The organism is Mesorhizobium sp. CA6 (assembly GCF_020165035.1).
In the GTDB taxonomy this organism is placed as follows: domain Bacteria; phylum Pseudomonadota; class Alphaproteobacteria; order Rhizobiales; family Rhizobiaceae; genus Mesorhizobium.
Genome location: NZ_JAIUHI010000005.1, coordinates 172,634 through 230,304 on the forward strand (window position 1 = coordinate 172,634; position 57,671 = coordinate 230,304).

47 protein-coding genes and 4 pseudogenes (1 of these 51 cut by a window edge) are annotated in these 57,671 nt (G+C 61.3%); 39 read left to right on the forward strand and 12 right to left on the reverse strand.

From position 1 onward, the window contains the following. The first annotated feature begins 64 nt into the window (after positions 1-64). The 6 genes from LB526_RS09580 (at position 65) to LB526_RS09605 (ending at position 6,423) form a co-directional block, all read left to right on the forward strand. On the forward strand, positions 65-1,066 hold the full coding sequence (locus LB526_RS09580) for a sugar ABC transporter substrate-binding protein (protein WP_224627417.1): 1,002 nt from the start codon (positions 65-67) through the stop codon (positions 1,064-1,066). A 68-nt stretch (positions 1,067-1,134) separates the two neighbouring features. Further along, positions 1,135-2,661 carry a sugar ABC transporter ATP-binding protein gene (locus LB526_RS09585; protein WP_224627418.1) on the forward strand — a complete coding sequence of 509 codons (1,527 nt, stop codon included), beginning with the start codon at positions 1,135-1,137 and terminating at the stop codon, positions 2,659-2,661. Further along, on the forward strand, positions 2,658-3,689 hold the full coding sequence (locus LB526_RS09590) for an ABC transporter permease (protein ID WP_224627419.1): 1,032 nt from the start codon (positions 2,658-2,660) through the stop codon (positions 3,687-3,689). The genes LB526_RS09585 and LB526_RS09590 overlap by 4 nt, the downstream gene beginning before the upstream one ends. Then, positions 3,686-4,672 carry an ABC transporter permease gene (locus LB526_RS09595; protein ID WP_224627420.1) on the forward strand — a complete coding sequence of 329 codons (987 nt, stop codon included), beginning with the start codon at positions 3,686-3,688 and terminating at the stop codon, positions 4,670-4,672. The genes LB526_RS09590 and LB526_RS09595 overlap by 4 nt, the downstream gene beginning before the upstream one ends. A gap of 21 nt (positions 4,673-4,693) precedes the next feature. Next, positions 4,694-5,659 carry a carbohydrate kinase family protein gene (locus tag LB526_RS09600; RefSeq protein ID WP_224627421.1) on the forward strand — a complete coding sequence of 322 codons (966 nt, stop codon included), beginning with the start codon at positions 4,694-4,696 and terminating at the stop codon, positions 5,657-5,659. After that, a complete protein-coding gene (locus LB526_RS09605; RefSeq protein WP_095765783.1) occupies positions 5,656-6,423 on the forward strand; it encodes an SDR family NAD(P)-dependent oxidoreductase in 768 nt (255 codons plus the stop codon). Before LB526_RS09600 ends, LB526_RS09605 begins: the two co-directional genes overlap by 4 nt. Positions 6,424-6,943: 520 nt before the next feature. Here LB526_RS09605 and LB526_RS09610 read toward each other — a convergent pair. Both LB526_RS09610 and LB526_RS09615 read right to left on the reverse strand, forming a co-directional pair. Continuing rightward, entirely contained in the window at positions 6,944-8,071 is a 1,128-nt protein-coding gene (locus LB526_RS09610) for an NAD(P)/FAD-dependent oxidoreductase (protein ID WP_224627422.1), read from the reverse strand. A 62-nt stretch (positions 8,072-8,133) separates the two neighbouring features. After that, positions 8,134-9,135, reverse strand: coding sequence for an SIS domain-containing protein (locus tag LB526_RS09615; RefSeq protein WP_224627423.1), 1,002 nt, complete (start codon positions 9,133-9,135; stop codon positions 8,134-8,136). 102 nt (positions 9,136-9,237) lie between these two features. On the opposite strand from LB526_RS09615, the gene LB526_RS09620 reads away from it, so the two are divergent. The 14 genes and pseudogenes from LB526_RS09620 (at position 9,238) to LB526_RS09690 (ending at position 24,314) form a co-directional block, all read left to right on the forward strand. Continuing rightward, a complete protein-coding gene (locus LB526_RS09620; protein ID WP_224627424.1) occupies positions 9,238-10,101 on the forward strand; it encodes a PfkB family carbohydrate kinase in 864 nt (287 codons plus the stop codon). 157 nt (positions 10,102-10,258) lie between these two features. Further along, entirely contained in the window at positions 10,259-11,095 is an 837-nt protein-coding gene (locus LB526_RS09625; RefSeq protein WP_224627425.1) for an ABC transporter substrate-binding protein, read from the forward strand. 78 nt (positions 11,096-11,173) lie between these two features. After that, positions 11,174-12,703: an amino acid ABC transporter permease/ATP-binding protein gene (locus tag LB526_RS29690; protein ID WP_095765778.1), complete on the forward strand. Its 1,530-nt coding sequence runs from the start codon at positions 11,174-11,176 to the stop codon at positions 12,701-12,703. A gap of 112 nt (positions 12,704-12,815) precedes the next feature. Continuing rightward, complete coding sequence (locus tag LB526_RS09640; protein WP_095765777.1) at positions 12,816-13,916, forward strand: LacI family DNA-binding transcriptional regulator; 1,101 nt, start codon at positions 12,816-12,818, stop codon at positions 13,914-13,916. A gap of 859 nt (positions 13,917-14,775) precedes the next feature. Then, a pseudogene (locus tag LB526_RS09645) lies at positions 14,776-15,216 on the forward strand (helix-turn-helix domain-containing protein); the annotation flags it as partial. Between the two features lie 188 nt (positions 15,217-15,404). Continuing rightward, positions 15,405-16,535, forward strand: a complete 1,131-nt coding sequence (eis, locus tag LB526_RS09650; protein ID WP_224627426.1) for an enhanced intracellular survival protein Eis — start codon at positions 15,405-15,407, stop codon at positions 16,533-16,535. 75 nt (positions 16,536-16,610) lie between these two features. Then, positions 16,611-17,438 carry a MurR/RpiR family transcriptional regulator gene (locus LB526_RS09655; RefSeq protein WP_140846235.1) on the forward strand — a complete coding sequence of 276 codons (828 nt, stop codon included), beginning with the start codon at positions 16,611-16,613 and terminating at the stop codon, positions 17,436-17,438. Next, the gene (locus tag LB526_RS09660) at positions 17,422-18,333 is read left to right on the forward strand and encodes an N-acetylmannosamine kinase (RefSeq protein ID WP_224627427.1); all 912 of its coding nucleotides are present in this window, start codon (positions 17,422-17,424) and stop codon (positions 18,331-18,333) included. Before LB526_RS09655 ends, LB526_RS09660 begins: the two co-directional genes overlap by 17 nt. Before the next feature lie 65 nt (positions 18,334-18,398). After that, the gene (locus LB526_RS09665) at positions 18,399-19,115 is read left to right on the forward strand and encodes an N-acetylmannosamine-6-phosphate 2-epimerase (protein ID WP_224627428.1); all 717 of its coding nucleotides are present in this window, start codon (positions 18,399-18,401) and stop codon (positions 19,113-19,115) included. Then, on the forward strand, positions 19,112-20,128 hold the full coding sequence (locus LB526_RS09670; protein WP_224627429.1) for a Gfo/Idh/MocA family protein: 1,017 nt from the start codon (positions 19,112-19,114) through the stop codon (positions 20,126-20,128). The genes LB526_RS09665 and LB526_RS09670 overlap by 4 nt, the downstream gene beginning before the upstream one ends. 63 nt (positions 20,129-20,191) lie before the next feature. Further along, positions 20,192-21,484, forward strand: a complete 1,293-nt coding sequence (locus LB526_RS09675; RefSeq protein WP_140846239.1) for an ABC transporter substrate-binding protein — start codon at positions 20,192-20,194, stop codon at positions 21,482-21,484. Between the two features lie 67 nt (positions 21,485-21,551). After that, complete coding sequence (locus LB526_RS09680; protein WP_224627430.1) at positions 21,552-22,433, forward strand: carbohydrate ABC transporter permease; 882 nt, start codon at positions 21,552-21,554, stop codon at positions 22,431-22,433. After that, positions 22,433-23,245, forward strand: coding sequence for a carbohydrate ABC transporter permease (locus LB526_RS09685; protein ID WP_224627431.1), 813 nt, complete (start codon positions 22,433-22,435; stop codon positions 23,243-23,245). The genes LB526_RS09680 and LB526_RS09685 overlap by 1 nt, the downstream gene beginning before the upstream one ends. Positions 23,246-23,252: 7 nt before the next feature. Further along, positions 23,253-24,314 (forward strand): ABC transporter ATP-binding protein, encoded by a 1,062-nt coding sequence (locus tag LB526_RS09690; protein WP_140846242.1) that lies wholly within the window; start codon positions 23,253-23,255, stop codon positions 24,312-24,314. A 478-nt stretch (positions 24,315-24,792) separates the two neighbouring features. On the opposite strand, the pseudogene LB526_RS09695 reads toward LB526_RS09690, so the two are convergent. Next, a pseudogene (locus tag LB526_RS09695) lies at positions 24,793-25,259 on the reverse strand (tetratricopeptide repeat protein); the annotation flags it as partial. Positions 25,260-25,394: 135 nt separating this feature from the next. On the opposite strand from LB526_RS09695, the pseudogene LB526_RS09700 reads away from it, so the two are divergent. The 3 genes and pseudogenes from LB526_RS09700 to LB526_RS29575 all read left to right on the forward strand — a co-directional run. Further along, positions 25,395-25,607: pseudogene (locus tag LB526_RS09700) on the forward strand (transposase); the annotation flags it as partial. 145 nt (positions 25,608-25,752) lie between these two features. Beyond that, positions 25,753-25,821: pseudogene (locus tag LB526_RS29570) on the forward strand (hypothetical protein); the annotation flags it as partial. A gap of 48 nt (positions 25,822-25,869) precedes the next feature. Continuing rightward, entirely contained in the window at positions 25,870-26,295 is a 426-nt protein-coding gene (locus tag LB526_RS29575; RefSeq protein ID WP_263483209.1) for a hypothetical protein, read from the forward strand. Between the two features lie 282 nt (positions 26,296-26,577). Here the strand turns inward: LB526_RS29575 and LB526_RS09710 are convergent, their stop codons facing one another. From LB526_RS09710 to LB526_RS09730, 5 genes are all read right to left on the reverse strand, one after another. Continuing rightward, a complete protein-coding gene (locus tag LB526_RS09710) occupies positions 26,578-27,645 on the reverse strand; it encodes a cyclic nucleotide-gated potassium channel (RefSeq protein ID WP_224627509.1) in 1,068 nt (355 codons plus the stop codon). A 65-nt stretch (positions 27,646-27,710) separates the two neighbouring features. Next, on the reverse strand, positions 27,711-28,775 hold the full coding sequence (locus tag LB526_RS09715; protein ID WP_224627433.1) for an adenylate/guanylate cyclase domain-containing protein: 1,065 nt from the start codon (positions 28,773-28,775) through the stop codon (positions 27,711-27,713). A gap of 3 nt (positions 28,776-28,778) precedes the next feature. Then, entirely contained in the window at positions 28,779-29,273 is a 495-nt protein-coding gene (locus LB526_RS09720) for a Rab family GTPase (RefSeq protein ID WP_224603339.1), read from the reverse strand. A gap of 13 nt (positions 29,274-29,286) precedes the next feature. Continuing rightward, the gene (locus tag LB526_RS09725; protein WP_224627434.1) at positions 29,287-32,334 is read right to left on the reverse strand and encodes an OmpA family protein; all 3,048 of its coding nucleotides are present in this window, start codon (positions 32,332-32,334) and stop codon (positions 29,287-29,289) included. Positions 32,335-32,341: 7 nt separating this feature from the next. Then, the gene (locus LB526_RS09730; RefSeq protein WP_095765772.1) at positions 32,342-33,007 is read right to left on the reverse strand and encodes a hypothetical protein; all 666 of its coding nucleotides are present in this window, start codon (positions 33,005-33,007) and stop codon (positions 32,342-32,344) included. Between the two features lie 45 nt (positions 33,008-33,052). Between LB526_RS09730 and LB526_RS09735 the strand changes: the two genes are divergently transcribed. The 4 genes from LB526_RS09735 to LB526_RS09750 all read left to right on the forward strand — a co-directional run bounded on the left by LB526_RS09735 (position 33,053) and on the right by LB526_RS09750 (position 37,164). Then, complete coding sequence (locus tag LB526_RS09735) at positions 33,053-33,379, forward strand: hypothetical protein (protein ID WP_224627435.1); 327 nt, start codon at positions 33,053-33,055, stop codon at positions 33,377-33,379. A 161-nt stretch (positions 33,380-33,540) separates the two neighbouring features. Continuing rightward, complete coding sequence (locus tag LB526_RS09740; protein ID WP_095765770.1) at positions 33,541-34,755, forward strand: glycosyltransferase family protein; 1,215 nt, start codon at positions 33,541-33,543, stop codon at positions 34,753-34,755. Between the two features lies 1 nt (position 34,756). Next, complete coding sequence (locus LB526_RS09745) at positions 34,757-36,001, forward strand: glycosyltransferase (RefSeq protein ID WP_224627436.1); 1,245 nt, start codon at positions 34,757-34,759, stop codon at positions 35,999-36,001. Next, positions 35,998-37,164 (forward strand): glycosyltransferase family protein, encoded by a 1,167-nt coding sequence (locus LB526_RS09750; RefSeq protein WP_224523655.1) that lies wholly within the window; start codon positions 35,998-36,000, stop codon positions 37,162-37,164. The genes LB526_RS09745 and LB526_RS09750 overlap by 4 nt, the downstream gene beginning before the upstream one ends. Before the next feature lie 129 nt (positions 37,165-37,293). Here LB526_RS09750 and LB526_RS09755 read toward each other — a convergent pair whose 3' ends face one another. Further along, positions 37,294-37,968, reverse strand: a complete 675-nt coding sequence (locus tag LB526_RS09755) for a class I SAM-dependent methyltransferase (RefSeq protein WP_411962587.1) — start codon at positions 37,966-37,968, stop codon at positions 37,294-37,296. A 159-nt stretch (positions 37,969-38,127) separates the two neighbouring features. On the opposite strand from LB526_RS09755, the gene LB526_RS09760 reads away from it, so the two are divergent. The 3 genes from LB526_RS09760 to LB526_RS09770 all read left to right on the forward strand — a co-directional run bounded on the left by LB526_RS09760 (position 38,128) and on the right by LB526_RS09770 (position 42,467). Further along, on the forward strand, positions 38,128-40,842 hold the full coding sequence (locus tag LB526_RS09760; RefSeq protein ID WP_224627437.1) for an ABC transporter transmembrane domain-containing protein: 2,715 nt from the start codon (positions 38,128-38,130) through the stop codon (positions 40,840-40,842). 187 nt (positions 40,843-41,029) lie between these two features. Further along, positions 41,030-41,479: a cyclic nucleotide-binding domain-containing protein gene (locus LB526_RS09765; RefSeq protein ID WP_095765767.1), complete on the forward strand. Its 450-nt coding sequence runs from the start codon at positions 41,030-41,032 to the stop codon at positions 41,477-41,479. Positions 41,480-41,612: 133 nt separating this feature from the next. Next, positions 41,613-42,467 (forward strand): MBL fold metallo-hydrolase, encoded by an 855-nt coding sequence (locus tag LB526_RS09770; protein ID WP_224545059.1) that lies wholly within the window; start codon positions 41,613-41,615, stop codon positions 42,465-42,467. A gap of 1 nt (position 42,468) precedes the next feature. On the opposite strand, the gene LB526_RS09775 is transcribed toward LB526_RS09770, so the two are convergent. Next, positions 42,469-43,233 (reverse strand): polysaccharide deacetylase family protein, encoded by a 765-nt coding sequence (locus LB526_RS09775; RefSeq protein WP_224627438.1) that lies wholly within the window; start codon positions 43,231-43,233, stop codon positions 42,469-42,471. Further along, on the reverse strand, positions 43,230-44,318 hold the full coding sequence (locus LB526_RS09780) for a glycosyltransferase family 4 protein (RefSeq protein ID WP_224607073.1): 1,089 nt from the start codon (positions 44,316-44,318) through the stop codon (positions 43,230-43,232). The genes LB526_RS09775 and LB526_RS09780 overlap by 4 nt, the downstream gene beginning before the upstream one ends. A gap of 75 nt (positions 44,319-44,393) precedes the next feature. Here LB526_RS09780 and LB526_RS09785 point away from each other — a divergent pair, with 75 nt between their 5' ends. From LB526_RS09785 to LB526_RS09820, 8 genes are all read left to right on the forward strand, one after another. After that, the gene (locus LB526_RS09785; protein WP_224627439.1) at positions 44,394-45,572 is read left to right on the forward strand and encodes a DUF3095 domain-containing protein; all 1,179 of its coding nucleotides are present in this window, start codon (positions 44,394-44,396) and stop codon (positions 45,570-45,572) included. A 114-nt stretch (positions 45,573-45,686) separates the two neighbouring features. After that, positions 45,687-47,030: a nucleotide sugar dehydrogenase gene (locus LB526_RS09790; RefSeq protein WP_224627440.1), complete on the forward strand. Its 1,344-nt coding sequence runs from the start codon at positions 45,687-45,689 to the stop codon at positions 47,028-47,030. Between the two features lie 265 nt (positions 47,031-47,295). Next, entirely contained in the window at positions 47,296-48,636 is a 1,341-nt protein-coding gene (locus LB526_RS09795) for an adenylate/guanylate cyclase domain-containing protein (protein ID WP_095765761.1), read from the forward strand. A gap of 147 nt (positions 48,637-48,783) precedes the next feature. Then, entirely contained in the window at positions 48,784-50,679 is a 1,896-nt protein-coding gene (locus tag LB526_RS09800) for an ABC transporter ATP-binding protein (RefSeq protein WP_224627441.1), read from the forward strand. Continuing rightward, entirely contained in the window at positions 50,676-52,574 is a 1,899-nt protein-coding gene (locus tag LB526_RS09805) for an ABC transporter substrate-binding protein (RefSeq protein WP_224627442.1), read from the forward strand. The genes LB526_RS09800 and LB526_RS09805 overlap by 4 nt, the downstream gene beginning before the upstream one ends. 2 nt (positions 52,575-52,576) lie before the next feature. Beyond that, positions 52,577-53,575, forward strand: coding sequence for an ABC transporter permease (locus tag LB526_RS09810; RefSeq protein ID WP_095765758.1), 999 nt, complete (start codon positions 52,577-52,579; stop codon positions 53,573-53,575). Further along, entirely contained in the window at positions 53,572-54,753 is a 1,182-nt protein-coding gene (locus LB526_RS09815; protein WP_224545064.1) for an ABC transporter permease, read from the forward strand. Before LB526_RS09810 ends, LB526_RS09815 begins: the two co-directional genes overlap by 4 nt. 148 nt (positions 54,754-54,901) lie before the next feature. Next, positions 54,902-55,381, forward strand: a complete 480-nt coding sequence (locus tag LB526_RS09820; RefSeq protein ID WP_140846271.1) for a class I SAM-dependent methyltransferase — start codon at positions 54,902-54,904, stop codon at positions 55,379-55,381. A 31-nt stretch (positions 55,382-55,412) separates the two neighbouring features. On the opposite strand, the gene LB526_RS09825 is transcribed toward LB526_RS09820, so the two are convergent. Further along, a complete protein-coding gene (locus tag LB526_RS09825; protein WP_224545065.1) occupies positions 55,413-56,828 on the reverse strand; it encodes an adenylate/guanylate cyclase domain-containing protein in 1,416 nt (471 codons plus the stop codon). Between the two features lie 200 nt (positions 56,829-57,028). On the opposite strand from LB526_RS09825, the gene LB526_RS09830 reads away from it, so the two are divergent. Next, positions 57,029-57,671: the 5' portion of a hypothetical protein gene (locus tag LB526_RS09830; RefSeq protein WP_224627443.1), read on the forward strand. 182 nt of this gene lie beyond the right edge of the window; the window shows 643 of its 825 coding nt (coding positions 1-643); its start codon is at positions 57,029-57,031; its stop codon lies beyond the right edge, outside the window.

Here is a 57,671-nt window from a genome sequence, read left to right on the forward strand (position 1 = left end):
GCAATTTCACAGTTTCGCATATCCTCCGGGAAGGCCCGGAGCGATCAACAAGGGAGGAATGAAAATGACCAGATCCATGAAAGGCCTCGTCAAGGCGCTCGCTTTTGGGTTAGCGGCGGCTTGCAGCGTTGCCGCCGTCTCCAGCGCGAGTGCCGAGGAGCTGTCGCTCAAGGGCAAGCGCATCGGTGTCTCCGCCATCGGCACGGACCACTATTGGGACCTGATGGCGTTCCGCGGCATCCAGGACCGCGTCAAGGAACTCGGCGGTGAAGTCATCGCGCTCGATGCCGGCCGCAAGGACCAGCAGCAGATCGCGCAGCTGCAGACGCTGATCGCCCAGAAGCCCGACGCCATCATCGAGCAGCTCGGCAACCTCGAAGTGCTGAACCCCTGGCTGCAGAAGATCCGCGACGCCGGCATTCCGCTGTTCACGGTCGACACCGCGACGCCGCACGCCATCAACAACACCACGTCGAACAACTACAATATCGGCGCCGAGATCGCGCTGCAGATGGTCGCCGACATGGGCGGCAAGGGCAATGTGCTGGTCTTCAACGGCTTCTACAGCGTGCCAGTCTGCAAGATCCGCTACGACCAGCTGAAATATGTGCTGACCTCGTTCTCGGATGTGAAAATCATCGAGCCGGAACTGCGCGACGTCATCCCGAACACGGTGCAGAGCGCCTATTCCAATGTCACCGACATGCTGACCAAGTCGCCCGAGAAGGGGTCGATCGGCGCGGTTTGGGCGTGCTGGGACGTGCCGCAGATCGGCGCCACGCAGGCGGTCGAAGCCGCCGGCCGCAACGAGGTCAAGACCTACGGAATCGACGGCAGCCCGGAAGTCATCAAGATGGTGATGGACCCGAAGTCGTCGGCCGGCGCGGTCGCGGCTCAGCAGCCCTATGAGATCGGCAAGACCTCGGTCGACAACGCCGCCAAATATCTGGCCGGCCAAAAGGTGCCGCCGTTCACTTTCGTGCCTTCGGTGCTGATCAACAAGGAAAACGCCGCCGAAAAAGGAAAGCCGTTCCTCGACGCCGCCGAGAAGGCTGGCGTTCAATAGGACGGAACGGAACAACGGGCAGCCGCGCCCATGCGGCCGCCCGTCACAGCCAACCAGGATTGACGGCCATGCAGACAGCAACAAGAGAAATTGCTGTATCGATGACGGGCATATCGAAACGGTTCGGTCCGGTGCGCGCGCTGGAAAACGCGAACCTCGAGATCGCGCGCGGCTCGATCCTCGGCCTTGTCGGCCAGAACGGCGCCGGCAAGTCGACCATTATCAAGGTGCTGGCCGGCATCATCAAGCCGGACAGCGGCACGATCGTCATCAATGGCGAGGTCATTACCTCGCTGACACCAGCGTCGGTCGAAAAGCTCGGCGTGCACTTCATCCATCAGGACAGGCTTCTGGTGCCGACCGCGACCGTCGGCGAAGCCGTCTTCCTCGGCCACGAAATCGGCCTCGGTCCATTCGTCAGCCGCCGTGCCATGGAGCGCCGCGCCGCTGATCTGTTGAAGCGCTTCTTCGGCATGGAACTGCCGGCCGGAACCCTCGTCAAGGACCTCACCACGGCGCAGCAGAAGGTGGTGCAGATCACCCGGGCGCTGGCGCAGAAGGCGTCGGTGCTGGTGCTGGACGAGCCGACGGCGGCGCTCGTAAAGCGCGAGGTCGACAGCCTGTTCGACGTGCTGCGCCGGCTGCGCGACGACGGCATCGCCGTGGTCTTCATTTCCCACTACATGCAGGAGATCGAAAAACTCTGCGACCGCGTCACCGTGATGCGCAACGGCACCGATGTCGGCACAGTCGATCCGCGCCAGACGCCGATCGACGAGATCATCGCGATGATGATTGCCCGTGATGTCGGCGAGATGTTCCCGAAGCGCTCGGTCACTTTAGGCGCGCCGGTGCTGGAGGTTTCCAACCTCCGCCTAGGCGGCAGTTTCGAGAACATCGGCTTCAATGTGCGCGCCGGCGAGATCGTCGGCCTCACCGGGCTGCTCGGCTCCGGCGCCAAGGAGATCGTCCAGTGCCTGTTCGGCCTCAAGACTGCCGATGGCGGCCAAGTCAAGGTCGAGGGCAGGGAGCTGTCGCTGTCCACGCCGGTCAAGGCCGTGCGCGATGGCATCGCCATGCTGCCGGAAGATCGCCGTGCGCATGGCGTGGCGCTTGGTCTGTCCGTGCGCGAGAACATCTCCTTGGCCAGCCTGCGCCGCTATTCGCGCAGCGGCATGGTCAGCCGTGGCGCTGAGAACCAGGCGGTGGACGGCCTGATCAAGGAACTGTCGATCAAGACACCGCATCGCGACGCGCTGGTGCGCGAGCTCTCCGGCGGCAACCAGCAGAAGGTGGCGATCGCCAAATGGCTGAGCTGCCAGTCGCGCGTCTATGTGCTGGATGAGCCGACGGTCGCCGTCGATGTCGGCGCCAAGGTCGAGATCTACAACCTGCTGAACCGGCTGGCGGGCGAGGGCGCAGCGATCCTGCTTTTGTCCTCCGACCTGCTCGAGCTGGTCGGCGTCTGCGACCGTGTCCTGGTCGTCTATCGCGGCCGGCTTGCCAGCAGCTTCTCCGGTCCCGCGATGAACAGCGACGCGCTGCTGGCGGCTTCGTCCGGCGCGCGCTCGAACACCGATGGGGTGGCCGCATGAGCGCGACTGTTCTCCACACCGAAGTCGGCGTTTCCGACGAGAAGCAGACCGCCGCAAAGAGCGCCGGCCGGCGCTTTGGCGCGCTCGTCGTGCGGCTCGGCGCGATCGCCGCCTTCGCCGCGATCATGGCCTATTTCGTCATCTTCGCGCCGGGCTTCACCTCGACCTTCAACCTGATCAACGTCGTCGAGCAGTCGGCGATTCTAGGTGTGCTCGCCTATGGCATGACGGCCGTCATCATCGGCGGCGGTTCCGATGTCACTGAAGGCGGCATAGATCTGTCGATCGCCGCCAATATGGGGCTCTGCGCCGCCGTCTACGCGACGCTCTTGTCGATGGGCTATGGCGATTTCCTTTCCGTGCTCGCGGCCATCGCCGTCGGCATGGCGGTCGGCGCGCTGAACGCCCTTGCCGTGGTCGGCCTCGGCATCCTGCCGCTGCTCGCAACGCTTGCCGTGCTCAATGTGGCGGCCGGCATGGAACTCACGCTCACTCAGAACACGGTCGTCGGCGCATCCTCCCCGCTGCTCGGCGTGCTGGTGTCGGGCAGCTTCCTCGGCATCTCCGCGCTTGCCTGGGCGTTGATCATCTTCTCCGCTGTTATGATCGTGGTCGTCCACGGCACGTCGTTCGGTCTCAGGCTCTACGCGGTCGGCGGCCATCCCGAGGCGGCGCGCGCGGCTGGCATCAGCGTGCCGTTCTACGTGTCATTCACCTATGTTCTCAGCGGCTTCTGCGCGGCGGTGGCGAGCATCCTCACCGTCTCGCGCCTGTCGGCCAGCACGCCTGGCTCCGGCGAGCTGCTCCTGTCGGTGCTGGCGGCCGCGCTGCTCGGCACCGTCTTCTCCCGCCGCTTCGTGCCGACCATGGGCGGCACGCTGCTCAGCGTGCTGTTCATCGGCCTGCTCGCGAACGGCTTCCAGCTGCTCAACGTCTCCAGCTACTGGGTCAACGGCGTGCAGGGCGCGCTGATCCTGCTGGTGGTGGCGATCACATCCTTTGCCCGCGGTTCGGAGGGTTCGCGATGAGCGTCTCGGCCAACGACAACGCAGCCAAGGCGAGCCTGCGCGGCTTCCTCGCCAAATACAGCGTGCTCATCGCCTTCGCGGCCATCGTCATCTTCTTTTCGGTGGCGAGCCCGACCTTCCTGACGCCGGCCAACCTCTTCAACGTGCTGATCAACAATGTCGTCATGCTGGCGATCGTCGCGCTGGGTCTCACCATCGTCATCTCGTCGGGCGGTATCGATCTCTCGGTTGGCGTCTCCGTCGACATGGCAAGCATGATCTTCGTCATGCTTCTGGCCGCCGGTTACAGCGGCGTGGTCGGCGTAGCGGGCGGGCTCGGCGCCGCGCTGATCGTCGGCGTGCTGAATGCGATCCTCATCACCAGGCTCAACATCAGCCCGTTCCTGGCGACGCTCGGCGTGCTGTTCATCGGCCAGAGCACGCAGCAGCTCGCCACCAGCGGCGGCCAGCCGATCTATCTCACAAGTGGTTATGCAGCAGACCAGTTCAACGCCATCGCCCGCACCGCTCTGTTTGGCGTGCCGACGCCGGTCATCGTGCTGATCGTGCTCGCCGTCGCGGTCCATCTCCTGCTGCATCGCTCGGTGTTCGGCCGCTACGTGCAGGCCATGGGCGCGCAGCCCGGCGTAGCCTGGTATTCCGGCATCCGCGTGCCGCGCGAATTGTCGATGGTGCATGTTCTGTGCGCGCTGCTCGCCGGTGTCACCGGCATCCTTCTGTCGTCGACGGTGAAGTCGTACGTGCCGCTCTCCGGCAACGCGTTCCTGCTCGATGCGATCGGCGCCACTTTCATCGGCACGACGCTGAGCCGCGAGCGCAAGCCTTCGGTCATCGGCACGCTGCTCGGCGTGTTGCTGCTTGCCATCGTCAAGAACGGGCTGCTGCTGGTCGGCTGGAATTTCTACTGGCAGCAGGTCGGTATCGGCGCGCTCGTCTTCCTGGTGCTGGCAGCGAGCTTCGGCCTGCGCCGCGCCGCTCATTGAACTCGAAAGGTTAAGTCAACCATGCCACAATTCGACGTCAGCTCAATCGGCTTCTATGTCCTCGACATTCTCGGGCGGCCGGTCTCGCGCATCCCCGAAGGCGGCCGGGCCGACTATATCGAGGAGATCCGCATGACCGTCGCCGGCACGGCGGGCGCGACGGGCATGGACTGCGCCATTCTCGGCCTGAAGACGCGCGCCGTCACCACGCTCGGCACCGACGATATGGGCGACTGGTTCCTCGCCAAGCTCAAGAAATACGGTCTAGAGACGAGCCTTGTCCGCCGCGACGGCAGCGTCCAGACGTCTTCCACCATCCTGCCCGTGCGGCCGAACGGCGAGCGGCCGGCTCTGCATGTGCCCGGCACCGCGACCCTGTTCGAGGTCGCCGATGCCGATCTCGACGCGGCGCTCGACGCGAGCGTCGTCCATGTCGGCGGCACCGGCCTCCTGAAGCGCTTCGACGGCGAGCCGACCGTCAAGCTTTTGAAGCGCGCCAAGAAGCTTGGCCGCGTCACTACCTTCGATCTGATCCAAGCGACGCCGGAGACCTGGAAGCTGGTCGAGCCGTGCCTTCCTTACATCGATTATTTCGTGCCCAGCATCGACGAAGCCGGCGAGATGGCGCATGACCGCGATCCGGCCCGCGTCGCCGCTTTCTTCAAGGCGAGAGGCGTGAAGAATTGCATCCTGACGCTCGGTGTCGGCGGCGTCTATGTCTCGCCCGAACATGGCGAGGATTTCCATCTGCCCGCGTTCGAGGTCGAGGTCTTCGACACCACGGGCTGCGGCGATTCCTTCACCGCCGGCATCATCGTCGGCATCGTCAAGGGCTGGGACCTGAAACAGTCCGCACGCTTTGCCAGCGCCGTCGCCGCCAAGGTGGCGATGGGGCTCGGCTCCGACGGCAAACTCGTTTCGTTCGACGACACGATCGCGGCGATGAACTCGCTCCCGGTCAAGACATCAAAGGTGGAAGCAGCATGACCATTCTCCCCGAAGCCAAGGGCAAGACGGCTCTCGTCACCGGCGCCAGCCGCGGCATCGGCAGGGCGCTCGCCAAGGGGCTCGCCGAAGCGGGCTTCGATGTCGCCATCACCGATCTGCCGTCGCAGGCGGCCGGGCTCGACGCGACCAGAGGCGAGATCGAGGCAGCCGGCCGCAAGGCTTATGTCTACACGATGGATGTCAGCAACAAGAAGGACGTCGAAGCGACGGCGCAGGCGCTGCTCGAGGCTGCCGGCAGCATCGATGTGCTGGTCAACAATGCCGGCATTCTCAAGCCCAGCCTGCTGCAGGACCTCGACGAAGCCAACTGGGACGCGCATTTCGACGTCAACGCCAAGGGCGTGCTGATGATGTGCCAGGCGGTGCTGCCGCATATGCGCGCCAGGAAGTCCGGCCGGGTGATCAACATCGCCTCTATCGCCGGCCGGCAGGGCGTGCCGACGCAGGGCCACTACGCCGCGACCAAGGCGGTGGTGATCACGCTCACCCGCGTGCTGGCGCAGGAGGTCGGCATGGACGGCGTCACCGTCAACGCCATCTGCCCCGGCATCATCCTGACCGAGATGGGCAAGAACAATCTGGGCAGCGAAGCCGCGATCCGCCATTGGGAGGATGTCGCCGCGCTGAAGCGCCTCGGCGCGCCGGAAGATATCGTCGGACCGGCGCTGTTTTTCGCTTCCGATCTCTCGGCCTTTGTCACCGGCCAGGCGCTCAACGTCGACGGCGGCATTTACTATCACTGACCGCTCGCTCGGTGGCCGCGCGATCGCCAAGCCCACTTCTTGGCGCAGAGCCGCCGTTTACCCATGGAATGCTTGAGTCGGATTCGGCTCAGAACGGCTGGTTCAGCGGAAAGCTTGAGGAAGTGTCGAGGGCGTTCAAAGAGGGGAGGGATCGTCTTAACGTAGGGTTGAATTGCGCATGGAACAGCTTCAAGTCACTCTCCATCTTGGTCATTGGGTTCGTCAGACCATACGAGAGAGTACGAGGGAAAAAGGTTGGCGGGCCAGCCGCTAACGTATTGATTTTCCCGTTTGTTCTCACGCCCTCCGAGCCTACCACACTATGCCTACATCTACTGTTCTCGCTGAATTTTTGAGAGTCGATTCATATTATGGATTCGAACCCTCTCGTTTGAAGAAGCTCGAAGTGTCTTTTGGCATTTCGAAGGGGCGTCGCATTCGGTGAAATCGGCGTGCTTCTGATTCAGATGGAGTCTAACGTTGAGCTACCATAGCCCATTTAGACAATTAACGTTGCCTCTCAACTGAAACGGCTGGCGCGGAAGGCCGCGAGCATTGGGTGCGGGTTGCCTGAGACAATCTCACGGGCAAGCAACTCTCCGACAATCAGTCCAAGCGTGGCGCCACTGTGGCTGAAGGCAACGTGGAGACCAGGGACGGTCTCGAGCTCTCCAAGCACCGGCTCGCCGTCGCCGGGGATAGGCTTCGGGCCGACGGCGTAGGCGGCGAGCTGGAGCCGCGGATTGCCATCGAGCACTGCACTGGCTTCGTCGAGTAGCCCTCGGATGGTCTTGTCGTGCACGGTGTAAGTGCCATCCGAGTTAGCCACCACTTGTTCCTCCGACCATGCAGAATCCAAAACAAGTGCACCGTCCGGCGTCGGACGCACCGCAACACGCGGCGTATTCAGCACGGCACGGAGGGCTGTCTTGATCGGTTTGGTCTTTAGGAGCAATGAAATCGGCGTGGCGTCGGGGACATAGATGTCGATCTCGGCAAGCATGGCAGGCGTCGCCGGTCCAACAGCAAGCAGCACCGAACCCGCCTCGATCGGCGCATCGCCGGCAATGACGACGCCACGTGCGCGGCCGCCTGTGGTGTCTATCCGCACACGTCCGGCATCCTGGATAAGCTTGCCTCCACGAGCGCGAAATTCGATGAGCAGAAGATCGATCAGAGAAGGCAAGTCGACCCATCCTTCGCCAGGATTGAAGATGGCGCCCTGTGGGCTGATCGCACCGGCATTGACGCCGGGCGTCACGGCGGCCACTTCCGCCGGGCTGAGCAACAGGGCGTCATAGCCGATGTTCTGCTCCAGCTGGCAGATCGAGACGATCTGGTTTTTGTCCTCATCCGCATCCCAAGTCAGGCCGCCGTCAAAGCGGAGCCACGATGCCGTTTCCGGCTTTGTGGCGGCCAGCGTGCGATAGCGATCGATGCCGGCCATCCTTAATCGGTGATAGGCAGTGTTGGCGCGCCGCGCCGAGTTCAACCAGGAGAGTGAACGGCCCGAAGCCCCTTTGGCCGGCGCACCATCGTTCACGATCGTCACGTCGAGGCCAAGACGAGCAAGATGCAGGGCGGAGGAGACACCAAAGATGCCTGCGCCGACGACGATAACCTTGCGCGGCTTTGGGGATGTGGTCATGGGGAGTCCTTCTGCGCTGAAGAGGAATGGGGGAGGCCGAGATTGGGCGAAGAACGGTAGACCTAGTAGTCCTTCAGCTTCTTCATGTAGCGCCGGCCCTCAAGCATCGGCCGGTCGCGCAGATCGGCCAGCTTGTAGGCGAACCTCCATAACGTATCGAAGAAGACCAGGGGCACGAGATAGGGCTTAATGCGATCTGCCATGCCCGTGAGGTCGAGCTCCGTTGCGTCGAGGAGCAGAATGTTTTCGCGGCTGCCATATCTGAAAAGAAAGTCGCGCGCACGCTCAGTGAGGCGCCGTGTCTCGTCCAGGCCCAGCATCACGATGAAGCCGGCATCCTCGTCCACCACCTCGAAAGGACCATGGAAGAACTCGTTGGCATGTATAGCCTGCGAGTCATACCACTGCATCTCCATCAAAACGCAGATGGCGTATGAATAAGCCGCGCCATAGCTGGCGCCGCTGGCGAGGGTGTAGATTGCATCGCGCGGCGCAAAGCGGGGTGCAAAGGCCTGAAACCGGTCGGCATAGGTTTGGTGCGCACGATCGATCGCCGGCTGGAGATGGCCGAGGCTGATCAGCAGGTCGGCGGTCAATCCGGCATTCTCTCGATCATCGATCAGGCCAGCGAGCACCATGTAGAGCACTCCGTAGTTGCTGTAGGCTGAATCGATTGTTTTGCCCGTGGTATAGGAAGCCTGGTAGGCGATCGGGTGATCGACCGCACGAGCAAGCGGCGATGTTTGGTCGAGTGTCATGCCGATCGTCGTGGCGCCTCGATCGCGCGCTTGGTCGGCTGCGCGCACCGTCTCCTTGGTGGTTCCGGTCTGGGAGCAAAGGACAACGAGCGTATCGGGCCCCAAGCGCCGCGGATCACGGCAGACGAACTCATCCGCATTGTAGATGTCGCAGGCCATCGTGCCGCTGTGACGGTCGACGAAGTATTTTCCTGCCATCATGATGGAGAGCGAGCCGCCGCACGCTACGAGAAATAGATGCGAAAACCGCTTGCCCGCTGTAGCGGCCAGAGCGCGTTCTACATCGGCGGGCAGTGCGGAAATCATGGGCATCCTCGTCTCGTGGGAAAGCTTGAGGGCTGGTGCACAATTGACAAACAACAGCCGTTTGTGCGAACGTTCTCATATCCATAAACCGAAAGTTTGGCCATGGTCAAGATTGCCGCGATGGGTGATAACGTTGTCGATTGCTATCTTGCCCGGGGCGAGATGTATCCTGGCGGCAACTGCCTCAATGTGTCGGTCTATGTCAGCCGCTTCGGGGGGCAGTCGGCATATGTCGGAGCGATCGGCAGAGACCGCGCCGGGGACCTGATCCAGGCCGCGCTGTCATCGGAGCGTGTGGACATCAGCCGGCTGCGCCGCCTCGACGGACCCACCGCATACTGCGTCGTAGGTCACCGCGACGCCGATCGGATTTTCCTGACCTTCGATCTTGGCGTGTCGATGTTCACGCCGAACCGGCAAGATCTCGATTTTCTCTCGGCCTTTCAGGCCACCCACATCGGTCAGTCTAGCGGGCTCGATGCATGGGTACCGGAGGTTTCCACTAAGTCCCTGGTCTCTTATGATTTTTCGACTCGGCGGGATCCAGAGCATCGCTATTCGATCGGACGCCACTGCTATCTGGCCTCAGTGTCGGGTGACGGTCTCGGTGACGAGGAATCGGACGCAATTGCATCCGAATTGCTTGCGTGCGGTTCCAAATGGGTTTTGGTTACTCGCGGTCGGGCCGGTGCGCTGCTTCGCAGCCATTCCGTCTCCTGCCGCACGCCGGCTCGGCTGGTCGAACCGGTCGATACACTGGGCGCGGGCGACACATTCATTGCCAGGACGCTGTTCGGCTTGCTTCGCCAAGAGGCGCCTGAGGACATCCTCGGCCAAGCCGCGGAGGCAGCGGCCGCTACGTGCCAGTACTTTGGGGCGGTCGGCAACGCGGCGGTGATCGACTTAGGCGCGATCACGTCCGAAATCCTCCTCCGAGCACGGCGCCTACAAGACGAAACGGTATAGTTGCCGGATTCTCCGGGCGAATTGACGCAAAGAATTTGCGGTGCTAACGTGAGAACGTTCTCATCATGAATTAGGCACCGTCTGAGAGCGTCGGTCCATGGATGAGAGCTCAAGTGGGGTTGCAGGCCGACTACGGCTATCAATGAGAGGAGAAGACATGCAAACGAATTCGAGCAGACGTCGGCTGATCAAATGTGGTCTGGCCGCGACCATTGCGCTGGTAACCGGGTTTGGAACTTTGGTCGCGTCAACGCAGTCAAAGGCGGCCGGCAATCCCTACAACCTCATTGATCCTTCGGTAATCAGTGTTGGGACCATGGGCGATGCAAAACCTTACGTCTTCACCGACGCCAATGGCAATTTCACTGGATTCGACGCGGAATTGTTCCGTGACGTGGCCCGCCGGCTCGGTTTCAAGGACGAGCAGGTCGTTTTCACCGGCCAGGAATTCTCGGCGCTGCTGCCCTCCGTTGCCAGCGGCCGTTTCGATGTGGCCGTGGCCGCCATCGGCACGACCGCGGAGCGCAAGAAGACGGTGGATTTCAGTGACGGCTACCTCGCTGGTTACCTGTCGATCATCTCGGCCGATCCGGCACTGACCAGCAATGAGAGCACCGCCGGAAAGCGCATCGGCGTGATCCAGGGAACCCTGCAGGAGATCTATGCCGAGAAGAACCTGAAGGGTGACATCGTCAAATTTCCCGACAACAACACCGCGGTAGCTGCACTGAACAACGGAACGATCGATGGCCACTTCACCGACTATGAATCGGCCAAGCAGTATGTCGAGCGCTATAAAAACCTGAAGATAACGATGAACGTGCCATCTTTCGATGCGCCGGCCGGATTCGTGGTCAAGAAAGGCAATGACGCGTTTCGGGAGGCCCTGAACAAAGCACTGCACGAGGCCATGGACGACGGCACCTGGAAGCGGCTGCACGAGAAATGGTTTCCGGGCACTCCGATGCCGGATCAATATTTGCCCAAGAAGTAAATTGGCGCCTATTTATTGTCGCATTCCGGCCGGGTCCCGTGAGCAGCGGAGCCCGGTCGAACTACAGAAGGGCCTGATATGAGCTGGTTCGATACCTTCTCGCGCAGCTTCCTCGATTTCCAGGCCATGGCGGAAGTTCTGCCGAACATGGTCATGGTCGGCCTCAAGAACACCCTGATCCTGGCCCTTGCCTCGACATTCTTCGGCACGCTGATAGGAATCGTGCTGGCCATCATGGGGATATCCGACAACCCTGTCCTCAAACTCCTGGCGCGCGTCTACACCGATATTTTCCGCGGGCTTCCCGCCATCGTCACCATTCTGATCATTGGCCAAGGCTTTGCCCGGCTGGGCCGAGAGCTGTTCGGTCCGTCGCCTTATCCGCTGGGCATTCTAGCGCTGAGCCTGATTGCTGGTGCCTACATAGGAGAAATCTTCCGCGCCGGCATTCAGAGCGTCGAGCGCGGACAACTCGACGCCACGCGCACGCTCGGCATGACATATGGCCAAGGCATGAGGCTGGTCGTCATTCCCCAAGGTATCCGCCGCGTGCTGCCGGCGCTGGTCAACCAGTTCATCGGCAACGTCAAAGATTCCAGTCTTGTCTACTTTCTCGGTCTTCTCGCTTCGGAGCGCGAACTGTTCCGGGTTGGGCAGGATCAGGCCGTTCTGACCGGCAACCTCTCGCCGCTTTTGCTGGCCGGCATGTTCTACCTGGTGATCACCGTACCCTTGACTCACCTTGTCAACTATATCGATGCGCGCATGCGCATCGGAAAGCGTATCGTGGCTGTGCAAAGCGGGCTTAAGGAAGTCGCCGAGCTTGCCGACGCGGGCGCGCTGGACGTTGCAAAGCCATCCGTTGCAACGTCCACGCCCTTCAAGGGCGGCAGCATTGAAATCAAAAACGTCGATATGGCCTATGGCAACCTTCAGGTCCTGCATGACGTCAGTCTGAAAGTAGAGCCAGGGACTGTCACCTGCCTCATCGGACCATCCGGGTCGGGCAAATCAACGTTGCTTCGATGCCTGAACCGGCTCGTCGAGTGTCGCGCGGGGGACATTCTGCTCGATGGCGAAAGCATTCACCAGTCTACCCCCGACCAGCTTCGCCGCCGCGTTGGCATGGTTTTCCAGCAGTTCAACCTGTTTCCCGACCGCAGCGCGCTCGCCAACATTACTTTGGCACTGCGCAAGGTCAAAGGCATGTCACGTGAAAAGGCCGACAGCGTGGCCAAAGCAAGATTGCAGGAGGTCGGGTTGCTGGAGCGCAAGGACCACCGGCCGGCCAATCTTTCGGGTGGACAACAGCAGCGGGTGGCAATCGCGAGGGCACTGGCGCTCGAACCTGAAGTCATGCTCTTCGACGAGGTTACCAGCGCTCTGGATCCAGAACTTGTGAAAGGCGTCTTGAATTTGATGGCCGACTTGGGACAACGAGGCATGACCATGGTCGTCGTTACGCACGAGATGAATTTCGCTCGCAAGGTCGCGAACCAGGTTGTGTTCATGGACGAGGGCCGGATCGTCGAAGCAGGGCGGCCGCAGGATATTTTCGACAATCCGCAGAGCCCACGCCTTCGGCGCTTTCTGTCCGAGGTGCTATGACTGCAATGGTGTGCGCAACTTCCGGTGATGCGGTTTTCGGCCTTGCGGGACAGGGTCTGCTGCCGCTAGCTCGTCTCTTCACGATGCACCCACGGGCGGCAAGGCTTGCTGAGTGACTCCGAGATCATCGAAGAACCCAACCATCATCGAGGTCGCTCGCCGGGCCGGGGTGAGTTCCGCCACCGCAGGGCGCGTACTTGGTGACTACGGCTACAGCAGCCCCGAAGTTCAGGAGAAAGTGCGCGCCGCCGCAGCCGCGCTGGGCTACCGCCCCAACCGCCTGGCCAAAGGTTTGATTACCGGCAAGACACAGACCATCGGAGTTGTAGTCGGCGACATCGAAAGCCCATTCTATGCGAGCGTGCTGCGCGGAATAGGGGACGTCGCGCGTAGCGGAGGCTTCGGCGTCATCGTTACGAACAGTGACGAAAATGCCGAACTCGAGCGAGAGGCGGTTCAGCTGCTGTTGGAAAAGCAGGTTGACGGGCTAATCGTCTCGTCGACCTTTGTTGATGAGCCGGACCATCTGCGGGAGGCTGTCGCAGCCCACTGTCCCGTCGTGCAGTTCGATCGCATCACTGCCGGCCTGGAAACCGATTCGGTCGTGGTCGACAACGTCTCTGCAACGCGCAGCAGCATCGCGACGATGATCGAGGCCGGTCATAACCGCATTGCCATACTGGCCGAACTCGGACCCGGCCAGCGCGACGATGTCGGCTCCTTTGTGGCAAATACCGATCTCTCCAGCTCTGATGTTCGATATCATCATCCGAGCTGGCAGAGGCTGTTGGGCTACTTGGAGGCCCATCGCGCCGCAGGCGTCGAGCCTGACATACGGTTGATACGCCGCGTGGCGGTCTACTCCAGCGAGGCAGCCCGGAAGGAAGCGCTCGATCTGTTGACAATGCGCAATCCGCCGTCCGCACTGTTTACCGCCGACGGCGTGATGTCGACGGGCGTTTTGGAGGCGACCTCCGCGTTGAAGCTCGCAATCCCTGAAGACGTTTCGCTGCTTTGCTTCGACGATCTCGACTGGATGCAATTCGTGGCCCAAGGTATCACCGCCATAGCGCAGCCAGCGCATTTGATTGGAGCGGCGGCGGCCGAACTCCTCTTGAAGAGGCTGGTGGAGGCCACGAGACCCCTGGAGCACCGTGTTCTGTCGGCCCATCTTGTGGAACGCAATTCGATCTCAATTCGTACCGACCGGTAATCGTTCTTTCCAGAGAGGCGCTGAGGCACTATATGCCGGCGGTTTCGAGCGGCAGCGGCTCGTGGCCGAGGCGGCCGCGCTGCTGGTCGAGCCTGAAGTTTGAATTTCTTATGAAAATCGGCAAGCTCAATCGATCGGAGCACTGTCTCTGATCGAAAAGGACGATAGCGACTCTGCCAAGATTTATTCTGATCTCGCCAGCAGGCGGACTCCACGTTCGTAAGCTTTTTCGGGACTATTTGACGTCTCGCCGCGATGAGCATTTGCCGGCTGGGCGGCGGCATCCGCCGCGGCGAGAATGAGGCGGGCTTAGCTGACGTTCATGCGGTTCGGCGCGCTTCCTGGCACGGCTCAGATCGCTGACATCATTCTGGGCGCGAGACCATACGGAACGAAACGGGAAGATTTCAGGTGGTGTTCGATCGTCAGTGGGTTTTTCGGGCGTTGGATATTCGTCTCCCTGGCGAGCCGATCTCCCGAATACACTTTATGGCCATAGCTGGAGCCCGCCACCGTCAGATAATTTCGCGAGTTTGGAAGCGGGCGACGTGCCGGCATTTCACGTCGGAAAGGGCCATTTATCAGATCTCCTTTGGCTGTCTCAATACCATCAGAATGTCCATTAGCAACGGAATACCATCTCCACCCGCCGTTGGACCAAATGCGCTCGAAACGGCCCAACCGCGCTCAAATTCGCGAACTGACCCGAAAAGACCAACAATTTCAGCCGTTTGCAGAGGCTGCGGCGTAGAAGCTTCAGCGAAAGGGACTATCAGGAGAAGTGCCCTTCCCGAGAGATGGGTGACAGTTCATTCTGGATAGATGGGTTACACTTTTGGCCCTTTGCAAGGAGAGCAAGGTGCCTTGGAAGGAGTGTAACGTCATGGACGAGCGGCTTAAGTTCGTGGCCCGTCTGCTGGACGGAGAGAAGATGGCGGTCCTTTGCCGGGAATTCGATATCTCGCGCAAGACCGGCTACAAGATCCTCGCGCGCTACAATGATAGCGGCCTTGAGGGGCTGACGGATCGGTCACGCCGACCCTATCGCCACGCCAATCAGCTTCCGTTTCAAATCGAGAAGCTGATTGTGCGCCTGAAGCAGGACAAGCCGACTTGGGGTGCGCCTAAGATACGCGAGCGGCTGGCCCGGCTCTATCCGGATGTGCACAGGCCTGCGATCTCGACGGTGCATGCGGTGCTCGACCGGCACGGTATGGTCGAGCACCGCAAGCGACGGCGCAACAAGGCGACGGGGACGCCACTTTCAAGCAGCTGTCGACCCAATGATCTGTGGTTCGCTGGCCCCGGCTCGGCGCAGCTTGAAGCGCTCAAAAAGCGAACTTGGGCCCAAGTTCATCCTAATCACGCGGGACTTCCCACAGCAATCCATCCTTGACGTTGCCGACGCAAATTTTGCCGGGCTGATCAGCCCCCGTTGCGCACCCTTGTTTTCTTGCTATGATAAAAAGCATCATAGATGGGAATTATATGAAAAAAAACTTCACAACAGACCGGGCGACCACACAGGATGTGGTCGATATCGCCAGCCTGCTAAGCTGGGCTTTCGGGTTCAGCAAGGCACGTTCGCACGAATACATCGCCAACATCGGCCTCGAAGCGATGCGGCTCATTCGAGGCGAGGATGGCCGTCCAGCGGTGTGCGCGGGGCTGCTTCAGACGGCGCATGTCTTCCACCGCAGATCTGTGCGCGCGGCAAACATCGTGCATGTGGCGATTGCGCCGGAGTGGCGCGGACAGGGACTCGCTGTATCTTTTGTGGATGCTCTGTGCGATGAGGCGAAGAGCAATGGGGCGACGATCGCCACGCTCTTTGCCTCGACGCGGCCGGTCTACCGCAAGGCCGGATTCGAGCTTGCCGGCCACGAGATTATCTATGAGGCAGCGACGGCGGCACTGCCTTCGGCAAGCAAGCTTGCGTTCGATCGCGTCGAGCTCGACGATCCACGCCTAGCCATAGCTTATCTCGCAAAGACGCTCCCCGAATCCGGGCTGCTTGAACGCGGTGCCGCGCACTGGAACGAGTTGCGACGCACGCCGACTGACGCTCTCGCGGCCTACCTCGCTGACGGCGAGGCCGCCTATCTGATCCTCGACATGGGCAACAAGGCCTGCCTGACGGTGCGTGACTGGTTCGCCGCGACATCTGAAGCTGCACAAGGCCTGCTCTCCTTCCTAGCCCGCTTCCGCTCGGTCTATCCGGCGGTGAGATGGCACGGCGCGCCGCAGGACGATCTGGTGGCGGCCATGCCGGACAAGGGCTGGCGGCTTGCGCATCAGGAGGAATGGCTCTTACGCGTGCTCGACCCCGAGGCCGCGCTGCGCCAGCGCGGCTACCATGTCGACGCCGCGCGGCTCGCGTTGCGCATCGGCGAGACATCGCCGCTCGCGATCGACATCCGCGCCGGCGCAGTCGAAATATGCGAGGCGGCGCACGCGTCGGTGTCGATGCAGCCGGCAGCCTTCGCCCAGCTCTTCACGGGCTTTCGCAGCGCATCGAAACTGGCGCAGTATGGCCTCGTTTCCGGCGACTCGGCGGACATTCGCCTTTGCGACCAGCTCTTTGCCGGACCGCCGCCTTGGGTGGCGGAGCATTTTTGAGCATGATTCCAAAGAGTGGGAACCGGTTTTGGACAAGAACATGCTCGCACCGAAAATCTTTTTGAGGGGTCTTGCATGACACACGCGCTGATAGCCTCGCTGAGAGCGGCCGCGGGCGACATGACGCCGGCGCTGGCACGCGTCGCCGAGACGGTGCTGGCGCAGCCCGACGCAACGCTTCGCCAAAGCATCACCGAGCTTGCCGAAACGTCCGGATCGTCGGAGGCCAGCGTCATGCGGTTCTGCCGCGACCAAGGCTTTTCCGGCTTCCAGGATTTCAAGCTGGCACTGGCCAAGGAACTGGCGACCGACGAGCGGGCGCGCGACAACGGCTCGCCATCCGATGACATCCAGCGGCTGGTCGAAACCGCAATTACCTCGCTGCGCGAGACCGAGCAACTGATCGTCCGCGACGACGTTACCACCGCATCGCGAAAGCTCCTTGACGCCTCCGTCGTCGAGTGTTTCGGCATCGCCGCCTCGGCCGTCACGGCGCAGTATCTCGCCTACAAGATGACCCGCATCGGCAAGCTAAGCCGCGCGTCGGGCGACGCGCATCTGGCGGTGATGGCGGCGGGAACGGCGCAGCCGGGAACCGTGCAGGTGGTGATCTCAAGCTCCGGCTCGACCATCGATGCCGTGCGCGTGGCAGAGCTTGCCCGCTCCAAAGGCGCCTTCGTCATTGGTATCTCCAATCGCTCGAAGAGCCCGCTGATCGCCGTCTGTAACCTGGCTTTAATAGCCTCCTGGCCGGAGACGCCGCTCACCGGCGGCGCCTTCCCGTCGAAGATCAGTCAATTGCTCATCGTCGACGCATTGGTCGCCGAGATGACGAGGCAGGATCCGAAGCGGCTGGTCGAGCTCAGCCGCACGGCGGAGGTCGTGAGTGACCGCAGCTTCTGATTTGCCGGTGCTCGCCATCGATGTCGGCGGCACCAAGATAGCCATCGCCGAGGTGAGCGGCGACAGGATCGCCAACCGGCGGCAGGCACCGACGCCACGCGCCGGCCGGGGCGACGATTTGGTCGCGGCCATCGCCGATCTCGCGCCGAAAACAGGTTTCGGCGCCGTCGCCGTCGCGACCACCGGTATCGTCCGCGACGGCTCGCTCACCGCGCTGAATCCCGAAACGCTGCCGATCGAGGATGGCTATGTGCTGGCCTCAGCGATCGAACGCGTCTTCGGCATGCCGCCGCTCGTCATTAACGACGCGCAAGCGGCCGCCTGGGCCGAGTTCACGCTCGGCGCCGGCACGGGTTTTCGCAATTTCGCCTTTTTCACTGTATCGACCGGCATCGGCTGCGGCCTGGTGATAGACGGCCGGCTGCAAAGCGGCGCCAACGGGCTTGCCGGCCATGTCGGGCACACACGCTCCGAGCCCGGCGGTATCCTCTGCGGCTGCGGCAGGCGCGGCTGCCTGGAGACGGTCGCCTCGGGTACAGCGCTGGCGCGGGCGGGCAGCGCGCGCCTTGGCCGCAAGGTTACGACGCCGGAGCTGTTTGCGGCGGCGAAAGAAGGCAGCGGCATTGCCGCGGAAATTATCGCCGGCGCGGTCGTCGCGCTGGTCGACGCCTTTGCCGACCTGGCGGCCTCCGTCGATATCGACTGCTTTGCTGTCGGTGGTGGAGTCGGCCTCGCCGGCGGCTTCATCGAGGCGCTGCAGGTGCGCTCGCTCGATCTGCCGCGCGTTTATCGGCGCCCCATTGTTGCCGCGCGGGCTGGCGCCGATGCCGGCCTGCTTGGCGCAGCTATGCTGGCACGACCAAAGAGCTATGACGAAAATTTTCTTCAGAAATAAATTATTGACAGAAAGTTTCATCTACGCTTGGTTAGAGCGGTAGTGCTCTTCCAGGAGAAGCCCCGGTGCAGGCCAAGCAGGGCGATTTGCTCGCCACACTCGATCGAACGCTGGTTGTGTCTTGCCAGGCCGAGCCTGGCCTGCCGCTTGACGCTCCCGGCCACATCGCCGCGATGGCGCGCTCCGTCCTGTTGGGCGGCGCTACAGGCGTGCGCATTGAGGGCGCGGCCAACATCGCCGCCGTTCGCGCTGCGGTCGAGGTGCCGCTGATCGGCCTCATCAAGGCCAGGCGCGACGACACCGAGGTCTACATCACGCCGACGCTCGACGACGTCGCTTCCGTCGTCGAGGCCGGCGCCGACATCGTCGCTATCGACGCCACCGATCGGCCGCGCCCGGTCGAGCTGACGGCGATGTTCTCAGCCATCGCCGCGAAAGGGCGGCTGTCGATGGGCGATGTCGCCACGCTCGACGAAGGCAGGCGCGCGCTCGATGCCGGCGCCGACGTCGTCAGCACCACTATGGCCGGCTACACGGATTACTCCAGCGAGCAGCGCGGCCCCGCCTTCGACCTGATGGAGGAATTCGCCCGCGCCGGCCTGCCTTTCGTCGCCGAAGGTCGCATCTGGACGCCGGACGAGGCAACCCGCTGCTTCGAGCTCGGCGCCCGCTTCATCGTCGTCGGCGGCGCGATCACGCGGCCCGACGCCATCACCCGCCGCTTCGCCGACGAGGTCGCCGCCTGGAGCGCCCGTCCGCAACTGAAAAGGAATCCATCATGATCAAGCGCCGTCGCGTGGCCGTCATCGGCGCAGGGTTCATGGGCTCCATGCATGCCGGCATCTTCGCCGGCATGGTGAGCTCCGAGCTCGCGGCTATCGTCGATCCCAACCGCGCGCTGGCCGAGGCCGTGGCGGCCAAGGCGCCGGGTTGCAAAGTCTACGACAGTCATCAGGCGTTGCTCGGCTCGGAGCGCGATCTCGACCTCGTCTCTATCTGCACGCCAGACAATCTGCATCTGGCGCCGGCGGTTGCGGTCGCCGAAGCCGGCATCAACGTCTTCGTCGAGAAGCCGATCTCCTCCAAGGTCGACGACGCCCGGGCCATCATCGTCACCTGCGAGACGGCGGGCGTAAAGCTCGGCGTCGGCTACCTGCTTCGCTTCGATCCGCGCTACGCCGCCGCCAAGGAGCTGATGACGTCGGGCAAGATCGGTGAGCCGATCCACATCTATGCTAGGCGCAACAGCGCCCGCACCGAAGGCCCGAAGCGCTATGGCGGCAAGCTGCCGCTGGCGCTGCATGTCACCGTCCACGACGTCGACATGGTGCTGTGGATGCTGGAGGACCAGCAGCCGGTCTCGGTTTATGCGCAGCAGACCGATAAGCTGCTTGGCGCCTCCGGCACGCAGGACAGTATCACGGCGATCGTGCGCTTTTCCGGTGGAACTGTCGTCAATTTCGAGAGCGCCTGGTCGCTGCCGTCCGGCGCGCGCCACATGATCGACGCGCGCATGGAACTTCTCGGCACAGATGGATCCTTCGAGGTCCAGTGCGGCGACAGCGGGCTCTATTTCGCTAGCAACGAGGGGTCGCGCGAGATCGACACCCAGCATTGGCCTTTGCTCAACGGCCGCGTCGACGGCGACCTCGCGCGCCAGCTCAGCGGCCTCATCGACTGGCTGGACGGCGCGGCGATGCCGATCGCCACCGGCCGGGAAGCCCTTCGTTCGCTCGAACTCACCCTTGCCATGATGCAGTCGGCGGAGAGCGGCGAAATCGTGCGCCTCGGTTGAAGACAATCAAACGAACAGCGCTGTTGCAACGAGGCCAGACGGCCCAAGAATGGGAGACGAAACATGCTGAACAGACGCAATCTACTTATGCTTGGCGCGGCCGCCGCCGCGCTGTCGCTGGCCGCGCCGGCCTCCGCCGAAGACAAGCCGTTCAACGGCGTTCAGATATCGGTGCTGCTCGAGGGTCATCCGACCACCGACGCCATCCAGAAGATGGTGCCCGAATTTAAGGACAAGACCGGCATCGACGTCGCGATCGAGGTCGTGCCCGAGCAGGACATCACCGCCAAGGAGCTGCTCGAGTTCTCCTCCAAGTCGGGCCGCTACGACGTCGTCCAGAACAACATCATCTATCTGCCGGGGTTCGTGAAATCCGGCTACATCGTGCCGCTCGACGATTTCCTGGCCAAGCACAAAGAAAATTTCGACAAGTCCGATTTCGTGCCCGGCTACTTCAACACCAATGTGCTGGACGGCAAGGTCTATGGCCTGCCGGTCTATGGCGAGAGCACCTTCGTAATGTACCGCACGGACCTGTTCGAGCAATACGGGCTGGCCGCGCCCAAGTCCTTCGAGGACATTGAGAACGCCGCGAAAACCATCTCGGAAAAGACGAACAAGCAGATCGCTGGCATCACCATGCGCGGCCAGCAGGGCATCCAGGGCGTCTATGTCTGGGCGGCCTATCTGTGGGGCTTCGGTGGCTCCTTCTTCGATGCCGACGGCAAGTCGGCGCTGGCCACGCCTGAGGGCATCGCCGCGCTCGACGCCTTCACTAGCGTATTGAAGAACTACGGCCCGGTCGGCGTCGCCAATTTCGGTTGGGAAGAGAACCGGCTGCTGTTCCAGCAGGGCAAGGCGGCGATCACTCTCGATGCCACCGTCAACGGCGCCTATAACGAAGACCCGGCCGTCTCGACGGTGGTCGGCAAGGTCGGCTACGTGCCGGTGCCGATGAAGTCGACCTCGCCCAAGGGCGGCTCGTCCTCGCTCGCGGTGCATTCGATGTACGTCTCGGCCGAGTCGAAGAACCAGGAAGCGGCAGCGCTTTTCGCCACTTGGGCGACCGCCAAGGAACAGCAGCTGAAGTCGATCGAAACCGATCCCAACTCCGGCGTGACCTCGCTGTCGGCGCTCAACAGCGACAGTTTCGGCAAGCGCTACGGCGCCTTCAAAGAAGGCATGATCGCGGCCATCAACGCCGGTAATCCCCAGTATCTGCCCACGGTCGAGAAGGCGAACGAGATCATCAACAACACCGGGATCGCCGTCTCCAAGGCGCTCGCCGGAACCGCAAGTGCGGCCGACGCCTTGAAGGAAGCCGACGACGCCAACAACGCCGCACTCGCCCGCTAGGGCGAGAGGCGTGCCCTGCCGCGTGCGCTCCCTGTGCGCGGCAGGGTGAAAATTTCAGGTTGACCCGATGAGACCCGTGGCCCCAGCGTCCGATCCGACAAGACATTTCTTCCAGCCGATCATCGTCTGCCTGACGGTGGCCTCGGTCGCGCTGACGCTGTTCGTCATCTGGATATCGCTGCACGATCTCTCGCTGATGCGGGCGGGCCGCGAAAAATTCGTCGGCCTCGACAACTATATCCGCTTCCTCGGCGACCCGCGCGCCATGGCCGCGCTCTGGCGCACGGTGCTCTTCACGGTGCTGGCGACAGTGATCGAGATCGCGCTCGGCCTTGCCGTCGTGCTCTTCCTCGATCGCGACTTCGTCATGAAGCGGCTGGTCAGGACGCTACTCTTGGTACCAATCATCATGACGCCGGTGGTCGTTGGGCTCACCTGGCGGTTCCTCTTCGATCCCGCCACCGGCATGGCGAACTATCTTCTATCGCTGGCAGGCATTTCCCAAGTCGACTGGCTGGGCAGCCCACAGATCGCGCTGGTTTCGGTGCTGATCGCCGACATTTGGCAATGGACACCTTTCGTCATCCTGCTGGTGATGGCGGCCCTTGAATCAGCGCCCACCGACCCGCTCAACGCCGCCCGCGTCGACGGCGCGCGCGAATGGCAGGTCACCTGGTATGTGCTTCTTCCCATGCTGCGCCGCGCGCTTGCCATCGTCGCGCTGATCAGGGCGATCGACAGCATCAAGGCCTTCGACCTCTTCTACATCATGACGCGCGGGGGGCCGGCGCTGTCGACCGAGACGCTGAACTATTATGGCTACATCGTGGCCTTCACCAATTTCGACATCTCGTATGCCTTGGCCATCGCCATCATTCTGACCGTGTTCACCAATGTCGCGCTGCTGACCATGTACAGCGTGCTCTTCCCCAAGACAGGAGACCGCTGATGGGCAGACGCGCGCTGTTCTATCTCGGGTTGGGCCTGCTTCTCTTGGCGGTGCTGTTCCCGCTCTACTGGGTCGTCGTCACCTCCTTCAAGACGACCCGCGATGCCTTCGCCATTCCGCCGGTCTGGCTGTTCAGCCCGACGCTGGACAACTACCGCACGGTGTTCGCCAATCGCGGCTTCCTAAGCGCCTTCGCCAACTCCTTCATCGTCTCGCTCCTCTCCAGCGCGCTCGCCGTCGCGGTCGGTTCGCTCGCAGCTTATGGGCTTGCGCAGCAGCCAGCGGAGCTGCGCCGCGCACGGGAAAAATTCATCCTCAGCCTGCGCATCGCGCCGGCTCTGCTCTTCGTCATTCCGATGTATTATCTGGCGACCCGCATCGGCGCGCTGAACAAGCACTGGCTGCTGATCGCCGCCTATGCCTTCGTCAACGTGCCTTTCGCCATCTCACTGCTCATTACCTTCTTCGATGACATTCCGAAGGAGTTGCGCGACGCCGCGCGCGTCGACGGCGCACGCGAGTTTGCGATCTTCTGGCACGTCTATCTGCCGGCGGCGCGCGGCGGCATTGTCGCGACGCTGATCCTGTGTGTGCTCTTCACTTGGAACGAGTTCTTCGTCGCCTTGGTGCTCACCGGCCGCGACACCCAGACACTGCCGGTCTCGATCACCTCGTTCCTGACGTTCCAGGGCATCCAGTGGGGCGCGCTCACTGCGGCCGCCACGCTCATCATGCTGCCGATGATCGTCCTCGGCGTCCTGGTGCAGGGGCAGGTCGTACGCGGCATGACACTTGGCAGCGTGAAGGGCTGAACTTCAGATGGCGCAACTCTCGATAAAGTCGGTCTCGAAATCCTACGGCGCGGTCCAGGTGCTGGACGACGTGTCAGTCGAGGTGGAGGAGGGGTCTTTCGTAGTCCTGCTCGGCCCGTCCGGCTGCGGGAAATCGACGCTGCTCCATGCGGTGGCCGGCCTTAACCCGATCGATTCCGGCACCATCGTCATCGGGGACCGCAATGTCACCAACTTGCCAGCGCGGGATCGCGATGTCGCAATGGTGTTCCAGTCCTACGCGCTCTATCCGACCATGACGGTGGCGCAGAACATCGCCTTTCCGCTGAAGATGCGCGGGCTCGACCGCAGCACGTCTGATGAGAAGGTCGCCGGTGTCGCGCGCCTGCTCCAGATCCAGCCGCTGCTGTCCCGTCTGCCGCGCGAGCTTTCCGGTGGCCAGCGCCAGCGCGTCGCGATCGGCCGGGCGCTGGTGCGCGACCCGCGGCTCTTTCTGTTCGACGAGCCACTCTCCAATCTGGATGCCGCGCTGCGTACCGAACTTCGCGCCGAGATCAAGCGCTTGCACCAGTCGATCCGCCGAACCATGGTCTATGTCACGCATGACCAGACAGAGGCGCTGACGCTGGCCGACAAGATCGTGGTGCTGAAATCTGGCCGCATTGAGCAGACCGGCACGCCGCTCTCACTCTATGACGATCCCGACAACGCTTTCGTCGCCGGCTTCATCGGAACGCCGCGCATGAACTTCCTCAAGGCGACCGTCGTGGACGATGGCAAGGCGCTGACGGCCGGCGAAGCGAGGGTGGACATCACGCATCTCAAGACGAAGCTGGAGAACGGCAAGACGGTGACGCTGGGCATCAGGCCGGAGCATCTCGACGAGAAGCAGGGCGTGACACTTTCGCTTGCCGTCGACGTCACCGAGCGCCTCGGCTCGACCTCCTACGTCCACGGCGCGCTGGCGAGCGGCGAGACCGTGGTCGCCGAGCGCCGCGAGGACCAGCCGCGCTTCGGCGAGACGATCACATTGCGCTTTCAGCCTGTCCGCGCGCGTATCTTCGACCTGGAGGGTAATCGCATTCGTTAGGGTCCTCGCCGGGTGTCTTGAGCCGCCGCAAATTCCAATTAAGAAGCGGCCCGCTGGCGGACGGCGCGCCCTATCTCACGCAACCCGGCACGCATGGTGTGCGATCGAATTCTGGCGGTTGTTACACATCATCTTGTCGGCATTGCGAGAAGTCACTTTAGATCTGTGAAATAAAAGGTTATGGCGGAGAGAGCGTCTGTCGATCTTGGGCCTATAACGTTGAAAATACGTAGCTTTTTTGTCTGCTTTGTTACGCAGCTTGTTACACAGCCGGGGCGACAGGTCACGATTTCCATAAGCTCGCTGCTCTGAGTTCGTCCACCCATTTTTGCGCGGCATTCGAGAGTCACGCCGCAAGGAATGTCAGTTTTGCGCCTCTTTGGGCCCAGGCAAGTCAGCCATCTGAGTACTCAGGGGAGAGCCCTTCTTGTCTGCTCCGCTGAACGGCCTTTGGAGCTTTGGTGGCGGGAAGCGTTGACTTTGTGTATGCGTCCCCCAAGGTGCAAAGCGCCTCCACCAGATCCGGCTTCAAATCGAGGGCGTACTGAATGTGCCTGATCGCAGGCGTAAATTCGCTGACCTTCAAATACGCTTCGCCGAGGCTGAGGTGGTAATAGGGGTTCTGCGGCTCCTCTCCAACCGCCCGAGCGAAATACCGCAGGGCCTTCTCGGCGTCGTGTCCGAGCCCGAGCGTTCCCAGTATATAGAATGCCAGCGGTGGTTTGGGGTCCGCGCCAGAACGCGCAGACACAGTTCCTCGGCCTCCGGCAGTCGCTCAGCCTTCTGTAGTTCGAGCGCCTGCCTCAACAGCATGTCGTCGGCCTGGTTCTGGGGCGGGCCAGACTTTCGCTGGGCTGCTGGCGGCAGAGCTTTCGGCGGCGGTGTCTTAGCCGTGGGTTTGGTTTTCAGGTGCTTTGCCCAGGCGGGCGGCAATCGGTTGCTCATGGCGCTTCGCTAGCAAATGCGGCCCACAGAATCCGGCCTTAAGGCAAGCTGCTCTCGTTGCGGGAAAGTCTGTCTGGCCTGCTGCCGGTTTCGTGGACACCGAGATAAGGTGTTTGACGGAACTGGAGAGTGGGAATGCAAAGAAGAAAGTTCAGCCGCGAGTTCAAACTTGAGGCGGTGAGATTGATCAAGGATCGGGGCGTTGCGGTGGCCCAGGCTGCCCGCGACCTCGATGTCCACGAGAACGTGCTGCGCAAATGGGTGCGCGATCTGTCGACGGATCCGCAGCATGCGTTTCCCCGCCACGGGCAGATGAAGCCGGAGCAACTCGAGATTGACCGGCTGCGACTGGGCACGCATCCGCCGCCCCTGGACGTCAAAAGGCGGCTTCGAGCATTGGCTTCTCGTCCGCCGCAAGCGATCGACATCCGGAGAAAAAGCCTACTACCTGGTCTTCGCCCCGCCCGGTTCCTCCTTGGCCGAATTGGCGGCAGTGGCCGGCCTGCGCTGGGCGGTCGAGGAGTGCTTTGAGCGCGCCAAGGATGATCTCGGACTTGATCATTGCGAGGCTCGGTCCTGGCACGGATGGCATCGCCACATGAGCCTATGCATGACCGCCCTGGCGTTCCTGTCCAAACTATCGGCCGATCTTCGCCGCAGCGCATGGAGCAAACCGAACGAAACGAGTCCAAAGGGTCAATCGCCGCCTGATTCGGATGACTGCGCTCGTTCCGAGCGTCCCCGAGATCCGCTATCTCCTCGCCCGGATCCTCATCTTCCCACCGACACAAAAGCCCTTCATCATCGCCTGGTCGCTGTGGCGACGACGACATCAGGCCGCGGCATCCGTCTGTCACTACAAACGGCGCGGATATCCGCAACTGTAGTGTTAATGCCCAAGATCGAGGATCTGGCCGGCTGCTGCATTGCTACCTCAATTGTTCGGGTGGACGGGGTCATGTCGCTGTCGTACGCCCTCCACGGCCGAGTACCGCCTCGCTATACTGAAAAGACCACCCGCGTCGCGGTGTCCTGAAGACATCCCGTTGCGCCAGAAACTTGATACATCGCCATCGGTCGAAACTCGCCTTTTTGGGTAATCGGCAAGGCAATACACATAGCCACCAGGGGCGAACTCATTTGAGCCCTCCAGCTCTGATCCAGGGCGGCAATCTTTAACAGGGAGACAACGCAGCCGATCAGCTTCTTCCCGACACGCACCGAGGTCTACGCTCATGGCGAAAAAACCGGCGCCCTTACCCAGGTCGAAATTCGGGGCCGGAATGGACATGTCCCGCAGTTGCACCTCGTAGTACCGTCAAGGCATCGGCGCCGCGCCGCGCCGCTCGAGCGCGGTCTTGCGGATGATTTCCGCGATCTCCGGGCTGCTGCCGCATAGCATCTGGAAATCCGACGAGTGCAGCGATAGCAGTGAGACCGCCGTTGCGGCGCTGACGGTCGCCATACGCGGTTCGCCGCTGATCAGCGCCATCTCGCCGAAGAAGGCGCCAGGGCCAAGCTCCACCGGATTCGGCGTTGCGACGCTGACGCGCCCCTCCACGACGAAGAACATCTGGTCACCGCTCTCGCCATTGCGACAGATCACGGCGCCCGCCGGCACGGTGCGAGGTCTTAACGCGCGCACGATCTCGACCAGCACGGCCGGTCCGAGCTTCTGAAACAACGGCACGGCGGCGACCAATTGCCAATTACGGACAAAGTCCCCGCGACGGACTTCTTGATAGAAGCCGGTGGCAAGAATGCCTGCCCAGAGGGCGAAGATGCCGATGCCACTCATCATGACAGCCCCAGCAAGGACACGGCCAGCGAAGCTTTGCGGAATAGCGTCGCCATAGCCGGTGGTGGACAGCGTGACCACCGCCCACCACATTGCCTGGGGGATGCTGCCGAACTTTTCCGGTTGGATATCGCGCTCGATGACATAGCCCGCGAGAGCGACACCGAACAGAACGACGCCGAAGAGCGTGGTAACGCCGATCAGGTTGCGCGCTTCGTTGGCCAGCACCCTGCCCAGCACCGGGAAGAAAGTCGAGTCGCGCAGCGGTTTCAGGAGCCAGACAGCACAGTAGAGGCTCCGGTCGGGCGTGCCAACGAGCAGAAATGCGGCGAGTGGAACCAAGACCGCGAGCACATCGATGACGATTGCCGGCGTCCTGTCCCTAGCGTCTACCGCCTGGCGCTTGAGCAGCGTCGCGGCCATTTGCAGGAGATAGGCGCCCCAAATGACAGCGAGCAGCACAGCCAGAGCCAGCCTGCTTCGTCCGGACATGTCCGGTATCGTGAGCCCAGCCACCGCCAGAAGTCCAGGCGCAGCCAGCACCGCGTTGAGCGGCGCGTAAATTCTTACAAAAGGCAGTACCGACATTTCTATGCCCGCGAGTGGCTGCTGCCCTCCAAAATAGGATGCCTTCGAGGCAAGCGTAAAGGTGCCTAGAGCCGCCACATTCGCACGCGACCTGTGCCACGCAATTCCGTTTCCCCGAGCGGCTCGCAAGCAAATTCCGGCCCAAGCAATTGATGAGTCGCATCCGAAATACGGATTTCATCGGGCTCTGCGGCTTTTTGAATGCGCGCGGCGAGATTGACGGTGTCGCCCCACAGGTCATAGACGAACCGCCTTTTGCCGATGACGCCCGCGACGATTGGCCCTGAGTGAATTCCAATTCTAAGGCTTAGCGGTTCTCCTGCGAAGCGCTCGCACCTGGCCGCCTCCCGCAGCTCGAGCGCATAATGTGCAAGGGCGTGCGCGTGATCTGGTCGCGCGACGGGCAGGCCAGCGACCGCCATGACGCAATCGCCGATGGTCTTGATCTTTTCGCAGCCATGCTGTTCCGAGAGCAGATCCGCAGCCCTGAAGAAGTAATTCAAGATAGCGAGCGTCGCCGTGGCTCCGACGCTCCGCGCTCTTTCCGTAAAACCGACGATGTCGGCAAAGAGCACACTGACCTCCGCGTGGTTGTCTGCAATTTGCTCGTCAGCCTTCAGCCGCTCCGCGATCGAGGCCGGAAGAATGTTAAGGAGCAGGGATTCGGCGCGCCGGTACTCGCGCGACAAACCCTCCTGGCTCTCCCTCAATGCCTCATTCGTCGATTGCAGCTTCGCATTGAGTTGACGCTCCCTCTCCTGCAGAAGCGTCATTTCGTATGCCTTCTGCTGAAGCCGCTGCTGGTGGTCGCGTTCGGGCGTGGCGTCGAGAAAGACCAGCCACACCGAGTCGCCATCGCCAAAGAAGTGAAGGTCCGCGACATGCCCGCCGGGCAGTTCCATCATGGGCATATGGAATGGAAGCTCGGGGCAAGGCAGCAGCCCTTCCATGAATTCAAGCTGCTGGGCAACGGGCTCGCCGAGGCGAAGCGACGAGAGCCCGTAAAAGTCGAGATTGCCGCCCTTGGCTTCTATGCATTGCCGGGTATCGATCATCAGATAAGCTGCGAAGCGCTCATTCGAGAAGAAGTCGTATATCCAGCTTCTGACTTCTTTCGGCAAACTGGACATGGTCTAGTTGGCGACCATCGAAGCAAGCTGACGAAACGCATCGTCGACATGTTCGCCCGAAAGCGCGCTCGTCAGATAGATCTGCCATCCACGTTGCTTGAGTTCGTCGATCTCGCCCTCCGGTATCGCCCACCGATCAGTCAGGTCGGACTTGTTGAACAGCAATATGAACGGCATGGCGCCGAATTCGGCCTCGCACCGTTCGCGCAGCGTGAGCGCCACCGCAAGAGTGGCTGGCCGGGTTCCATCGGCGACCAGCACGAGCCCGGTCGCGCCTCGCACATAGCTGACGCGGAACGAGCCGATATCGTCTTCGCCGGCCAGATCCCACAAGATCAGGTCCACTGTCTTGTCCGGAAACGCGACGCTCTTCTTGTCGATCTTGACGCCGACCGTGGTCAGGTAGTTTTCCGAGAAGATGCTTTGGACGAACCTGCGCACCAAGCTGGTCTTGCCGACGGCGAACCCGCCCAACATGCAGATCTTTTTTTGCAGCATCCTGGGCTCCGCGCTACTCTAGGTTCACCGTAATCGAAACCCGGCGATTGGTGGAGTTCCCAGTTCGGCTATTTTCATTTTCGGGCACCGCCGGCTCGAAGGTGCCGGCGCCCCGAACCTGCAGGAGTTCCGGAGCGACGCCGCGCTTGTTGAGAAGCGCGCGAACTGTCTCGGCGCGGGCGGCGCTGATCGACGCGTTGGCCGTCTCGCGACCCGTTATGTCCGAATGGCCGGTCAACATGAACCGCGCCGTCACGCCTGCCTTGTGGGCATTTTCTGCGAATTCCTTCAGCTGATCAGCCAGTCTGTCGAGCACCGGCGTCTGCTCCGGTCCCGGGACAACTCTACCGGAAGAGAAGAAAATATCGGTCGTCTGGATGGCCTCTCTCAACTGATTAAGCTCTGCAAGGTTTAGCTCGCTCAGCTGCGAGACATCCAGAACCACTCCGTCCGCCGAAAGTTGGTCGGCGGCGGCCCGCGCTCGGCTGATCCAGCCGGCAGGTGCCTCGCCCACAACGACGATGCGACCCTGGACGATCGAAAGCCGAACCGATTTCGGCGGGGACAGCGACGCCGTCAGCCGCTTCACCACGAACTTCGGATCAAGACTCTGATAGAATTGCCACTGTGAATGAACGCGAGCGGGATCGACCTGTGTTCCGGACAGCAGAGCTTTTGGGTCGACGGCAAGAGGATCTCTCAGACCGGAAATGTAGAAATCTCCGCCCCTCGCCGATTGCTGAGCGACGATGATTCCCGGTTCGGCCTCAAGTCGCGACACATAATACTGCCAATGCTCCGCCGCGCGTGCATCGGGGCTCACATCACGAACCTTGGAGATGTCGAACTCCGGCCCGCCTTCTGAAAGCTGTCTTGCCGCTGCGCGCGCCCGATCTATCCAGGTGTCGGGAGCCTCACCCTCGGCAACGATGCGACCTTTGACGATTGAAAGTCGCACTTTATCCATCGGATACAGCGACGCCGTTAGCCGCTTCAAGACGAACTGCGGCTCAAGGCTCTGATAGAATTGCCAGCTGGCATGAACGCGCGCGGGATCGACCTGCGTCCCGGACAGCAGCGACTGCGGGTCGACGGCAAGCGGGTCTCTCAGGCCGGCAATATAGAATTGGCCATCGCGCACATTCTGTTGGGCGACGATGATGCCGGGCTGCGCCTCCAGGCGCGACACATAGGCCTGCCAGCGCTCCTCGGGGCTCACATCACGGACCCCGGAAATGTCGAAGACCGGGCCGCCGGCTGAAAGCTGCTGGGCGGCCGCGCGCGCCCGGTTGATCCACGCGGTGGTGGCTACACCCGCGGCAACGATGCGATCATTGACGACTGAAAGCCGCACCGAATCCGGCGGAGCAAGCGAGGCCGTCAGCCGTTTAAGCACGAACTGCGGCTCAAGGCTCTGGTAGAATTGCCAGCTTGCATGAACACGCGTGGGATCGACCTGCGTTCCCGCCAACAGCGACCTTGGGTCGGCGGCAAGCGGGTCTCTCAGACCTGTAATGTAGAATTGGCCGTCGCGCACGTTGTGATCGGCGACGATGATGCCAGGCTGGGTCTCCAGTTGCGTCACGTAGGCCTGCCAGCGCTCCTCGGCGCTCGCATCGCTGACCCCGGAAATGTCGAAGACTGGGCCGCCTGCCGAAAGCTGCTGGGCAGCGGCCCGCGCCCGGTCGATCCACGTGGTGGTCGCCTCGCCCTCGGCAACGATGCGACCATCGACGACCGAGAGTCGTACCGAATCCGGCGGCGCCAGCGACGCCGACAGCCGCTTCAGCACGAATTCCGGCTCGAGGCTCTGATAGAAGTGCCAGTTTGAATGAACGCGGGCGGGATCGACCTCCGTTCCCGGCAGCAGCGACTGTGGGTCCGCGGCGAGCGGGTCTCTCAGGCCGGCGACATAGAACTCGCCGCCACGGATTTTTTGGTCCGAAACGACGATACCCGGTTGGGCTGCCAGCCGCGACAGGTAGGTCTGCCAGCGGTGTGCGGATTGCCAGGACAGAAAGAACCAGCCGCCCCCCACGATCAATGCCAGCAGGACCGCCGTCACCACCAGCCACGGAAATCCCTCTTTCGTATCCATGTGCTGCAGCTCGACGCAGGTCTGCAACTGCGTCTCCACGCCGGGCAACTGGGAACTATCGCCGTCGAACCGCTCCAGGGCTCGCGAGGATTCTTGATGGATGCGAAGCAGTACGTCGCGGAGGACTTCATGCAGTTCCTCCGGAGGATTTCCCCGGATCACCGCAACCAGGGTCGCAAACTGTCCGACTTCCGACCAGAGGCGAAGTTCCCCAAACCGGATGGTGTCGAGGCCGCTGTTTTCCTTCTCTTTGAAAGAGTCCTTCACAAAATCCTGGATGGCGCTCAGCATCGAGGAAATCAGTTGAGGGTCTTCGCTGGTTGCGTCTTGGGATGTTACATGCGCAATCAGGAGCCCAGAAGCGCGACTGATGAGAAAGACATGTTCCACGCGATAGATAAGAGAATGCTTGAGAACAACTGCCGAGAAGCTTGTCCCCGTTCGCCAGGCTTCAAACCTCCACTTCAACCCATGCCAAGTGAATATATGCCTCAGAGACTCATTCAACGACTGGAAGGTCTGGTCGATCTTTTCGCCGATCGACTTGCGAATCGCCGGCAGAAAAACCGGATACAATATATCGGTCAGCGTGTTCGGGTTCTTTTGGATGGACCGCTGCGCGGCTCTCTCGACGGCCGGGGCAAGGGCCTCGCCGAGTTGCGCATGGGACGCGCGCGCCGTTGCTTCGGGCAGAACGTTTCCCACCGCGGCGGCAAGCTGCTCGGGTTCGTCGAGCAGGTGCGTAACGCGTGACAGCTCCGAGATCTCGCCGCCGACGAGCAGTTGGCGGAGCCTTTCAAGCCGATGGTCGGCGGCCGGAACGCCTTCGTAAAGGGCACGGTTGTCCGGATCGACGTTCCGGGCAATTTCCACCAAAAGGCGGGCCAAAGCCTCGCGATCAATACCGGTATCGTTCGAAGCTTGTCTTTGAGATAGGCTGATTGGTTCGACGCTCGACGTCAAGTTCCGATCAACTCACTTTCCAGCCACGCTCCGAATTGCCCTTGCTGCCGACGGGATCCTGGTTGAGACATTTCGCGACCTCGACGAACAGGCCGGCCAGAAGATTCCGGTCAGTCTTGACGTTGCTTAGATCGGAAAAGATCTTCTCCATCAGCATTTGAGCGCTTTCGTTCTTCTGCTTGATTTCCTCGCGCAGCAAATGGTCGCTTCTGCTCATGCGATCCGCGAATTCGCGCTCGAGCTCGCTCAATTGGTCCGACAAGGCGCGCACCTGCTTTTCGAGTGCCTGGTTTTGATCGCGAAGATTGCGGTCGATCTCCTTGTCGGCCTCGGCGCGCGCATCCTTTTCGTTGCGCAACTGCGTCGCCAGCGAGTCGACCTGCTTCTTGGCATTCGACTCGTAGGTTTCAAGATTGCGCTTGGTTTCGGACTCGACATCCTTGAAGCGTTGCAGGAACCGCTCTTCAAGCTTGGAGAAACGGCGGTCGTAGTCCTGCATCTGATTGCCGAACAAAAGATCGCGTATCTTGTCGACACCTGGAGCATCACCGCCGGCCCCGCCCTCGCGAGCCTGGGAGGCCATGAAGTTCAGCCCGTTTCCCTCTGCATTACCTATCAGATTTGCGTCCGCTTTACTTGCCGAAGAAGCGGCACTCGAAGATTCCTTCGCCATTTCTGTGCCCCAATTACCCACTGCAACATTAGGAGATGGTAAACTATGTCAGACAAATACCAAGCCCGCAAGACGGAATCCGTTGGTTTGACCCAGCCGAACGCCACGTCACCGACGTGGCAATGGAAGTTGGAGCGGTTCCATCTTAAAAGCGGCCGCGACTTATCAGCGATCAAGCCGGCAGGCGCGGGGTCGTCGAAGCAGTGTGACGGTCCGCAATCTCTGCGCTCACGGGCGTTCAACCGCAAGGCGATCAACCGCGTAACGACGGCGGTAGCGCTCAGGGCCGGCAGCCAAAGATGGAAAATCGGGGATGATCAATACCAGCGAATGGTGCAGGTTCTTCATGATCCGTGGCAAGCGGGCAACTGAGCGGGTGCGGCTCCCGCTTCAGCATATGGACCCTTTGAGGAATACAAATTGAAAATTTTGCCCTCATGTTTCACAACAGGTCGGTGGGCTCGCGAGGGTGGTTTCGAATCCAGCGGGTCGTCCCCGGTTCTCAACGCGAGAATTCTGAAAGACGTTCAATAATGACGCAGCACGTACAAGACGCTCGAATTCTCATGTATAGCCACGACACGTTCGGGCTCGGCCACTTGCAGCGCTGCCGGACGATCGCGCATTCGCTGGTCGAGGATTTCCGCGGACTTCAGGTGCTGATCATTTCAGGCGCGCCTATCGCCGGCGCCTTCGACTATCGCGCCCGTGTCGACTTCGTGAAGATCCCCAGCGTCATCAAGTTGCGCAACGGCGAATACACCTCGCTGGAAAAGGATATCGATCTGCATGAGACGCTCAGGATGCGGCAGTCGATCATCCGCCACACAGCCGAGACCTTCCGGCCGGAAATCTTCATCGTCGACAAGGAACCGCTCGGCCTGCGCGGTGAGATCGAGGACACGCTGTCCTACCTCAAGACGCGAGGTACCACGCTCGTGCTTGGCCTGCGCGAGGTGATGGATGCGCCGCATCTGCTCGAAGCAGAGTGGGCACGCAGGGATGTGATGCGCAAGATAGGCCTATTCTACGACAAGGTCTGGGCCTATGGCCCGCCGGATTTCTACGATCCGTTGACCGGCTTGGATGTGCCGCCGGCTGTCAGGGCAAAGATGCGGTTCGTCGGCTTCCTGCAACGGAGCCTGCAGCGGAACGAGTTGCCCGGCCACCGGCCCGAGGGCGAGTATATCCTCGTTACCACGGGGGGCGGCGGTGACGGCGCGGAACTGATCCACGACGTCATCGATGCCTATCAGCAGGACCCGCAATTGCAGCATAGGGCGCTGATCGTGCTTGGGCCTTACATGCCGGCGCGCAAGCGCAACAAGCTGCTCAAGAAGGGGTCCAAGATCCCCTGCGTCAAGATGATCGAGTTCGACAACCGCATGGAAGACCTGATTGCCGGCGCCAAGGCGGTAGTGGCAATGGGTGGTTACAACACCTATTGCGAGATACTGTCTTTCGACAAGCCGGCGCTGATCGTGCCGCGCGTCGAGCCCCGCCAGGAACAACTGATCCGAGCTCGGCGCGCAGCCGAACTCGGCCTCATCGAGATGCTTTTGCCGGACGAAGCCAAGGATTCCCAGCGGTTTGCCGATGCACTGGTGGCGCTACCGGACCGGCCCCGCCCATCCCAGAGCAATCCGCATCTGAGGCTGGAAGGGCTGCCTCATATTTCCGAAATCGTTGCAGAACTGCTCGATCGGCGGGCCAGCCCTCACCTTTCGGTCATTGAGGGAATGAGCTGAGTTGCAACGTCGCAAGATCGTCGTGGTTCTGAAGGGCTATCCGCGGCTGTCGGAAACCTTCATCGCGCAGGAACTGCTCGGTCTGGAGCGCGCGGGATTCGACCTGATACTCGTCGCGCTCAGGCGGCCGACCGACGCAAAACGCCACCCCGTGCATGACGAGATCAAAGCGCCCGTCCATTATCTGCCGGAATATCTGCATCACGAGCCGCTGCGCGTGGTTCGCTCGCTGTTTGCCTATCTGCTGCGGCCGGGGTTCTGGCGCGCGCTCGGATCGCTGGCTGCCGATATCCCCCGCGACTTTACGCGCAATCGCGTGCGCCGCTTCGGGCAAGCGCTCGTGCTGGCGGCCGAATGGCCGCAAGACGCGGGATGGCTGCATGCACATTTCGCGCACACGCCGGCCTCGGTGACGCGCTATGCCAGCCTGCTTCGTAGTCTGCCCTGGAGCTGCTCAGCCCATGCCAAGGACATCTGGACTTCGGCGGACTGGGATCTGGCCGGCAAGCTTTCCTCGGCGCGCTGGACGGTCACTTGCACGAAAACCGGCTTCGACCGTCTGAACGAACTCGCCAATGGCAACTCGTCCGTGCATCTGAGCTACCATGGGCTCGACCTTGATCGCTTCGGCAGTTTCGGCGAGGCGCGAAAACAGCGGGACGGCTCGGCGCCGGACGAACCGGTCATCATTCTGAGCGTCGGGCGCGCCGTTGCAAAGAAAGGTTACGATACCTTGCTGGAGGCCCTTGCCCTCTTGCCTGGCGATTTGGCGTGGCGTTTCGAGCATATCGGCGGCGGCGAGGAACTGGAACGGCTCAAGGCGCTGGCGCAAAAGCTCGGACTGGATGGACGCGTCTCCTGGAAGGGCGCGCTTGCGCAAGAGGAGGTGCTTGAGCACTACCGGTTCGCCGACATCTTCGCCCTGGCCTGCAGGATCACCGCAAATGGCGACCGGGACGGTCTGCCGAATGTCCTGGTGGAGGCGGCCAGCCAGCGGCTTGCCTGCGTGTCGACCGATATTTCCGGCGTGCCGGAGCTTTTGTCGCCGGATGAAACCGGGCTGCTGGTTCCGACGGAAAACCCAATTGCCCTGGCAGAGGCGCTGGAGCGCCTGATCCGTGATCCCGTGCTTCGCGCCCGCCTCGGCGACGCCGCGGAGCAGTGCGTGCGCTGCAATTTCGACCATATAGCTAGCATTGGACAGCTCAAGGAACTGTTCGAGCGGGAGTGGCGGGCCGCCGAATGAAGCGACTGCGCGCTTTCTTCTATGTCCAGCACCTCCTCGGTATCGGCCATCTCGCGCGCGCCAGCCGCATTGCGGCGGCGCTGGTCGATGACGGGTTTGACGTAACCGTGGTGACTGGCGGAGCGTCGATCGCGGGGTTTCCAGGACTGGGTGTAAAATCTGTGTCCCTGCCACCCGTCACCTCCGGTGATGAAGGATTTTCCGGACTTGTCGACCTGCAGGGCAAACCCATCGACGATGATTTCAAGAAACGGCGTTCAGGAATGCTGCTGCAGGCATTCCTGGATTGCAGGCCTGATATCGTCATTGTCGAGGCGTTTCCATTTGGACGCCGGCAGATGCGTTTCGAACTCTTGCCGCTGATCGAGGCCATCGACGCGACGTCGCCCAGGCCGCTACTGGTGACGTCCGTCCGTGATATCCTTCAGGAGCGCGTCAAGCCGGGCCGAAATGAGGAAACGGTCGATCTCATCAACAGGCATTTCGACCTTGTCATGGTCCACGGCGATCCGGCTTTCGCAACCATCGACAAGACATTTCCGCTGGCTGGGGCAATCAGGGCCGAGGTCACCTACACAGGGCTCGTTGCCGCGCCGCCATCGCCCGCGGCCACCGAGCGCTTCGACATTCTGGTGTCGGTTGGCGGCGGGGCTGCCGGAACGGGCCTTGTCGGTTCCACCATCGCAGCGGCGCGGAATGCCAACAATGGCTGGAAATGGTGTTTGATCACCGGCCCCAACCTGCCGAAAGACGAGTTTGACGCGATCGCACGCGATGCCACACCGGGCCTGTCCATCTTCCGCTTCCGCGAGGATTTTGCCAGCTTGCTGACCGGCGCCCGCCTGTCGGTCTCGCAGGCGGGTTACAACACGGTCTGCGATGTCCTCCGCGCGGGTTGTCGCTCCCTTCTCGTGCCGTTTGCAGCCGGCGGGGAAACCGAACAAACAGTTCGCGCCTTGATGCTCGAAGAACTCGGGCTTGCAACGGTGCTGATGGAAAAGGACCTGACGCCTGAAGGTTTGGCGCAGGCGATCGAACAGGCGCTTGTGGCACCGAGGCCGTCCGCGCATCGTCTCGATCTGGAAGGGGCGCGTCACTCGGCGCAAATCCTGTGCGAGCGGCATCGAACACGGTCCCTAAAATGGGGCCCGGTCTCGGAATAGGACATGATCAAGCAGATGGCGGGGCCTAAAGCGCGTCGCGCTGAACCGGATTCAGGCGCCGCGCTTTAAGTCTTTGTTTTGATGCATGTCGTTGTCCTAAAACCGCTACGCGCTTTTGGGCGAAATGCATCAAACAGTTCCAATTAGCATGAAGCGCGAATAATTTTTTGTCGGTAGTTCGCCAGAGAATCGTATCTCCCGCAGCGCCGCCATTGCTTCGAGAGCTGCAAGTGAAGCCACGCAGTTGATGTGCGTCGGCTCGCTGAAATAGTCATTTGATTGCAGCAGTACATTCGTGCCCCGCGGAAGCAGGGCAAGCCAGGCACGCAGATCGGCTATGTGCTCGCAGCTCGTATTGACTATCAGATCGGACGGCCCGGCCGCATAGTCGAGTGCGTACATATCTGCTGTTAGCGCCCGGAACCGGCCGCCGGCTTCCCGGTTGAGGGTCCGGGCAACTGGCGCGACTTCGGGATCGATGTCGATGCTATCGACTGCCGCAATATCGAAGCGGGGGTCGTTGAAAAGCATTGCCGGCAATATGCCGTACCATCCGCCCAGAACCCATATGCGCCCGAAGCGCCCGCCGCAGCTTTCGAACAGCCTGTCGAGCGCCCACATCTTGCAGGCCACCTGCTTGTGGTTGAAGGCGTTGGCGATGTCGGCCTTCGGATGTTTGGCGATGACGCGCGCCAGCCCTGCCACGAGAGGGTGGTTGACATAGGCAGCAATTCCCCGCGTGAGGTCCAAGGCCTGCTCGTGCCCGTTCATGCCGGCATTGCGCGGTTGCGTGACATCCATCATATTCGCCTTGTACGTTGGGATTTCGGGCGACACAACGCAATCTTGCCCCGCCAAGCCGCCTCGCAGGCTTCGAACATGTCGCCGGTGATGATTGCCGATGCGCCGTCCGCCAGCTGATGCTTTTACTTTGTTCTTTAAACTGAAGGTCCACAGTCGCATATGGAACCCAGCCTGGCTCGCTATATCTGGACGCACACCAAGAAGCAGCAGCTCTGGATATTGGTTATCGTCTTGCTTTCGATGATCCCGTATTTCATGTCCTTTGACCTGCCGAAGTTGATTGTCAACGGCCCGATCCAAGGTCGCGGCTTCGAGCAGCCGGGCGCGACCCAGCCATTCATGAGGCTACACTATAACCTGCCGTTCATCGGAGAGGTCCAGTTCTTTCCTGGCTTTCAGCTCGACCGCACGACGACGCTGCTTGCCCTGAGCCTTGTGTTCCTCCTGCTGGTCATCATCAACGGCCTGTTCAAATTCTACATCAACACCTACAAGGGCCGCCTCGGTGAACGGATGCTGCGCCGTATCCGCTTCGAACTGGTCGATCGTGTGCTGCGGTTTCCGCCGCGTTATTTCAAGCGCGTGAAATCCGCCGAGGTGGCAACCATGGTGAAGGACGAGGTGGAGCCGCTGGGCGGTTTCATCGGCGATGCTTTCCTGCAGCCGGTGCTGCTCGGCGGCCAGGCGGTGACGGCCATGCTGTTCATCGTGGTCCAGAACTTCTGGCTCGGAATGATCGCCGCCGTGATCGTCTTGATCCAGATCGTGCTGATCCCGCGAATGCGGCGGCGGCTGATCGTGCTCGGGCGCAAACGGCAGTTGACGGCGCGCGCGCTGTCGGGCCGCGTCGGCGAAATCGTCGACGGCATCGGCGCGGTTCACGTCCATGATACGTCAAACTACGAGCGCGCCGACATAGCTGCCCGGCTCGGGCTCATCTTCAAGATCCGCTTCGATCTTTACCAATGGAAATTCATGGTGAAGTTCCTCAACAATTTTCTCGCGCAGATCACCCCCTTTCTGTTCTACATGGTCGGCGGGTATCTGGTCATTCGGGGGCGGCTGGACGTCGGTCAGCTCGTGGCCGTGATCGGCGCCTACAAGGACCTGCCCGGACCGATGAAGGAACTGATCGACTGGGATCAGGACCGGCAGGATGTCCAGGTCAAATACCAGCAGGTCGTCGAACAATTCACCGTCGAGGGTCTCATTGCGCCGCGAATCGGGGCACTGACGATCGACGATCCCGGTCCGATGACCAACCCCCTGTCGGCGATCGGTCTGTCCATGGCAGACGATGGCGGTGCAATGCTCCTCGACCGTATCTCTCTCCAGGTCAAGCCGGGGGAGACGGTGGCGCTGGTCAGCACCTCAACAGGTGGAGCGGAGGCGCTTGCAGAGGCCTTCGCGCGGCTGAACTGGCCGGAAAGCGGAAGGGTCGCTTCGGGTGCCGACGACCTGCTTGAACTCCCCGAAGCAGTGACCGGTCGGCGCATGTCCTATGCCTCGTCGGATGTTTTCCTGTTCCAGGCAAGCCTCCGCGACAATCTGCTCTACGGGTTGAAGCATGCGCCGCTGACGTCGGTGACTTATGACGGTGCCGCGGCGGACCAGCACCGCTGGAACATCCACGAGGCGCGCCGATCAGGCAACCCGGACCTTGATATCCACAGCGACTGGATCGACTATGCTTCCGTCGGCGCTACCGGCCCGCACGACCTCTTTGAAGCCGTGCGCCAGGTGCTCGACGCGGTTCTTCTGTCGCGCGACATTTTGGATCTAGGCTTGCGTTCTTCGGCCGACCTCACGCGTCACACGGAACTTGCCGGGCGGATCGTCGAATTGCGTGCGGCGCTGCGAACCCGGCTGGAACACGAAGGATTGAGCGGACTGGTGGTTCCTTTCGAACCGGGCGCCTACAATAAGGAAGCAACGATCGGCCAGAACCTGCTCTTCGGCGCTGCCGCCGGCCCGGAGCTGGCCGACAGGGCCCTGGCGGCCAATCCTTATTTCGCGTCGGTGCTGATGCAAGCCGGCCTCGATCGCATGCTCTACGAAATGGGCATGGATATCGCCAAACAAGCGATCGAGCTGTTTGCCGACCTACCGCCCGATCACCAGTTCTTCCAGCAGCTCGCCTTCATGAGCGCCGAGGAGATACCAGCCTACGAAACCTTGCTGCAACGGCTCAAGAACCGTCCCTACGAGACGGTCTCGGAGAGCGACCGCGCCATGATCGTCACCCTGAGCTTTGCCTATATCGAGCCCCGGCATCGCTTCGGCCTGCTCAGCGACGAATTGATGAACAAGATCGTCGCCGCACGCAACCAGTTCTATGAAGACCTGCCGCCCGAGCTGCAAAACGCCGTCGAACGCTACGATCCTGCCAAATACATTGCTGCGGCTACTGTCATGGACAATGTCCTGTTCGGGCGTCTGGGCAGCAACCATCCCGATGCGCCGGACCGCATACGCTCCATTGTCTATGATATTCTTGATGAACTGGGGCTTTATGCCGAACTGCTGGATGTCGGCTTGGACTTCAACGTCGGCGCCGGCGGCAGGCGGTTGACCAGTGGACAGCGACAGAAGCTCGATGTTGCCCGGGCCCTGCTCAAGCGTCCCGATTTTCTCATTTTCAACCGGCCGCTGTCGGCGCTCGACCAGCGCGTACAAGAAAAGGTGCTGCAAAACGTGCTCGAGGAAGCCAGACGCGACGGCCGTTCGCCGGCAATTGTGTGGGTCGTGACGAATCCGGCAATGGCGATGATGTTCGATCGCGTTGTCGTCTTCGACTCGGGTCGTTTGGTGGAAGACGGACCACACGAGACGCTTTTGGCGGGGAGCGGTATTTTCAAGGAACTGCTGTCATAGAGCCCGGACATTCAGATGGGATCGTTCCGCCGATGGGAACTTGCTGCAAGCTCAAGAGATTAAGGTTTCCAACTGATCAGGCCGCCACGTTCGCGCGGTTCGTCCCGCTATCCGCAAGCAGAATTGATTCCATCTGGATGTCGGTTGTTCTAGTCTGGCAGGCGTGAATTTTGGGAGGTTTGCGACAATGCTGCTCAAGGATGAGGTCGGAATGCTGCAACGCGTTCCCTTGTTCTCTGGCATCGAGCCGGCAAAGCTCAAGCTGCTTGCGTTCACATCTGATCGCGTAAGCTACAGCGCCGGCCAGATCCTTTTCCGGCAGGGCGACGAGGGAGACGCCGCCTATGTCATCCTTTCAGGCAAGGCCGATATTCTGGTCGATTCCGAGAGCGGACCGATAAAAGTTGCCGAACTGCTGCCAAATTCGATCGTTGGCGAGATCGCCATATTGTGCAACAGCTCCCGCACGGCCACCGTCAGAGCCGCAAGTCCGGTGGAAGCCTTGAGAATTCGCAAGGATCATTTCCTGAGGCTTATGAAGGAGTTCCCGGAAATGACCGTCGAGATGGTTCGGGTTCTCGCCGATCGCCTAAGCCATACGACCGCGGATCTGATCGACGCACGAAGCGCCAAATAACGAATGATTTGCGCCGATCCTTGCCGTCGTGATGGCACTGACCTCTCATGGACAAGGTCATCAGGAGGAAAACCTGTCTCGCCTAGCAGCAGTTGTTTGGCTACGATGGCCTAGGGGAATATGAAGGGCTTGCATGGACGACGACGTTTTCCTGGTCAGGTTTTGGGGCGTCCGCGGCAGCATTTCGGTATCGGGGCCAGACTTCTCCCGCTATGGCGGCAACACGATCTGCATTGAGATGCGATGCGGCAAGCATACGCTTCTGTTCGACGCCGGCTCCGGCTTGCGGCCTGCCGGCTGGGCGCTTCGGGCGTCGGGCGTGACCGATTTCGACCTGTTTTTCACCCACTGCCATTATGACCACATCATCGGGCTGCCGGCATTTAAGCCGATCTATGACCGCAGCGTCAAAGTCAGGCTTTGGTCCGGGCATCTTGCAGGACGCATGACGACCCGACAGATGGTCGATGAGTTCATGCGGCCGCCTTGGTTTCCGGTGAGACTGGACGTCTGCAAGGCAAGCCTCGACTATTGCGATTTCGTGTCAGGAGACGTGCTTCGGCCGCGTGAAGGGGTGGTGATCCGAACCGGCAGTCTCACCCATCCCGGTGGCTGTATAGGCTATCGGGTCGAATGGGGTGGCCGCGTCGTGGCGGTGATCACAGACACCGAACATGAGTCGGGTAAACTCGATCAGGCGGTGCTCGGCCTAATCGAAGATGCCGACCTCGTCATTTACGATTGCGCCTACACCGAGGAGGAAATGGAACGCTACCGCGGGAACGGGCACTCGACATGGCAACAGGGGGTCAAGCTCTGCGAGGCGGCCCGTGCGCGGGAGCTTGCGCTGGTTCACCACGATCCGGCGCGCACCGACGAGGAACTGGACGAGATCGAGAAACTGGCCAAGAACAGGTTTGCCGGCTCTTTTGCCGCGCGGGATGGTCAGACGATCGAATTTCCAGTCTTATCGCACAAAGCGGGCTGAGCTACTTTCCTCTGCTGGCGCTGCGCCCGATCAATGTCCTGATCGGATGCCATGCACAGGCTGCATTGCGTGCGGTGACGGCGAAGAGCCGTTCGAGGAAAAGCCAGGCCGATTCATCATGGACGAGATGATGGGTGAGCAGGCCGACCGGTTCGCCGCCGTCGAATGCATGCCGCAATTGCGCGGCGACGGCCTGAACCAATAGGCCATGATCGCGGCAGCCGCGCGTGCCATGCCAATCCATGATGTCGACATTGCTGTTGATGACCGCCAGCGAAGCCGGCTTCGGCGGCCCAAAGGCCGACAGTCCCAAAAATCCTATCGACCCAAGGTCGGATACCAAGCCGGCGTCGATCCTGTTCCAGGGTGGCACCAGCATCGGAAGGGCACGTGCGCCGTGCAAGCCGGTTATGCGAGAGAGCCCGCGAGCCAGATCATCGAGCACCGCCTCGGGTGGCCGATGCGGCCCGAGTTCCTGCTTTTTCTGGTCCTCGGGCGCATGATTTCGGTGCGCCCAGCCATGGATGGCGACCGTGGCATGCGGCGCCTCGTCAAGCCGGACGACAAGCTTCTCATCAGTCAGGGCTGGAATGACGGCCAGAGCGACCGGAACCCCGAATTCACTGGTGAGGTCGAGCAGCCGATCAAGCGCAAGCGTCGGATCCACGGCGTCATCGTCGCGCAGCCAGAATTCTGCCTTGCGGTCCGCCCGTTGCCAGCGCGCCAGTTCTTCCACCAAGGGTTGCCAGATCGGATCGGATGTCATGAGACCGGGATCTTCGCAAGAAGTTCGGCCAGACGCGCCGCCGCCGTATCGAGCGAGCGCTCCTCGAGGATGAAACGTCTGGCTTCTGCGGCCATGATGGTTCTTTCGTCGTTACGGGCCAGAAGCCTTTCAATGGCAGAAGCGAACGCCGTCACATCGCCCGGCGGGGTGAGGAACCCGGCCTGGCCATCCCGCACGACCTCCGGCACGCCGGCGATGTCCTGAGCCACCACCGGAAGGCCGGCGGCCTGTGCTTCAAGATAGGCAACACCATAGGCCTCGCCGAAACCCGGCCAGACGTAAATTCCCCCACTGTAGAGGACATCCGGCACGGCGGCCGGCTCAATCGCGCCAAGCCATTCGATACGGTCGGCGGGCAAGCCAGCGAATTGCGCTTTAACCTCGTCACGGGCAGGCCCGTCCCCGACGACCGACATGGTCCAGCGCAGGTGACCGATCGAACCGAGCGCTTGCGCCAGCATGCGATAGCTTTCGAGTTTGTCGCCCCGGCGCATCATGGCGATGGTAACAAGGCGCGTCGGACAACCCCGTGCCGGCATTTCACGGAATGCCGATGTGTCGATGAAGGGCGAAAGCGTGCCGAAAGTGGCGCCGGGTACCGCATCCGCCAGTCCCTGGCGGTCCCTTTGCGTAAAGCAGATGTTCAGTGCCGCCTGTTCGACGGCTCGCGTTACCAACGCTTGCGTATCACCCCACAAACCGGCGTTGCGCCGCCTCGAATAGGAGGCTTCCGCCGTCACATAGGGGACAGCAAAGGCCGCCGCCAGCTCGGGCCCGATCAGGTCGGGTGCCTTGTAATAGGGATGATAAGTGAACCAGAGATCGGGCTTGCCGTCACGATCCCAAAGCCTTGTCAACCTCGCGGCTTCCTCTCGGGCCTCGATCTTGAGCGCATCGAAACTTTTCGGCTCCGGTTCGCGTAGATAGAAGCGCAATTCGGATGTCAGTTCGACGCTATGCCCCACGTGCTGCAGCGCCTTGATCAGCGTCCGTGCCATCTGGCGGTCGCCGGAGGCAACGGGATCATTGGGTGACTTCAGCGGCGCGTAGAAGGCAATTCGCATTGCCGGACCCTATCATCGGAAAGCCGGCGCAAGTCAATTTCGCAGCATGATAGACTTCACCCTTCAAGCAGTGGAATGTGCTATCTGATGCCCATGGAAACAGCTGCCGCGTCCGACCCGTTTGTGGCTTCTCTGCCGGTTTTCGCAAAGTTCGAAGGCGTTGCGGATATCGACAACTATCGGCCTCTCCCCGATGACTGGGCGCTGGCCGCCGCAGACATTGTCGGCTCGACCAAGGCGATCGAGGCTGGGCGCTATAAAACCGTCAATATGGCCGGCGCCAGTGTCATTTCGGCGCTGCTGAATGCGCTGGGTCGGCAAGATCTTCCCTTTGTGTTCGGCGGCGACGGCGCGCTCGTGGCGTTTCCAGGCTCGGTCCTGGAGATCACGCGCAACGCGCTGGCGGCTGTCCAGAGATGGGTGGCGGACGAACTGGACCTGACCTTGCGTGCCGCAATCGTGCCGATAAAGGATATAAGAGCGCAAGGTCTCGACGTTCGCGTGGCGAGGTTCCAAGCCTCCGAAGCGGTCTTCTATGCCATGTTCGCCGGCGGTGGTGGCAGTTGGGCGGAAACCGAGATGAAAGCCGGGCGCTACCGCGTCGATCCTGCGCCGGCCGGCGCGCGGCCGGATCTGACCGGCCTCTCCTGCCGCTGGAACCCGATCGAAGCACGGCATGGCGACATCGTCTCGATCATAGCCATACCGGGTCCGTCGCGCGACTTGCGCGGTTTTCAGTCTCTGGTTTCCGACATCATTGCCCTTGCCGGCAGGCAGGAACGCGATGGCCATCCAGTGCCGGTGAACGGGCCGGCCTACAGTTTTTCGCCCGCCGGCTTCGATCTCGAGGCGAGGGCCGTGGCGCCGGCAGGACGGCGGTGGTTGTCGAAGCTGTGGATATTGTTCCTGCTGACGCTAGCGGCCGTTGCCGATCGATTCGGGTGGACGATCGGTCGGTTCGATCCGAAGGTCTACAAACGCGACGTGGCCAGCAATTCGGATTTCCGGAAGTTCGACGACGGCTTGAAGATGACCATCGACGTTGACTCGGACGTCTTGCAACGGATCGAGAACCGGCTGAAACAGGCGGAAGAGGCGGGCATCTGCACCTATGGCCTGCACCGCCAGAAATCGGCCTTGATGACATGCCTCGTCGCTTCGCCGCTGCAGCGCGACCACCTTCATTTCATCGATGGCGCGGCCGGCGGCTATGCGAGGGCTGCCGCAAGCCTGAAGGCGAAGGTTCCGGTTTGATGACGGCTTGCGGAAACCGATCTTCCGCAATATGCCTCGGCCATGGTCCTTGAGACCAAGTGAGCCTCGCCACGGGAACGGACAGCCTGTCCGAATTGACGGGAAAGCAGATTTTTGGACGCCTCACGATCGATATATCACCATCTTCTAAACCGGATTTCGACGCGCGCTGCACAAGTCGGCGTGATCGGACTGGGCTATGTCGGATTGCCGCTGGCGGTTGCGGTCGCACGCGCCGGCTTCCCGATTTCGGGCTTCGACATCGAAGCCCACAAGGTCGAGAGCCTGAACAACGGCCAATCCTACATCGAGGCGGTGGCGTCGACAGCCCTTGCCGGCCAGGTGGCGAGCGGACGGTTCCGCGCCACTGCGGATTTTGCGGAACTGGCCGTGTGCGAGGTCATCATCATCTGCGTTCCGACACCGCTGACGAAAAACCGTGAGCCGGATCTCTCCTTTGTCAGGAACACGGCAGGCACCATTGCGAAGCATCTGCGTCCCGGCCAGCTGGTCGTGCTGGAATCGACCACCTATCCCGGCACCACCGATGACGTGATCAAGCCCATACTGGAAGAAACCGGCTTGCGGTCGAAGATAGACTTCTTCCTCGGCTTCTCGCCCGAACGCGAGGATCCCGGCAACCGCAGCTTCGAAGTCGCGACGATCCCTAAGGTCGTGGCAGGCGACGGCATTGAAGCGGCGACGCTCGTGCAGGCTTTCTACCAGGGCGTGGTCAAGACCGTCGTTCCGGTTTCCACCACGGCGACCGCCGAGGCGGTCAAGCTGACGGAAAACATCTTCCGCTCGGTCAACATAGCACTCGTCAACGAGTTGAAGGTCGTGCTCGGTGCGATGGACATCGACATCTGGGAGGTGATCGAGGCGGCAAAGAGCAAGCCCTTCGGCTACATGCCGTTCTATCCTGGCCCCGGACTTGGCGGGCACTGCGTTCCGATCGATCCCTTCTACCTGACGTGGAAGGCACGCGAATACGAACTGCCGACCCGCTTCATCGAGCTGGCGGCAGAGATCAACACGGCCATGCCGCGTCATGTGGTCGATGAACTGGCGAAGGCGCTGGACCGGCGCTGTGGTAAGGCGCTCAGCCGCTCGCGCATTCTCATCGTCGGGCTCGCCTATAAGAAGAATGTGCCCGATATCCGCGAAAGCCCCTCATTGCGGCTCATTGAACTCATCGAGGAATGGGGCGGCAAGGCGGAGTTCCACGATCCGCATGTTACCGAGATACCGACCACGCGGGAGCATATGGCGATCAAGGGGCGCCGCTCGGTCGAATTGACCGAGGCGGCTCTGAAGGATTTCGATGCTGTCGTCGTTGCAACCGACCACGACGCGATCGACTATCAGACGATCGCCGATCACGCCCCTCTAATCGTCGACACACGCAATGTTTTTGGCCGCCTCGGGCTGGACCGAGAGACAGTGCTAAAGGCCTGACGGCATCTGAGCCGGCGAATTTCTTGTGCGGTGTCAGGATCGTGGTTGCACTCCGTCGGCTGACTCGCCACATAACGCCACCGAATACAGTTGCATTTATGCCTTCCCTTGGCCGCAAGGATAGTCATCCGGGATATTCTTCGCCGCTTTTGCCGCCGAGGCCGGCCTTGTTGACTTCGGGTGTCTTATCGTTGGGTCGTTGACGGACTGTGTTATGGCAGATCAGAGGATAATGGTTCCGTCTTCCGACGGGTTTCGAGATAGCATGAGCACATCGTACGCAGAAATTTCCACCATTCTCATGGATAAGGTTGCCGATTGGCTGAACGAATCGGCGCTGGCGGGCAACGACCTGGAAACATTGGTAAATGGCTTTTGCGAACGGCTGGCTGCTGCCGGCCTGCCGCTGAAGCGGGTGCATTTGAGCTTCTCGATGCTTCACCCGCTCTATGACGCGCTTGGCTTCACCTGGGTTCGCGGCCAGGGCATGGAAGTGGAAGGCTTCCGCAAGGAGGCCGGTGTGCCGTCTGAGAGATTCCTGACCAGCCCATACTACCATCTGCTCAGCAATAAGCTCGACCATCTGCGACGCCGGCTCGACCCGTCGGTGGTGTCGGAGTTTCCTGTTTTCGATGACCTCCGGCTTATGGGCATCACCGATTACATGGCTTTCGTCCATCCCTTCAGCGGCAACGCCAGTCAGGGCATGATGGGATCTTGGTCGACCGACAGCGCCGCGGGCTTCAGCGACAGCATGATTTCGGCGCTGCTGCGCATCCAGAGCCATCTCGCTATCGCCACCAAGATGGCGGTGCTCACCAAGCTCGCCGACAACATGATGACCACCTATCTGGGCGGCGACGCTGGCAGGCGCGTTCTTGACGGCCAGATCAAGCGCGGCGAGGGCGATACAATCCGGGCCGCACTGGTAATGGGAGATATGCGCGGGTCGTCGAGGCTCGCCGAAACCTCCGGCCGCGAAGTCTATATCGATACGCTGAACCAGTTTTTCGACGCCGTTGCCGCACCTTTCAATCGCAACGGCGGGCAGATCATGAGTTTCATCGGTGATGGCTTCATTGCCGTCTACCCTTGCGAAAGGCACCGTTCGCAGTCCGAGATCGCCTGCCAGGCTGCGCTTGCGGCCGCGCACAAGGCCAGCGCGCGCATGATGGATCTCAACCTGCGCCGAAAGGAGCAGGGGTTGTCAGACATCAAATTCGGTATCGGCCTGCATGTCGGCAATGTGATGTTTGGCAATGTCGGGCTTAAAGACCGGCTCACATTCTCTGTCTTCGGCTCGGCTGTGAACGAGGTCCAGCGCCTGCAGACCCTGACCAAGAAATATCCGCACAGCGTTCTGGCCAGCAAAGACTTCGCCGGCTATTGCGGCGCCAACAGCTGGCTGACGCTCGGCCACGAGGAACTGGCTGGCATCAAGCAGAAGCTGATGGTGCTTTCACCCGATCTGTCGGGAGCCCTCGTACCCGATGAAGACGGTGCGCCGGAGCCGATTCACGACCGAAGATCGGACGCCGAGCAGGTCATGCTGCTTCATCGCGATGCCGCGCGGATGGCGGCGGGCGACCCGAGTAAGCTCCAGTAAACCGCCGCGATCTGGCCCGATCGCCTTTGGTAGCCAGTTTGGTCGTCGGTTCCGCCACTGGCGACCGCTTCGAATCCAAGTTGCTCTGCGCTGACAATGCGCTAGTCTCGCTTTCTGGGGAGCTGCCAGAGTGGGGCTGGTGTGAGAATGAATTCGAGTGTCGATCTGCTGCGGATCGAAGACGTTGGCATCTCTTTTGCCATCATGGGGGGGCCGTTGCATGCCGTCAGGCGCGCAAATCTTCGCGTCCTGCCCGGTAAGGTTACCGCGCTTGTGGGCGAGTCAGGTTCCGGTAAATCGGTTCTCAGCCAAGCCGTGATGGGCATTTTGCCGAACACAGCCCATGTTCGCGGCCGGATCCTGTTCTCCGATCCTGAAAAGCCCGGCACGACGCAGGATATTCTCAAGATGTCGCGTGATGGGCCCGAAATCCGGGCGTTGAGAGGCAGCCGCATCGGCAAGATCTTTCAGGAGCCGATGACATCGCTGTCGCCGCTCCACACGATCGGCAACCAAGTCAGCGAATCCCTGCAGATTCATACGCCCATGGCTCGGGCGGAGCGCAAGGCGCGGACCGAGGAAATGCTCAGCCTCGTCGGCTTTCCCAATCCCAAGCGCGCCTATGACATGTATCCCTTCGAACTTTCTGGAGGATTGCGTCAGCGCGCCATGATCGCCATGGCGCTTATCTGCCGGCCCGCCCTGTTGATCGCCGATGAGCCGACGACGGCGTTGGACGTCACCATCCAGGCGCAAATCCTGCAATTGCTGCGCGGGCTTCAGATCAAGCTGAACATGGCGATGCTGCTGATCACGCACGACCTCGGCGTGGTCGCCAATGTCGCCGACGAGGTGGTGGTCATGTACCATGGCGAGATCATGGAGGCGGGACCTGTCGAGGCGATATTCCGCCGGCCAGGCCATCCTTACCTTAAGGGCCTGATGGCAGCCGTTCCGCATTTCGACCTGAAGCCTGGCGAAAGGCTAAAGGCGCTACGCGAGGTGCCGGTGAATGTCGGAAACCTGCTCGGCAAGCAGACCGCGCCGGCATCGGAGGGGCCGGACGACATCCTGCTGTCGGTCAGGGATCTGACAAAGACCTTCACCATCCGCAAGTCCGGATGGTTCGGCGGGGATCATCAAACCTCTGTTCGCGCCGTCGACGGTGTGAGCTTCGACATCAGGCGAGGTGAATGCCTGGGTCTGGTCGGCGAAAGCGGTTCCGGCAAAACCACCGTCAGCAAGATCCTCATGCGGGCCGTCACTCCCAGCGGTGGTTCTGTGATCTTCAACAGCCGCGAGGGACCGATCGACGTCCTGGCAGGCGAGGGAGAGGCCTTGCACATGCTGCGCGCGAAAATCCAGATGGTCTTTCAGGATCCGGTTTCGTCGCTTTCACCTCGCATGACGGTGGAGAACATCTTGAGCGAGCCGCTGGAAATCCATCAGCGCGGCAATGCCGCGTCCCGGTTAGCCATGGTCAAGAACCTGATGCAGGCAATCGGGCTCGATCCGCGCTTTATCAAACGTTACCCGCACAGTTTCTCCGGCGGGCAGCGTCAGCGTATCGGCATCGCGCGCGCGCTAGCGCTGGGGCCTGAACTGCTAATCTGCGACGAGCCGGTTTCGGCGCTCGACGTCTCCGTCCAGGCGCAGATCCTGAACCTTCTGAAGGATCTGCAGAAGGAACTGGGACTGACCTACCTGTTCATATCCCACAACCTGGCGGTGGTGGACTACATGGCAGACCGCATCGCCGTGATGTGCGGCGGGCGTATCGTCGAGCTTGCGCCGCGCGAAATCCTGCTCAGGAAACCGATCCACCCCTACACGCGCTCACTGGTCGCCGCAGTGCCTTTCCCCGATCTCGACAGGCCGATGGATTTCAAGACGCTGAAGCTCAGCGGCGCTTCCGACAGTAGCGCCTGGGGACCGCAATTCCGCGACGAGGGCAGCGACGATATGCTATCGCCGCTCGATCTTGGCGGCGGCCACCTCGTGCTGGCCCGGCGTTCGGCCGATGTCAGCGAGCTGCGCCATTGATCAGCCGGCGCACCGTCCTCGGCCTCTTGGCTTCGGCATTTGTGCCGAGCACGTTGCACGCCGGCGATCTGGAGCCAGAATTTCTTCAGCCGCTGCTGAAGGCCCTGGCGCTGCCGGCACTCGCCAAACGCCTGCCCAAGAGCCCGCGCGTGGTGAACCTCGCTGCAATGGGCCGGCAGCCCGGCCAGTATGGCGGCACGCTGCGCACGATCATCGGCAGCCAGAAAGATATCCGGTTGATGACCATCTACGGATATGCTCGCCTGGTCGGCTATGACGAAAAGCTCAACCTGCAACCCGACATTCTCGAAAGTTTCGACGTGGCGGACGATCGCGTCTTCACTTTCAAGATACGGGAAGGACATAAATGGTCTAACGGCAGCCTGCTGACGCCGGAGGATTTTCGCTATTGCTGGGAAGATGTCTGGCTGAACGATGAGCTTACGCAAGGCGGGCTCCCCCCGACGCTGCTGGCGGACGGCAAGCCGCCACGCTTCGAGATCGTCGATCCGCTGACGGTCCGCTATAGCTGGGATGCGCCAAATCCCGACTTCCTGCCCAAGCTCGCTGCCGCTTCGCCGCTATCGCTTGTTCTGCCGGCCGCCTATCTCAAGCAGTTCCACAAGAAATACCAGGATCCATTCCGGCTCGCCGGCCTGATGGAGGAGAACAGGGCCAAGAAATGGACGCTCCTGCATATCCGCATGTCTCGGCAGTATCGCCCGGAGAACCCGGAACTGCCGACGCTCGATCCCTGGCAGAACCGGACCAAGCCGCCGGCCGAGCAGTTTGTCTTCGAGCGAAACCCGTTCTTTCATCGAATAGACGAGAATGGCCGGCAACTGCCCTATGTTGACCGGGTAATCATGAATGTGAGCTCGTCGGCGATCATCTCCGCCAAGACCGGTGCCGGCGAGAGCGACCTGCAATGTATGGGAATTGACTTTGCCGATTACTCCTTCCTGAAGGATGCGGAGAAGCGCTACCCGGTGAAGATGCATCTGTGGAAACGCACACAGGGTTCGCGGCTGGCGCTGCTGCCCAATCTGAATTGTGCCGACCAGGTGTGGCGTGGCCTTTTTCGTGACGTGCGCATGCGTCGCGCACTTTCGCTTGCTGTGGACAGGCGCGAGATCAATTTGGCGGTGTTCTACGGATTGGCGCAGGAAAGTGCCGATACGGTCCTGCCAGAGAGCCCGCTCTACCGGCCGGAATTCGCGAAAGCCTGGGTAGCCCATGATCCCGACCAGGCCAATGCGCTGCTCGATGAGGTCGGGCTTCAGACGCGTGACGGTGACGGCTTGCGGATACTTCCCGACGGACGCCCGGCGCAAATCATCGTGGAAACGGCCGGCGAAAGCACACTGGAAACCGACGCGCTCGAACTTATCACCGATCACTGGCGCGAGATCGGCCTCGCCCTGTTCGTCCGGACTTCGCAGCGCGACATCTTCCGCAGCCGCGCGCTTGGCGGCGAGATCATGATGTCGATATGGTCGGGCATCGACAATGGCGTGCCGACCGCCGATATGAATCCGTACCAGTTGGCTCCCACCATGGACGACCAGCTGCAATGGCCGCTCTGGGGTGCTCACTACCTGTCCCATGGCACGCTCGGTGAGGCGCCCGATCTTCCGTCTGTCGTCGAGTTGATGGCTTTGCTCAAGCGCTGGAACGCTTCGACCGGAACCGCTGAGCGCGCCGAAATCTGGAATTCAATGCTGTCGATCTACACCGATCAGGTGTTTTCGATCGGCACGGTGAACGGAACGCATCAGCCGATTCTGGCGTCCTCGCGGCTGCGCAATCTGCCTGACAAGGCGCTCTACAGCTACGACCCGACCGCCTATTTCGGTGTCTATATGATGGACACATTCTGGCTTGGAGAGTCCTGAGCGTGCTTCGATATATTGTCTGGCGCATTGCTGTGATGGTTCCGACGCTGCTGATCATATCGGCGCTGGTGTTCACGATCATCGAACTTCCCCCGGGCGACTATTTCGACAGCTATGTTTCCGAGCTTCGGGCTCAGGGCGAAGCGGTGGATTCCGATCGCATCCAGATGATGCGCAAGGAGTATGGTTTCGACAAGCCGCCGGTCATTCGCTACTTCTACTGGGTCGGCGGAATGCTGCACGGTGATTTCGGCTATTCCTTCGAATATGAGCTGCCGGTTCGCGACGTCATCGGGGACCGAATGTGGCTGACCGTGCTGGTTTCCTTCGTCACGATCATCTTCACCTGGCTCATCGCCTTTCCGATCGGCATGTACTCAGCCACCCATCAATACAGCTGGGGCGACTACGGCCTGACTTTCTTCGGTCTTCTCGGCCTTGCCATTCCGAATTTCATGCTGGCGCTGATCCTGATGTATTTCGCCAACATCTGGTTCGGCACGTCCATCGGCCATCTCATGGACCAGCAATATCTCGGCGAGCCGATGAGCTGGGCCAAGGCGAAGTCGATCCTCGCCCATCTCTGGATCCCGGTCTTGATCATCGGCACCGGTGGCACGGCAAGCATGATCCGGCGGCTGCGCGCCAATCTGCTCGATGAGCTACACAAGCAATATGTCGTGACCGCGCGCGCCAAAGGCCTTCATCCCTTCAAGGCGCTGGTCAAATATCCGCTGCGCATGGCGCTCAATTTCTTCATTTCAGACATCGGCTCTATTCTGCCGGCCATCATTTCCGGCGCCGAAATCACGGCGATCGTGCTGTCTTTGGAAACGACCGGGCCGATGCTGATCAAGGCGCTGCAAAGCCAGGACATGTATCTGGCAGGGTCGTTCCTGATGTTCCTCGCCTTCCTTACGGTCATCGGCGTCCTGATTTCCGACCTCGCGCTGGCGCTGCTTGATCCGCGAATTCGTTTGCAGGGCGGGAGCACCAAATGAATACGCAATCGCCGCTGCCCGCTCCGGGTGCTCCACTACAACACTACGTTTCCATTGCGCCCTTTGACCTGCAGTCGGTCGAGGCGATGACGCCTGAGCAGTCGAAAGTCTTCCAGGCGTCGCAGTTGCGGCTGATGTGGTGGAAATTCCGACGGCACCGGCTTGCCCTCATATCCGGCATATTCCTGGCAGCGCTTTATCTTGGGATACTGATCTGCGAGTTCCTGGCGCCCTACAATCTGCACACGCGCAACATGGACTACATCTATTCGCCGCCGCAGTGGGTGCACCTGTTCCACAACGGCCAGTTTGTCGGGCCGTTCGTTTATGGCCGCGAGATGACGCTGGATATGGACACGCTCAAGCGGAACTATATGGACAAGCAGGATGATGTTCAGCGGATCCGTTTCTTCTGCAAGGGCGACAGCTACCGGTTCTGGGGCCTGATCGAAGGCGACAGGCATCTTGTCTGTCCTGCCGAAAACGGCCAGCTCTTCCTGGCCGGCACCGACAGGCTGGGGCGCGATGTGCTCTCGCGCATCATCTACGGCGCACGCATTTCACTGACAATCGGCCTGGTCGGCATCGGTTTCAGCTTCCTGCTCGGCATCGTCATCGGGGGGCTGGCCGGCTATCACGGCGGCATCTTCGACCTGATCGTTCAACGGATAATCGAAGTTCTGCAATCGATCCCCAGCATTCCGCTCTGGCTGGCTCTGGCGGCGATCATGCCGATAACCTGGAGTCCGATCCTGATCTATTTCGGCATCACCGTCATCCTCGGGCTGCTCCACTGGACCGGACTGGCGCGGGCCGTGCGTTCAAAGCTTCTAGCCTTGCGCGAGGAGGATTACGTTCTGGCCGCGCAATTGATGGGCGCCAGCAGCAGCCGCATTATCCGGCGGCACCTCATTCCCGGCTTCATGTCGCATCTGATCGCGACGGCGACGATCTCCATACCCGGCATGATCCTGGGCGAGACGGCGCTGAGCTTCCTCGGGCTCGGCCTGAGGGCGCCGATAACCAGCTGGGGCATCCTGCTCACCGAGGCGCGCAGCGTTAGCGTGATCGCGTTCTATCCATGGCTGCTTTTGCCGATCCTCCCCGTCATTCTCGTCATCCTGGCGTTCAACTTCCTCGGCGACGGCCTGCGGGACGCCGCAGACCCCTACAAGTGACATCGTTGTATTCCGCCGCGCGGCCTGCCGACGGCTCCACCCGGAATGACGCTTGTGGGCGGCCGGTGCGTTATTGCAGGGTTCGTCATTCGCCTCTATATGCGGCAAGCCTCGATCGGGGCTGCTGGTTCAGGACATACAATCGCATATGAGTCGCCTCGACAATTTCATCAGCCGGATGACCGCACAGCGCGACATTCTCAATCAAATCTGCCCCGAGGTGGCGAAGATGGAGGGGCTTGTGCTCGAACTTGGCCTCGGCAATGGCCGGACGTTCCACCATCTGCGCGAGCGCCTGCCCGGACGCCGGATCGTGGTGTTCGACCGCGAAGTTGGCGCACACGCCAGCTCAATTCCCGAAGCTGAAAATCTCGTGCTCGGCGATATACGCGAGACGGCGAGGAGGTTCATCGGCATCGACGCCGCTCTCGTCCATGCCGACATAGGCACCGGCTATGACGATCGCGATGCAGTGACTGCCACCTGGCTTCCCGATCTGATTGCGCGCATGCTTCGCGTCGGCGGCTTCGCGGTGAGCGGCACGCCGCTCGATCACCCGCAGCTGCAACGCCTGCCGGCGCCGACTCCGGAGCCCGCCGATCGTTATTTTCTCTGCAAGCGCGTGTGAGGGTGGAGACGGGTCTTTAGGGACCAAGTCTTCAAGGGATCGTATAGACTGCTATCTCCCGCTCAATGCCGCGCAGCGAGACCTCATGAGGCACGGGCGTCAGCGCCTTCCTTTGCAACAGATCGGCGGTGAGATTGTCGTCGACCACCGCACGAGTGGCGAAGATCGCCTGTGCATTGGCAAGATTCTGGACCCGCGATGCAATGTTGACCGTCTGGCCGAAATAGTCCTGTCGCTCGTTCATAGACACGGCGATGCAGGGGCCGGAATGGATTCCGATCTTGAGCAGCAGATCCTCGCGCCCGCTCTCGTCGTTGAGCGCACGCATGGCATCGCGCATCCTGAGGGCCGCGGCAATTGCACGATCAGGCGTCGCGAAGGTCGCCATCACCGCATCGCCGATCGTCTTCACCACCGCGCCAGCCTCCGCCGCGACGATCTCGTGCAGAACCTGAAAATGCGCGCGCACGAGATCGAAGGCCGAAAGATCGCCCACCCGCTCGTAAAGCGCGGTCGATCCGCGCAGGTCGGTGAACAGGAAGGTCAGGCTGGTGATCTTCAGGCGCTGGTTGATGTCGAGCGTATCCGTGCGATAGAGATCGCGGAACGTCTGATTGGTGAGCAGGCGCTTGGCTGTGAGGAAGGGCCGGCGCCTGCCCAGCAGATCGTGCAAGCCCTGACTGGCGATGAAAACCGTCGGCAGCACGCGTGTGTCGGTCCTGTTCTCCAGCGAAATGCGCAACGGCCCGGGTTGCATCTCCAGCGTCTGGCTCTGGACATGGTCGCGGTCGAAGACCAACGAAAGGCTTCGGCGCTCCTTTGTCGGCTCACCCTTCACGTCGATGAACTGCACCGAATGGGTAACCGGCTCGAAGACGATGATGAAATCGGACGGAAGCTGTACGGTCAGAACCGCCTTTTCACCGGGCGCAAGCTCGATGTCCTCCAGCGAGATCTCTTCCATCCTTTTCGCGAAGTCTTCATCCGGCAGATCGACGCCGGACGCCCAGTAGATCTGCCGGAAATACTCCATCAACGGCAGCTCATGCGGATTGTGGGCGGCGATCCTGCGTATGCGGGGACTGACGGTGAACGTCACCTCGACCATCTCGTCGAGGGTCGGTGAATAACCCTCGGCGCACAGCGTGCAGGTGTATTCGTCCTTCTGCACCGTTTTCAGCGTGGCGTTGGTGTCGAGCACGCCGCCACAGCCGGGGCACAGAACATTCCACGAAATGTCGAAGATGCCGACCCGCGCCGCATGGAGAAAGGCGCCTATGGTGCGCTCCTCGTCGAGGCCATGCTTGCTGGCGAAGGCCGGCGCATTGATGCGGCAAAGCTCACGGTCCCCGCCTTCCGCGATGGTTCGCTGGATCGCGTCGATTGTCAGTGGATCGACATCTGGTGATTGCCGCAAAAGCGAGAACAGATCCTGAACTTCGTTCATCGTGCAGGCTCCGAAAATGCGCCCAAGCCATGTTGACCGGACCGCTCCTTGGTCCGGCCGCTGCATTTTACTTCGAAACGGACCGTGCGACCATTCGAATAGACAAACCTGATGACGGTTCAATTCCATTCGGCAGATTTTCACCGGCCGCAAGCGGCACTATGATGGTCCACGGGCATTCACCTTGGGGACTCTCTCCCATGCCGACATCCGACAATCCGCCATTTCCCGCGGCCCTGCGCCTTTTTTCGGTGGCGGTCATCATCGTCTTGATCGTGGGCGCGGGCCTGTTTTTCGCGCCTGTGCTGGTCAAGCCGAGGTGGCCTTGGGCCGTGACGCCGTTCAATGCCCGCTTCCTCGGAGGCTTCTACACCGCCGAAATGGTCGTGATGGCGGCGCTGCTGTTCTGGAACCGCTGGTCGCCCGGCAGGCTCGTGCTGGTCATGGCCTTCATCTTCACGGTCATCGTCTCGGCGGCTTCGTTCATCAATCTCGGCTATTTCAACTTCGAGCGCAAAGCGCCGTGGCTGTGGTTTTTGGTCTATCTTGCCTCGGCCGCGGTATCCGGGCTGTTCCTGTGGCGGGCCAGGGCCCGTCCTTCGGTAAAAGGCGTGGCCTTAACCCCCGCATGGCGCGGCTACATGTCAGCGGAAACGGCGATCCTTGGGCTATACGGCGTCGGCATGTTGCTGTTTCCCCGGGTGGTCAGCAGCAGTTGGCCATGGCCGGTCGATCCCTTCCACGCCCAGGTCTACAGCGCCATCTTCCTCGCCGGCGCCGGCGGCGTATATCTCCTCTGGAAAAACGCGCCGCGCGAGGAACTGCTGGTGCTAGGGCTGGCGC

Coding starts and splice junctions, on each gene's coding strand:
- LB526_RS09580 (WP_224627417.1), top strand. CDS start 65: ATGACCAGATCCATGAAAGGCCTCGTCAAGGCGCTCGCTTTTGGGTTA.
- LB526_RS09585 (WP_224627418.1), top strand. CDS start 1,135: ATGCAGACAGCAACAAGAGAAATTGCTGTATCGATGACGGGCATATCG.
- LB526_RS09590 (WP_224627419.1), top strand. CDS start 2,658: ATGAGCGCGACTGTTCTCCACACCGAAGTCGGCGTTTCCGACGAGAAG.
- LB526_RS09595 (WP_224627420.1), top strand. CDS start 3,686: ATGAGCGTCTCGGCCAACGACAACGCAGCCAAGGCGAGCCTGCGCGGC.
- LB526_RS09600 (WP_224627421.1), top strand. CDS start 4,694: ATGCCACAATTCGACGTCAGCTCAATCGGCTTCTATGTCCTCGACATT.
- LB526_RS09605 (WP_095765783.1), top strand. CDS start 5,656: ATGACCATTCTCCCCGAAGCCAAGGGCAAGACGGCTCTCGTCACCGGC.
- LB526_RS09610 (WP_224627422.1), bottom strand. CDS start 8,071: ATGACCACATCCCCAAAGCCGCGCAAGGTTATCGTCGTCGGCGCAGGC.
- LB526_RS09615 (WP_224627423.1), bottom strand. CDS start 9,135: ATGATTTCCGCACTGCCCGCCGATGTAGAACGCGCTCTGGCCGCTACA.
- LB526_RS09620 (WP_224627424.1), top strand. CDS start 9,238: ATGGTCAAGATTGCCGCGATGGGTGATAACGTTGTCGATTGCTATCTT.
- LB526_RS09625 (WP_224627425.1), top strand. CDS start 10,259: ATGCAAACGAATTCGAGCAGACGTCGGCTGATCAAATGTGGTCTGGCC.
- LB526_RS29690 (WP_095765778.1), top strand. CDS start 11,174: ATGAGCTGGTTCGATACCTTCTCGCGCAGCTTCCTCGATTTCCAGGCC.
- eis (WP_224627426.1), top strand. CDS start 15,405: ATGAAAAAAAACTTCACAACAGACCGGGCGACCACACAGGATGTGGTC.
- LB526_RS09655 (WP_140846235.1), top strand. CDS start 16,611: ATGACACACGCGCTGATAGCCTCGCTGAGAGCGGCCGCGGGCGACATG.
- LB526_RS09670 (WP_224627429.1), top strand. CDS start 19,112: ATGATCAAGCGCCGTCGCGTGGCCGTCATCGGCGCAGGGTTCATGGGC.
- LB526_RS09675 (WP_140846239.1), top strand. CDS start 20,192: ATGCTGAACAGACGCAATCTACTTATGCTTGGCGCGGCCGCCGCCGCG.
- LB526_RS09680 (WP_224627430.1), top strand. CDS start 21,552: ATGAGACCCGTGGCCCCAGCGTCCGATCCGACAAGACATTTCTTCCAG.
- LB526_RS09685 (WP_224627431.1), top strand. CDS start 22,433: ATGGGCAGACGCGCGCTGTTCTATCTCGGGTTGGGCCTGCTTCTCTTG.
- LB526_RS09690 (WP_140846242.1), top strand. CDS start 23,253: ATGGCGCAACTCTCGATAAAGTCGGTCTCGAAATCCTACGGCGCGGTC.
- LB526_RS29575 (WP_263483209.1), top strand. CDS start 25,870: ATGACCGCCCTGGCGTTCCTGTCCAAACTATCGGCCGATCTTCGCCGC.
- LB526_RS09710 (WP_224627509.1), bottom strand. CDS start 27,645: ATGTCGGTACTGCCTTTTGTAAGAATTTACGCGCCGCTCAACGCGGTG.
- LB526_RS09715 (WP_224627433.1), bottom strand. CDS start 28,775: ATGTCCAGTTTGCCGAAAGAAGTCAGAAGCTGGATATACGACTTCTTC.
- LB526_RS09720 (WP_224603339.1), bottom strand. CDS start 29,273: ATGCTGCAAAAAAAGATCTGCATGTTGGGCGGGTTCGCCGTCGGCAAG.
- LB526_RS09730 (WP_095765772.1), bottom strand. CDS start 33,007: ATGGCGAAGGAATCTTCGAGTGCCGCTTCTTCGGCAAGTAAAGCGGAC.
- LB526_RS09735 (WP_224627435.1), top strand. CDS start 33,053: ATGTCAGACAAATACCAAGCCCGCAAGACGGAATCCGTTGGTTTGACC.
- LB526_RS09740 (WP_095765770.1), top strand. CDS start 33,541: ATGACGCAGCACGTACAAGACGCTCGAATTCTCATGTATAGCCACGAC.
- LB526_RS09750 (WP_224523655.1), top strand. CDS start 35,998: ATGAAGCGACTGCGCGCTTTCTTCTATGTCCAGCACCTCCTCGGTATC.
- LB526_RS09755 (WP_411962587.1), bottom strand. CDS start 37,968: ATGATGGATGTCACGCAACCGCGCAATGCCGGCATGAACGGGCACGAG.
- LB526_RS09760 (WP_224627437.1), top strand. CDS start 38,128: ATGGAACCCAGCCTGGCTCGCTATATCTGGACGCACACCAAGAAGCAG.
- LB526_RS09765 (WP_095765767.1), top strand. CDS start 41,030: ATGCTGCTCAAGGATGAGGTCGGAATGCTGCAACGCGTTCCCTTGTTC.
- LB526_RS09770 (WP_224545059.1), top strand. CDS start 41,613: ATGGACGACGACGTTTTCCTGGTCAGGTTTTGGGGCGTCCGCGGCAGC.
- LB526_RS09775 (WP_224627438.1), bottom strand. CDS start 43,233: ATGACATCCGATCCGATCTGGCAACCCTTGGTGGAAGAACTGGCGCGC.
- LB526_RS09780 (WP_224607073.1), bottom strand. CDS start 44,318: ATGCGAATTGCCTTCTACGCGCCGCTGAAGTCACCCAATGATCCCGTT.
- LB526_RS09785 (WP_224627439.1), top strand. CDS start 44,394: ATGTGCTATCTGATGCCCATGGAAACAGCTGCCGCGTCCGACCCGTTT.
- LB526_RS09795 (WP_095765761.1), top strand. CDS start 47,296: ATGAGCACATCGTACGCAGAAATTTCCACCATTCTCATGGATAAGGTT.
- LB526_RS09800 (WP_224627441.1), top strand. CDS start 48,784: ATGAATTCGAGTGTCGATCTGCTGCGGATCGAAGACGTTGGCATCTCT.
- LB526_RS09815 (WP_224545064.1), top strand. CDS start 53,572: ATGAATACGCAATCGCCGCTGCCCGCTCCGGGTGCTCCACTACAACAC.
- LB526_RS09820 (WP_140846271.1), top strand. CDS start 54,902: ATGAGTCGCCTCGACAATTTCATCAGCCGGATGACCGCACAGCGCGAC.
- LB526_RS09825 (WP_224545065.1), bottom strand. CDS start 56,828: ATGAACGAAGTTCAGGATCTGTTCTCGCTTTTGCGGCAATCACCAGAT.